Genomic DNA, 56,746 nt, shown 5'->3' on the forward strand with positions numbered 1-56,746 from the left:
CGGCGCCACGTGGCGTCGCCGTCCAGGATCGGATCGGTCGAGGTGACCCAGTCGACGATCTTGCGCTCGCCGGTCGTGGTCTTCTGCAGCGCCGGGTGGCCGAGGTCCACGCCCGAGTCGAGGATGCCGATGGTGATGCCGCGGCCGTCGGCCTTCGGGTTGTCCTTGACGAAGTCCACCGCGCCGGTCTCGAACGCCGGCTGGTAGGGGTTCTTCGCCGGGGTCTTCGCGTCGGGACCCGGGTAGGTGGTGCTGCCGTGGCCCATTGACGAGGCGCCCGTGGCGCGGTCGGCCGCGGGGCTGGGGTCGTCGAGAACGATCTCCTGCTTGAGGTCGATCGCCTGCACCGTGGACAGCTTCTGCGCCGCCGCGATCGCCGCGTCCGCCTTGCCCGTCGGAACGGTGGCGCGGACGTAGCCGAGGTTGTCGTAGGTCCGGTCCACCGAGGCGCCCTTGAGCGCGTCGAGCTCCTGCGAGACCTGCTCGGTGGAGCCCTTCCGGGTAGCGATCATGAGGGTGACGTTCTTGTCGCCGCCGGCCTTGGCCTCGGCGAGCAGTTCGGCGTCGGCCGCGCCGAGCTTGTCGCCGGCGGTCTTCACCGCCGCGTCCGCGGGGTCGCCGGTCGTGTCGGCGAAAGCGGTCGACGCGGAGATTCCGGTCGCGGTCAGCGCGGCCACCAGGCCCGCCGCGAGCGCGACACGGACCACGCGTCTCTTCCCGCGTATGTGATCGAGAGACATGGGCATCCTGTTCAAGATTTGGGCGCCAGTTGACCGACACATTGCGCCATCTGGGGGGTTGTTGGGGAGTGTGGAAGATGGCGTAAGACCGACATGACGCGAATACGTCAAGAGCTCGCCCGGGCACACGGGTGCGAAGCGCCCTGAATCGGCCCATTGCGCAAGGCCCTTCGGTGCCTTCCGCGACGCGCGGAGCCCAAGGGCGCCACGGCGGTTGTTGAACGCCGGATGAGCGTCCGGTCACCGTGGGACCGCCGCCGGCGACCGGCAGGAGGACTGCTGATCCATGTCCGGAGATGGGTGCCGGGCGTTCCGTTTCCGTTGCACCGCAGGCCATCCCGGATGCCAACGATCCCGGTGAACGCCGCACTTCGACGATGTGCCGCCGCAGTCGCCGCCCACCGGGAGGGGAACTCGTCATGCATGGCCCCGCGTCCGCCGCCTCCGCCCTCAACCGCCGCAACTTCCCGATCGCTCCGGGCGCGACCGCCCTGGGTACGGGACTCGCCGTCGCGTTCGTCCCCGGTTCCGGCGACGCGACAGCGGTGCCCCCGCTCGCCGGGCCGCCCGCGGGCGCCGCCCCCGGCGCGCCGTCCACGTCCGCCGCACCCACCGCGCCCGGCACACCCGGCGCGACCGCGCCGTTCACCGCGGGTACGGCCCTGCACTTCGTGGCGGCCCCGCGCGGCAGCGGCGGCTACCGCCGGCTGGCCGAGGGGCCCGGTTGGCGGCGGGTCGTCCGCACCGAACTGGCGGCCGCCAGGAGCGGCCGCGCCGGGCGCCGTACGACGCTCTCCTGCTTCGTGCACTTCACCGACCTGCACCTCACCGACGTGCAGAACCCCCAGCGGTACGCGTTCCTGCGCTCCGCGACCCCCGCCGCTGGCGGCCCCAGGAGGCGCTCGCCAACGCCGGCGCGATCTCCCTCGTGGAACGGGTCAACGCGCTGCGGAACGGGCCCGCCACCGGCGCGCCCATCGGTTTCGTGATGACCACCGGGGACAACACCGACAACAACTCGCGCATCGAACTGGACTGGTTCCTGAAGGTGATGAGCGGTGGCCGGCTCACCCCCGACTCCGGCGACCCAGGCCACTACGAGGGCGTCCAGGACTCCGAGCCGAAGGGCTTCTGGCAGCCGGACGCCGCGCTGCGGGACGCCGACAAGGCGCTCGGCCACCCCCGGCTGGCCGCCGCGATCCGTGAGCTCAACATCCCCGGTCTGCGCGTCCCGTGGCACTCCACCATCGGCAACCACGACCAGCTGTACGGGGGCTCCTATGCGGCCTCGTCCTTCTTCCACGACCTCGCGGTCGGCTCACGCAATCTGTTCTGGCTGCCCCCCGCCGAGGCCGCCTCCGTCAACGCGGCCCTGCGCAAGGGGCCCGACCCCAAGGGCACCCGCTTCCGCGAGGCCTGGAACCGCAACAAGCGCTCCGCCCGCAGCGTCACCCCCGACGAGCGCCGCGCTCCGGTCACCCCGCACCAGTACATCGCCGCCCACCCCGGCCCCGCGAACACCGGCGCAGGCCCGGTCGGCCACGGCTGCACACCGGCCGACCTCGCGGCCGACCGCCTCCACTACACCTTCCGGATCTCCGGCGACGTGGTCGGGGTCAGCCTGGACACCACCGGCCGCGGCGGCGACTACCGCGGCTCCCTCGGCACGAGCCGGCTCAAGTGGCTGGACCGGACGCTCACCGCCCACGCCGACGACACCGTCCTGGTCTTCAGCCACCACCCCAGCTGGCGATGACCAATCCGGTCCGCGACCCCGGGCCCCCCGCCGAGCGCCGGCACGGCGGCGACGAGGTGCTCGCCCTGCTCGGCCGGCACCGCAAGTGGCGGCGTGGATCAACGGCCACAGCCACCGGAACAAGATCGTCCCCCGCGGCTCCTTCTGGGAGGTCTCCACCGCCTCCCACGTCGACCACCCGCAGCTGGCCCGGGTCATCGAGCTGGCGGACAACCACGACGGCACGCTCTCCCTGCACTGCGCCCTCGTGGAGTCCGCGGCCCCGTACCGGACCGACTTCTCCGACCTGTCGCAGACCGGCCTCGCCGCGCTCTACCGCGAGCTCTCCAGCAACGCCCCGGGGGGCAACAGGACCCTCGCCGGCGAGCCGGGCGACCGCAATGTCGAACTGCTGCTGAAGAAGCGCTGACCCCGCCGCTCACCGCGGCAGCACCACGACCCACGAGGCGGGATCGCGGTCGCAGGCGGCCATCAGGGCCGTGCGGACGACGGTGGCCTGCTGCTCCAGGGACTCCCGGAGCTTGCGCGGTGTGATGTGCACGACGGAGATGCCCAGCCGCTCCAGGTGCTCGCGCCTGCGGGTGCACTCGGCCGACAGGGCGTCCTCGTCGTGCCGTCCGCCGTACCGGGGCACGCGCGCGTCGATCTCCACCGCGACGGCGTGCTCCGGCCAGTAGGCGTCCACGCCGCCCAGGTGCGGTCCGCCCGGCAGCCGCAGGTCCACGTTCCACAGCGGGTCCGGAAGCCCGAAGCAGCGCACCATGGCGTACAGCCGGCTCTCGGCGAGAGCGCGGCCCTCGGCCAGCAGCGCGTCCACGGCCTCGACCACGTGCGGCCTGGACAGCAGGCGCGCCCGGCTCACCTCCCCGACCAGCGCCGTCGCCTCGCAGTGGCCGCCGCGCACCGCCTCGGTCAGCACCTGGCGTACCGCCTCGGCGTCGTCCAGTTCCTCCACCGCGTCCGCCACCGCCCGGGGCAGCGGCGCGCACGGCACGCCCTGCACCTCCCGCGGGCGGGGCAGCGCCTGCGCCCGTACGAGCCCCACGTCGCCGACCGCGCGCAGCCGGCGCTGCCGTGCCACCAGCAGGTCGATCCGGTCCAGGCCGACCAAGGGCGGCACCGAGGCGAACCGGTGCAGCGCGAGCGCCGCCAGGCCGGTGACCATCGCCTCGCGGCCCGCGTAGAGCAGGGCCGCCCGCACCCGCTCGTCACCCGTGGGCCGCCCCCGGTGCAGCACGTACACCCCGGGCAGGACCTCCTGCCAGGGGCCGCCGGGGCGGCAGCGCGCGGCCAGCGTCTCGGGGGTCACACCGTGCTCCCGCAGTTGCCGTGCCGTCAGCACGGCCGGCCGCGTACGGGAGAGGTGGTCGAGGGGACGGGGGCTGAGGGGGATGTTGTGGTTCATGGCGGGTGAATTCCCGCATCCCTCATGGGGCCTAACGGCTGTTACCGTCCTGTTGACAAATGCGGACATCTCCGCACTAAAGTTCAGGCGTTCGGTTGCCGAATGCCATTTTTCACCTATCCGGATGACCGCCCCTCTCTCACCTGCTCCCCGGCCCCGGGTGCGCTGCCGCGCAACCGGGGCCGTGTGGTGCCCGGAGTACGCCGTCCGGGTGGCCGGTCACCTGTTCTCTTCCGGGCGGGACCCGTCAGGCGGCGGCCGCCGCCGCGTCCCGTTCCTGCGCGCGCAGCGCACGCGCGAGGTCGTCGCGGCACTCGGCGACCAGCCGGCGCAGCGCGGGCGGCGCGTCCGTGTGCCCGGTCAGCCAGGCGTCGGCTGCGTCGAGCGTGGCGGGCCGGTCCTGGTGGTGCGGGAAGAGCCCGCGGACGACGGCCATGCCGATCTCGATGGACCGTTCCGCCCAGATCCGCTCGATCGCGGCGAAGTAGCGGTCCGCGTACGGCGCGAGCAGCTCGCGCTGACCCGGCTGGTCGAAGCCCGCGATGGTGGCCTCGACGAGCGCGTTGGACAGTGCGTCGGACTCCACGACCGTCGCCCAGCACTGCGCCTTGACGGCAGCGGAGGGCCGCGCCGCCAGGCAGCGCACCTGGTGCCGCTTGCCGGACGCGGTGTCGTCGCGGGCCAGCTCCGCCGCGATGACGGACTCGTCGGCCGCGCCACCCGCTGCCAGCGCCTCGAGGAAGACCCAGCGCAGCTCCTGGTCCACGTCGAGTCCGTCGATCTTCTCGGTGCCGTCGAGCAGCTCGCGCAGCACTCCCGTCCCGGCGTCCCCGGAGGCGACGCCGGCGTGGAATCGGGCCCACGCCAGCTGGTGGCCGCTGCCGGGTGCCGCCGCGCGCAGCTCGCGCAGCGCGCCCTCCGCCAGGTCCCGCGCGCCCTGCTCGCGCCACTCGGGTGCCACGTAGTCGTTCAGGGCTGTACGGGCCTGCATGTGCAGCCCCTGCAGGACGCCGATGTCGGTCTCCGCTCCGGCGAAGCGCAGCACCAGGCCGAGGTAGTCGCGCGCGGGCATGATCCCGTCGCGGGTCATGTTCCACACCGCGGACCAGGCCAGGGCGCGGGCCATGGGGTCGGTGAGCGAGCCCAGGTGCTCCCGGACCGTCGCCAGGGAGTCCTCGTCGAAGCGGATCTTGCAGTAGGTCAGGTCGTCGTCGTTGACCAGTACCAGGTCGGGCCGCTCCGCCCCGGCGAGCTCGCCCACCACCGTGCGCGGGCCCGCGACGTCGGTCTCGGTGCGCGCGTACCGCTCCACGGTGCCGTCCGCGGTGCGCCGGTAGAGCCCCACCGCGACCCGGTGCGGGCGCAGCTCGGGGTGCGAGGCGGCGGCCTCCTGCACCACGGCGAGCTCCGCGACCCGCCCGTCGGCGTCGTAGCTCACCTGAGGCGTCAGCGAGTTGACTCCCGCGGTCTGCAGCCACGCGCGCGACCACTCGCCCATGTCGCGCCCCGAGGTCTCCGCCAGCACCGACAGCAGGTCGCCGAGCTCGGTGTTGCCGTAGGCGTGGCGCTGGAAGTAGCGGCGCGCGCCCTCCAGGAAGGCGTCCCGTCCGACATAGGCGACCAGCTGCTTGAGCACGCTGGCGCCCTTGGCGTAGGTGATGCCGTCGAAGTTGAGCTTGGCGTCCTCCAGGTCGCGGATGTCGGCCGTGACCGGGTGCGTGGAGGGCAGCTGGTCGGCGCGGTAGGCCCAGGCCTTGCGGCGGTTGGCGAAGGTGATCCAGCCCTCCTGGTAGCGGGTGGCCTCCACCAGCGAGAACGCGCCCATGAAGTCGGCGAAGGACTCCTTCAGCCACAGGTCGTCCCACCACCGCATGGTGACCAGGTCGCCGAACCACATGTGCGCCATCTCGTGCAGGATGACGTTGGCCCGGCCCTCGTACGACGCCTGGGTGACCTTGCCGCGGAAGACGTACTCCTCGCGGAAGGTGACCAGACCGGGGTTCTCCATCGCGCCGATGTTGTACTCGGGGACGAAGGCCTGGTCGTACTTCCCGAAGGGGTACGGGTAGTCGAAGTGGTCGTGGAAGAAGTCCAGGCCCTGCCGGGTGACGGTGAAGATCTCGTCGGCGTCGAAGTACCGCGCGAGGCCCTTGCGGCACAGGGCGCCCAGCGGGATCTCCAGCTCCGAGCCGTCCGGCAGCGTGCGCCGGTAGGTGTCGTGGACCATGTGGTAGGGCCCGGCCACGACCGCCGTGATGTACGTGGAGATCGGGCGGGTCGGTGCGAAGTGCCGTGTCCCGCCGCCGTCCGAGACCCCGGTGGCGCGCTCGTTGCTCAGCACCACCCAGGACTCCGGCGCGGTCACGGAGAAGGTGAAGGGCGCCTTGAGGTCGGGCTGCTCGAAGTTGGCGAAGACGCGGCGCGCGTCGGCCGGCTCGTACTGCGTGTAGAGGTAGACCTCGCCGTCCTCCGGGTCGGCGAAGCGGTGCATGCCCTCGCCCGTCCGGCTGTACGCGCACTGCGCGTCCACGACCAGCACGTTCTCGTCGGCCAGGTCCTCCAGTGCGATGCGCGCCCCGTCGAAGACCGCCGCCGGGTCCAGCTCGCGGCCGTTGAGCGTCACCGCCGTGACGGACGGCGCGACCAGGTCGGCGAAGCTCGCCGCCCCCGGCTCCGTGCAGCGGAAGCGGATCGTGGTCACGGACCTGAACGTCTTCTCCTCCGGCACGAGGGCCGACCGCAGGTCGAGCGCGATCTCGTAACCGTCCACGGCCAGCAGCCGTGCCCGCTCTCGGGCCTCGCCACGCGTGAGGTTCTCGCCGGGCACGTGGTCTCCATTCGTCTCGTCTTGTGGACGCCACGCATCTTCGCACGCGGCCTTGCACCCCGGCACGTGGGAATGAGCGCGGCGACCGCCGGTGTTCTCCCCCTGATCCGTGCACCGATCAGTCATGCCCCCGAGGAGATTTCCGTGACCGAGACCACAGTCGACAACTCAGCCGAGAATGCCCTCCCCTCGACTTCGTCGGGGGCGACCCCAGTCGACTTCTGGTTCGACCCCGCCTGCCCTTGGGCGTGGATGACCTCCCGCTGGATGCTGGAGGTGGAGAAGGTGCGCCCCGTCGAGGTGCGGTGGCACGTGATGAGCCTCGCGGTGCTCAACGAGAACCGCGACGAGCTGCCCGAGCAGTACCGGGAGTTCCTGACCACGGCCTGGGGCCCGGTTCGCGTGTGCATCGCGGCCGAGCAGAAGTACGGCAGCAAGGTGCTCGGTCCCCTCTACACCGCGCTCGGCACCCGCATCCACAACCAGGGCCTCGGCCACAAGGACCACGACGTCCTCGTCGCCGCCCTGGAGGAGGCCGGCCTCCCCGCCGACCTCGCCGACTTCGCCCGCAGCGACGCCTACGACGCGGAGCTGCGCGCCTCCCACCAGGAGGGCATCTCCAAGGTCGGCCAGGACGTCGGCACGCCGGTCATCGCGGTCCCCGGCGCCGACGGCGAGCAGATCGCCTTCTTCGGCCCGGTCGTCACCCCGGCGCCCAAGGGCGAGGCCGCGGCCCGCCTGTGGGACGGCACCCTGCTCGTCGCATCCACCCCCGGCTTCTACGAGATCAAGCGGACCCGCGACCAGGGCCCGATCTTCGACTGATCCTCCGGGCCCGGGGACGCCGGGTCAGAAGTGCCGGAGCAGTTCGGGGAAGGCCGCCAGCCGCAGCACGCGCTCGTCGGCCGGGTCGAGCTCGGACTGCTCCAGCACCCAGGTGTTCACGTTCGGGATGAACACCGCGCTCATACCCGCCTCGCGCGCGGGCAGGATGTCCGACTTCGGGGAGTTCCCGATCATCCAGCTCCTGCCCGGCGCGAAGCCGTACTCCGCCAGGAGCGCGCGGTAGGTCCCCGCGCCCTTCTCCGGGACGATGTGCACCCCGCGGAAGCGGTCCGCCACTCCGGAGGCCGCCACCTTGCGCGACTGCTCCTCCTCGTCGCCCTTGGTGAGCAGCAGCAACTCGTGCCGGGTGCCCAGCTCCTCCAGCGTGCTCGCCACGCCGGGCATCAGCTCCACCCGGTGCTCCACGAAGGCGACCGCCAGTTCGTCCACCCGCCGGAGCTCCGCCTCCGTCACCGGCCGCTCCCGCAGCCGTTCCAGGCACTCGCCCAGGCTGCGCAGGAAGACCTTGCTGCCGTAGCCGTGGGTGACCGCGTTCGCCGCCTCGATCTCGTCGAGCAGCGCCCTGATCTGGCCGCGGTCCAGGACGGGATGGTCCACCCAGTCCAGGAAGTCCGCTATGACCCGCTCGAAGACCACGTTGTTCTCCCACAACGTGTCGTCCGCGTCGAAGATGAGTACCTGTCCGGTCAGCCGTGCCTCGTCCATGCCGCGAGGGTAACCAGCGCCCCGGTCCTGCGGCCCGGCATTTTCCCGCGGGTCGGACCGTGGGCCCGCCGGGACGGGCGGCCGCGCCGCTGCTACTGCGCCGGCCCGAGCGCCGCGTCCAGTTCCGCGCGCGAGGGCGGATCGGCGCCCACCCGCGTGCAGTTGAGCGCGGCGGCCGTGACACAGCGCTCCAGCACGGCGGTGAGCCCCTGCGCCGAGGCGGGGACGCCCGAGCCGGCGATCGCGTCGAGCAGCGCCGCCTGGAAGGCGTCACCCGCGCCGATGGTGTCGACGACGGCCACCTCCGGCGCCTCGACCCGTACGAGGGTGTCGTCGGTCACCGCGAACGCGCCGTCCGCGCCCAGGGTGACGACCGCGAGCCGGGGCCCCTCCGCGAGCAGCACCCGCGCCGCCTCGGCCGGGTCGAGCCGCGGGAAGAGCCAGGCCAGGTCGGCGTCGCTCGCCTTGACCACGTCCGTGACTCCGGCCAGCCGCAGACACGCCCGGCGGTAGGCGAGCCGGTCCGGCTGGACGGCGGGCCGCACGTTGAGGTCGGCGACGACGGTGCGGCCCGGCAGGGCGTGCAGGTCGCGGCAGAGCTCCAGCACCCGTGTGGCGCCCGGCTCGACCACCGCGGCGAGCGAACCGGTGTGCAGCACCCCGGTGTCCGCGGGAACCGACAGCTGCTCCGGGTCCCAGGCCGCCAGGAAGTCGTAGGAGGCGGAGCCGTCCCGGTCCACGTAGGCCATCGCCAGCGTGGTGCGTCCGGCCGGGCTCGCGGCCCGTACGACCTCGACCCCCGTCGACTCCAGATGGGCCCGCACCAGCTCACCGGGCGGGTCGTCGCCCCACGTGGTGACGAGGGTGGTGGGCCGCCCGAGCCGGTGCAGGCCCACCGCCACATTGGCCGGACTGCCCCCCGGGAGCGGGGTGACCTGCCGCTCCCCGGAACGCCACAGCAGGTCGACGAGGACCTCACCGACGACGCCGACGCGGGAGGGTGACGGAGCGCTCATGCGGGCAGCATAGGAGGCCCGATCGCACGCGCCGGAGCGGCGCCGCGCGTCACCGGGAGCGCCGCGCCGGCACCGATTGGAGAGTCCCCACAGAGGCTCCCGTGACGAAGCTCACGCCCGGCGCCCCTGACTTGTAGGAAGGCGACCAACGCTGTGATCAGGCCTTTGTGATCGGCGGACGATGATCGGCGAGGGCCCCGCGGGTTAACGTCACGGTGTCCCGAACCGACCCTCATCCCGCGGAGTCACCCGATGGCCAGCGCAGTTCCCGCCGCTTCCGCCGTACGGACCCACCCGGTCCTCGCCGACCTCATCCCCGCGTCGCGGCTGCGCGACGTGGCCCTCGTGGCCGGCGGCGCCGTGCTGACCGGCCTGGCCGCGCAGTTGTCGGTGCCGGTGCCCGGGTCCCCGGTGCCGGTGACGGGCCAGACGTTCGCCGCGCTGCTGGTGGGCACCGCCCTAGGCGCGCGCCGAGGCTTCCTGGCGCTCGCGCTGTACGCGGTGGCCGGCGTGGCCGGGGTGCCCTGGTTCGCGGGCGGGGCGTCCGGTGCGGCGGCGCCGAGCTTCGGCTACATCCTCGGCATGGCGCTGGCGTCCGCGGTCGTGGGCGCGCTGGCCCGGCGCGGCGCGGACCGCAGCGTGTGGCGGACGGCGGGCGCCATGGCGGTGGGCAGCGCCGTCACCTACGCCGTGGGCGTCCCCTACCTCGCGCTGGCCGCGCACCTGACGCCGGGCCAGGCCGTCTCTCTCGGCCTCACCCCGTACCTCATCGGGGACGCGCTCAAGGCGGCCCTCGCGATGGGTGCGCTGCCCGCCGCGTGGAAGCTCGTCGGCCGCCGCGGCTGACCCCGCGCGACCTGACGCACCCGGGTGGGGGCGGGGCCACGGCCCCGCCCCCACCCGTTTTCCGTCAGTGCCGTGCCGCCGGCCGGCGCCGGGTGGGCCACAGCCCCGCGCCGCCCGCCGCCGGCAACAGGCCGCCGCCCAGCGCCAGGACGACCGTGCGGTCGGGGGCGCCGGTGCCCGGCAGCGCGCCGGGGCGGAGGGACTCGGGCTCGCCGAGGTGTCCGCCGTTCTCCCGGGCCACCACCCTGGCACCGTCGTGCGGGAGTACTCCTTCACTCAGGCCGGTGCGCCCTGGAGGGCGCGGCGGCTCGGCTTCACCGGGGGAGGCAAGTCGTACCAGCTGAACATCTGGTACGCGGCTGCCGCTGAGTCCGCCGAGTCCGCCTACGACCCGGTGACGGACTCCTTCCGGCCCTTGTGAAGCACCTGTCGCACCACCGCGATGGCGACCACGCCGAGCCCCACCAGCACCGAGACGACCACCTGGTCCCGGCCACCGCCGTCGGAGGTGTCGGTGAGCATGTAGCCCAGCACGAAGACGATCATCGCGATCGTCGCCCAGGTCAGATACGGGTACAGCCACATCCGCACCCGAAGCCGCTCCGGGGCCTCCCGCAGGATGATCCTGCGCATGCGCAGCTGGGAGAAGCAGATCACCAGCCACACGAACAGCGCGATCGCGCCGGAGGCGTTGAGCAGGAAGAGGAAGACGGTGTCGGGGTACTTGTAGTTGAAGAAGACCGCGACGAAGCCGAAGACGACGGAGCCGAGAATCGCCGCCTGCGGCACACCGCGCTTGGAGGTGCGGGCGAACGCCTTCGGCGCGTCACCGCGCTGCCCGAGCGAGAAGGCCATGCGCGAGGCGGTGTAGAGGCCGGAGTTGAGGCAGGACAGCACGGCCGTGAGCACGATCACGTTCATGATCTGGCCGGCGTGCGCGATGCCGATCGTGTTCAGCGCCGCGACGTAGGAGCCGTCCTTGGTGATCGACGGGTCGTTCCACGGCAGCAGCGACACCACGATGAAGATCGAGCCCAGGTAGAAGACGCCGATCCGCCAGATCACGCTGTTGGTCGCCTTGGTGACCGCGCGCTCGGGGTCGGCGGACTCGCCGGCGGCCAGGGTGACGATCTCGCTGCCCATGAAGGAGAACACGACCAGCAGCACACCGGTGAGGATCTTGCCCGGGCCGTTGGGCAGGAAGCCGCCGTGCTCGGTGAGGTTGCTCAGGCCCGCGGTGCCCTCGTGCGCGCCGGGGAGCACACCGAAGATCGCGAGCGCGCCGAGCACGATGAAGCCGGCGATGGCGACGACCTTGATCCCGGCGAACCAGAACTCGAACTCGCCGTACGAGGCCACCGAGGCCAGGTTGGTCGCGGTCAGCACGACCATCACGATCAGCGCCCAGCCCCACTGCGGCACGGCCGGGACCCAGCCCTCCAGGATCTTGGCACCCGCGGTCGCCTCGACGGCCAGCACCACGACCCAGAAGAACCAGTACAGCCAGCCGATGGAGAAGCCGGCCCAGCGGCCCAGCGCGCGGTCGGCGTAGGCCGAGAAGGAGCCGGACGTGGGGTTCGCGGCGGCCATCTCGCCCAGCATGCGCATGACGAAGACGACCATGACGCCGACGAGGGCGTACGACAGGAGGATGCCGGGGCCTGCGGCTGCGATGCCGGACCCGGAGCCGACGAAGAGACCGGCGCCGATCACGCCGCCGATCGCGATCATCGACAGATGGCGGTTCTTGAGCCCGGCCTTCAGGCCCGAGCCGTCCTGCGCCTCCGTCGCGGCTTCGTGAGCCGGAGCGGTGGAGTCGGCCACAGGGGTGGGGGGACGTGTACTCATGGGGTGGCATGAAACAGGCTTCGACGCGAGCGGGGAACCTTTGATTCCGTTTTGTTGTTTCACTCTCAAATCAAGCTCAAATCCCCCTCACCGAACACCCACGGCATGTCGCCCAGCGTGGCCGTGCCACACTCGTCCGTATGCGCGTGTACCTCGGCTCCGACCATGCCGGCTTCGAACTCAAGAACCACCTCGTGGAATGGCTCAGGGCCAACGGCCACGAGCCCGTCGACTGCGGCCCGCACATCTATGACGCCCAGGACGACTACCCGCCGTTCTGCCTGCGCGCCGCCGAGCGCACCGCCGCCGACCCCGACGCCCTCGGCATCGTCATCGGCGGTTCCGGCAACGGCGAGGCCATCGCCGCCAACAAGGTCAAGGGCGTGCGCGCCGCGCTCGCCTGGAGCCAGGAGACGGCGACGCTCGGCCGCGAGCACAACAACGCCAACGTCGTGAGCATCGGCGCCCGCATGCACACCACGGACGAGGCCACCAAGTTCGTCGAGGTCTTCCTCGGCACGTCGTACTCGGGTGAGCAGCGCCACACCCGCCGCATCGACATGCTCTCCGCCTACGAGACCACCGGCGAGCTGCCCCCGGTCCCGGCCCACCACCCGCAGGAGGGCTGATCCGGGCATGCCCGAGGGGCATACGATCCACCGGCTCGCCGCGGACCACGAGGAACGCTTCGGCGGCCGCGTGGTCCGCGCGGGCAGTCCGCAGGGCAAGTTCTCCGACGGCGCCGCCCTCCTGGACGGCACCGTGATGGAGACCGCGGAGGCGCACGGCAAGCACCTCTTCCTGGGGTTCGGCCCGGCCGGCTGGGTCCACGTCCACCTGGGCCTGTACGGGAAGTTCGGCTTCGGCACCGGCCCGGGCGGCGCCCCCGTCGGGCAGGTCCGGCTCCGCCTGGCCACCGACGAGCACCACGCCGACCTGCGCGGGCCGACGGCCTGCGAGCTGATCACCGACGCCGAGAAGCAGGCGATACACGACCGGCTCGGCCCGGACCCGCTGCGGTCCGCCGACACCGGCGAGCGCGCCTGGGCCCGCATAGCGCGCAGCCGCACCAGCATCGCCGCGCTGCTCATGGACCAGAAGGTCGTCGCGGGCGTCGGCAACGTCTACCGCGCCGAGGTCCTCTTCCGGCACGGGATCGACCCGTACCTCGCGGGACGGGACCTGGGCCGCGCGCAGTGGGACGCGATCTGGGCCGATCTGGTGGCCCTGATGCGCCAGGGAGTGCGGAACAACCGCATCGACACCGTGCGCCCCGAGCACACCCCCGAGGCCATGGGCCGTCCCCCGCGCGTCGACGACCACGGCGGCGAGGTCTACGTCTACCGCCGCGCCACCATGCCGTGCCACATCTGCGGTACCGAGGTGCGCACCGCATCCCTGGTGGCGCGCAACCTCTTCTGGTGCCCCGCCTGCCAGCCCGCCCGCGGCTGAGACCCGATCCGCCGGGCCGAGTTCCGCCGTGCGGTGCCGTACCCGGTTACGGGGCGACGGTCTGGCCGCTGCCGCAGTAGCGGCACTTGCGGGCGGCGGCGGGGATGTCCTCGGACAGGCACTCCGGGCAGGTCCTGACCGGGCCGGGATCGCCGAACACCGTGACGCCCCGCCGTGCCTGGTAGGCCTTGTACGGGACGATGATCACCAAGTAGACGACCGCCATGAAGATCACGAAGTAGATCAGCGTGGAGATGAAGGATCCGAGATCCAGATAGGTCCTGCTGTTGCCCGGCCTGCCGAGCTGCCAGCCGAGGCCGGGTGACGACCCGCCCTGGGCACGGGCGATGATCGGGTTGATCACGTTGGTGGTGAACGACAGGATCAGCGTGCTGAACGCCAGGGCGACGATCAGGCCCACCGCGATGATGACGACGTCGCCGCGCAGCAGGAAGTTCTTGAAACCCTTGAGCATGACGATTCCTCCCCGTCGCTCGACCGGACACCTCCGCGGGGCCGGCGTCGTCGGCCCCGTCCCCCCAGGCCAGTCGGTGGGGACGGGGTCCGCAAGCGGCGCGGGGCCGGTCGGGGGAGGGCCGTGCGGGGGAGCGGCCCGCCGGCCCGACCGCGGGGTGCCGGGTCCGGCCCGCCGCGGTCCGGCCGTGAGGCAGGCACCTGATCCGGTCTAGAAGCCGTGCGGCAGCCAGGGGGCGACGTCGCCGCCGAAGGCCACCGCGGCCTCCCGCAGCGCGCCCTGGCGCAGCTCCCGAACCCGGCCGGCCCGTGCCAGCGCGGTGAGCGAGACGTCGCCCAGGTAGGCCGCGCCCAGCTCGCGCACCGACAGCGCCAGGTCCGCGGGGTCGGCCGTGCGCTCGCACGAGGCGCCCTTGGTGTCGCCGCTGAGCCGCCAGCGGCCCTCGTTCCACGGGCAGAAGGCGTCCGAGACCTCCAGCACGACGTCCACCGGAGCCGCGTAGGTGCGGGCCCCCAGGGCCGCGCCCACCTCGACCGGGCGCAGCAGCATGCCCTCCTTGAAGCGCACGCCGCAGCGGCGGACGTCGTCGACCAGGTGCAGTACCGGGTCGTCGGCGGGCCGGTTGCGGGAGGTGATCCGGCAGGTCAGGTCGATGCCGAAGAGGTATCGCCACAGCGCGGCGCATGTGTCCGGATCCAGCGCCTCCAGGTCGCGCAGGACCACCGTGCCGTCGGGGCCGCCCGCGTTCCAGGCGGACTTCACCGCGTACCGCGCGTAGCCCCGCACCTCTCCGTCGCGCTCGGCGACCACGCACAGCAGATTCGAGGCGCCGTCCCGATGCGCCTCCGGGTCGACCACGCCCCTGCGCTCCCAGTTCGGCCGCCGTTCCAGCATGCCCGGCCGGGTCGGGACGAGCCGCGCGTAGACCGCCTCGCAGACCGCCAGCGCCTCCTCGGGGTCGGCGAAGCGCAGCGTGACGTCGTCGGCGCCCGGCGGCACGGTGAGGCCCGCGCGCAGGGTGTCGACGTCCAGGATCATCTGGCGCGTGGTGACCTCGTAGCCGTACCGGCCGTAGATCCCCGGCTCGGACGCCGTCAGCACCGCCAGCGGCTCGCCCAGCTCGCGCACCTCGTCCAGCTGCCGCCGCATCATCGAGGTCAGCAGGCCGCGGCGGCGGTGCGTCGAGGCGACGCTGACCATGGTGACGCCGGCCGCGGGGACCACGGCGCCCCCGGGCACGGTCATCCGGAAGGAGAACGCCCCCGCGGTGCCCACGATCTCCTCGCCGTCCCAGGCGGCGATCGACCGGGCGAGTTCGGTGACCCCGCGGTCGAAATCACGCTCCTCCGCCGGACTGACCGCGCCGCCGAACGCCCGTTCCAGCTTGCTGAACCACTCGTCCCACTGTTCGGACTCGAGAACCCGCAACTCCACCGTCATGTGACCTGCCTATCAGTCGCCCCACCGGCGAGCGACCGGTTTTCGCCGGTCGTGGCGGCGAATCGGCGCACCATGAGGGGCACCTCCCATGCGGAGAACGGGTGAGGGTGGATAGGGTCGCCGGGAACATGGCACGACGCCCGGTAGGAGACGGATTCGGGGCCCGGTGGCGCAGGACGGTCCACCGGGCCCGGGTCGGCCTGCGCAAATCCGCCGTGGACTACTTCCGCGGGGACGCCGCCGACTGGCTCGCCCTGACCGTCCTGACGATCAGCGTCCCGCTGATCGCCTGGGGCACGGTGCTGGCCCCGCAGTGGTGCCCGCCCACCACGCTGGTGCTGCCCGTCCTCGTCGGCGGCCTGCTGCTGCGCCCTTCCAGCCTCCTGCTGCTGTACGGGGCCTCCGCCGCCGCGATGGTCGTGGAGTCCGCCGTCCTCGGTCCGTACCGCGAGGGCGTGGGCCGGGTGACCCCGGGCACGGTCCTGGTGGTGGCGGCGGTGGCGCTGGCCGGGCTGATCGTCGCGCAGTTCCGCGCCCGGGTCGGCGTGCCCTGGATGCGCGGCGGCACGATGCTCTTCGACCTGCGCGAACGCATCCGGGTGCAGAGCCGGCTGCCGCGGCTGCCGGACGGCTGGCACGCCGAGATGGCGCTGCGGCCGGCCGGCGGGCAGTCCTTCTCCGGCGACTTCGTGGTGGCCACCCGCACCTCGGGCGGGCGGATCCTGGAGGCCGTCCTCACCGACGTGTCCGGCAAGGGCATGGACGCCGGCTCCCGCGCCCTGCTGCTGTCCGGGGCTTTCGGCGGCCTGCTCGGGTCGCTGCCGCCGCACGCCTTCCTCACCGCCGCCAACGGCTATCTGCTGCGGCAGAACTGGGACGAGGGCTTCGCCACCTCCGTCCACCTGGTGCTGGATCTGGAGACCGGCGACTACGAGCTTCTGTCGGCGGGCCACCTGCCCGGCATGCAGCTCAGCGCGGGCACCGGCCGCTGGGAGGAGAAGGCGGCCGAGGGCCCGCTGCTGGGGGTGTACGACGGCGCCGAGTTCGACAGTGTGAAGGGCACCCTGCGCTCCGGCGACGTATTGCTGCTCTTCACCGACGGCCTCGTCGAGGCGTCCGGCCGCGACCTCACCGAGGGCATCGACCGGCTGATCGGTGAGGCCGACCGCTATGTCGCGCACGGCTTCCGCGGCGCGGCGTGGCAGCTGATCGAGGCGGTCGCCAAGGACGTCAACGACGACCGCGCCCTGCTCATCGTGTGCCGGGACTAGGCAGCGGCCGGAACGCCCAGGACATCCTCGGCTCCATCGCGAACCGGAACACCCGCTGCACCGGCGGCGAGCACAGCGCGGTGACCACCACGGCGGCGATCGCGGTCACCGCGATCCGGCCCAGCGGGGTGTGGATCCAGTCGTGGTCGTACCAGCCGCCGAAGCGGGAGCCCTTGGCGAGGAAGCCGTGCAGCAGGTAGCCGTAAAGCGTGCCGGCCCCCAGGGCCGTGAACCACGTGCGGCGGCGCGGCACCCAGGCGAAGAAGCACACCGTCAGCGCCAGGGAGCAGCAGAACAGCGCCAGCGTCATGATCGGCCCCGTCCACCAGGGCGCGCCCAGCTCCTGGGCGCTCGCGCGGTGGTAGAGCCAGGCCCGGTCCATCCGCGGCACCACCCAGTAGGCGCACACCAGCGCGGCGAGGCCCACGGGGACGGACAGCACGCGCACCACCCGGCGCCGGACGAGGCGGAAGTGCTCGGCCTTCAGGCACATGCCGAGCACGAAGAACGGCAGGAACTGCAGGACGCGCTGGAGCTCCAGGTCGTCGCCGATGCCGGGGGATACGGAGGCCGAGGCCGCGATCAGCAGGGCGACCGCCACCGGCTGCCGGACGATCCGCCAGATCGGCGAGGTCAGCCGCCAGACGAAGAGGGCGATCAGGAACCAGGTGAGGTACCAGGGGTCGAGCAGGCTGATCGGCTGCGCCGATCCCTCGTCGGCCCAGTCCCTGAAGAGGGAGTAGGCGATCTCGAAGAGGACGTAGGGGACGGCGACGCCGCTGATCAGTTTCCTGACGTGGTCCGGGCGGGCGTCGAAACTCCGTGAGAAGTAGCCGGAGATGAGGATGAAGGCCGGCATGTGGAACGCGTACACGAGGGTGTAGAGCGCGCCGGCCGCCCTGCTGCGCCCGATGAGCGGTTCCCAGGCGTGGCCCATCGCGACGAGCACGATGGCGAGGTACTTGGCGTTGTCGAAGAACGGGTCCCGCCCGGCGGAGGGCGGGGAGGACGCGGCGGGAGCGGCCTGCCGGGTCCCGGGTGCGGTGGAGCTCTCCTTGCGCGGAGTCGGGAGGACGGAATTCCCGGTCCGGTTCCTGCCGGGGGACAGGGTGTTCGTGCTGGGGGGCTGGAACATTCGATGCACCATAGCGGGCGCCTCTGGCTGAGTAAATTTGGGGGCGGAATGCGGGTTGCGGCGCTGCTACCCGGGAATGCAGGTGTCATGCCGCTGTCCGGTCTGTGACGCTATGGGTGGTCATATAACGGTTGAAGGGGGCGAATCGGCAGACGAGTTGACGTCTGTGCAGGTTTTTTGATGATCGTTTGTGTGGCAAGTGAGTGTGTGGGGAAATAGCTTGGGGGAAATTCACTCGAACGTGCCCTGCAATTGCGAGATTCGACTCACCGGAAGTGTTCGGAAGTGATCGCGATGCCATACGTCACAGGTGTGCGACCCCGGCGCGCGGGGAAGGGTGTGTCCCGCGGGGTCACGGTGTCGGCGGCAGGTGGCACGATGGACGTCGCGGGGGTGTGGCCGCCGTGGCTCCCCCCGGAACGGTGAGGCGTCAGACCGAGGATGTGATCCCCAGTGGCCATCTCCCTGTCCGTGGTGCTGTTGTTGGCGATCATCATGATCGTCCTGATACGGGGCAAGTCGCTCAAAGTCGGGCCGGCCATCGTGGCCGCGCTCTTCGGCTTCTTCCTTGCCTCCACGGGCATGGCCCCGGCGATCAACAAGTTTCTCGACTCACTGGCCGACACCATCAACCAGATAAACCTCTGACGCGTCACCCGGCGTGGTGGCCACGCCGGGTGACGTGGAGTCAGGCGACGGCCGGCGTGCGGTCCTCGGCAGCCCCGATGATGCGGCGCAGCGCGGCGGCCCGCTCCTCGGGGCCCTCCGCGGACAGCAGCGCCGCCAGCACGGCGATACGGGCCTGCCCCGCGCGCAGCGTCCCGGCCAGCACGGCGCCGGCCGCGGCGAGGTCCACCGCCCCGCCCCCGGTGTACATCGGGGCCACCGGCCCGGCCGCAACCCGGGTGCTCACGGCGACCAGCACACCGGCCTCCACCGCGCGGCGCACCGCCGCCACGAACTCGGGCGTGGCGTTGCCCGCGCCGGTGCCGACCAGCACGATGCCCTCGGCGCCGGCCCCCAGCGCGGCCTCGAAGAGCACGGGGTCGGCGTCCACGTGGTGCATCACCACGTCGACGCGCGGCGCCTTCGCGGCGGCGTCCGGCGGCGGCAGCGCCGCGGCCCGCGGCTGCGGCCTGCCCCAGGCGATCTCGCCGAACTTCACCCGGCCCAGCGGCCGTCCGGAGGGGTCGGCGAAGGCCTGGACGTCCAGGGTGTGCGCCTTGACCGTGCCCCGGGCGGCGTGCACGAAGCCGCCGAAGGCGATGACGACGCCGATGCCCCCGCCGGTCGCGGCGGTCAGCAGCGCGTCGTAGAGGTTGCCCGCCGCGTCCCCGTCCACGGAGTCCAGGGGCAGCTGAGCGCCGGTGAGGACCACCGGGCGCCGGTCGTCGTGGTAAAGGTCCAGCAGGAAGGCGGACTCCTCCATGGTGTCGGTGCCGTGCGTCACCACGATGCCGTCCACGGCGGGGTCGGCCAGCACTTCGTGGACCGTCCGCAGCAGCTCCAGCTGGTGGGCGGAGGTCAGCCGGGAGCTGTTCACGGTGAACAAATCCCGTACGGTCACCTCGACGCCTTCGGGAACCGCGCCCGCCGCCAGCACCTCGTGGCCGGCGGCCTCGGCCGCGTACCCGGCCCCCTGCCACCGGCTGGCGATCGTGCCGCCGGTGCCGATCACGACGATGTGCTTCACGTTTCCCTCGCTCGTGTGTTCACCCGATCCACCACGGCAAGGATATGCGCTGAACCCTGGAATCGGATTGCCAATCAGCCCGCGTAGATCGGCTGAGTGTGGTATGTATCGCCCCTGTGGACGCCATCGACAGAAGAATCTTGCGTGAGCTCCAGGCGGACGGCCGGCTCACCAACCAGGAGCTGGCCGCAAGGGTCGGCCTCACCCCCTCCCCGTGCCTGCGCCGCGTGCGCCAGCTGGAGGAGGACGGGGTGATCCAGAGCTACCGGGCGGTGGTCGACCCCACCGCCGTCGGCCGCGGCTTCGAGGTCTTCGCCTCGGTCGAGGTGCGCCGCGACCGCGAGTCCGTCGCGTCCTTCGAGGAGCAGGTGCGGGCCATCCCCGACATCGTCGAGGCCTACCGGCTCTACGGCGCGCCCGGCTGCCTGCTGCGCATCGCGGTGGCCGACAGCGACGCCTACGAGCGCTTCTGGACCGAGAAGCTGATCGCCCTGCCGGGCGTGAGCGAGGTCAACTCTCAGATGATCATGAAGAGGATCAAGGGGCCGAAGGGTGTGCCGGTCGAGTAGCCTCCCGGGTTCAATGGCCCGGTGGACTACCAGCGCTTCCTCGATCAGGCCATGGCCGCGGCCCTCCCCGTACTCGGCCGCGGCAAGGTCGCCGACTACATCCCCGCGCTCGCGGCCGCCGACGCCGGCGCCTTCGGCATGGCCCTCGCCACCAGCGACGGCGAGGTGTACGGCGTGGGCGACGACACCACGCCGTTCTCCGTCCAGAGCGTCTCCAAGGTCTTCACGCTCGCCCTGGCGCTCCACCACGGCGGCGACGCCCTGTGGCGCCGCGTCGGCCGCGAGCCGTCCGGCAACCCGTTCAACTCCCTCATCCAGCTGGAGACCGAGCAGGGCATCCCCCGCAACCCCTTCATCAACGCCGGGGCCCTCGTCGTCACCGACGCCCTCCAGACCCTCACCGGCGACGCCTCCGGCGCCGTACGCGAACTGCTGCGCGCCGAGTCGGGCAACGCGGCCGTCGCCACCGCCCCCGCTATCGCCGCCTCCGAGGCCGCCCACGGGCACCGCAACGCCGCCCTCGCGCACTTCCTCGCGCACTTCGGCAATCTGCACAACCCTGTGGACAGCGTTCTGGAGCACTACTACGCCCACTGCGCCCTGGAGGCCTGCTGCCGCGACCTCGCCCTCGCCGGCGGCTTCCTCGCCCGCCACGGCCTGCGCGCCGACGGCAGCCGCCTGCTGTCCCGGACGGACGCCAAGCGCCTCAACGCCGTGATGCTCACCTGCGGCACCTACGACGCGGCTGGTGAGTTCGCCTACCGGGTGGGGCTGCCCGGCAAGAGCGGCGTCGGCGGGGCCATCCTCGCCATCCTGCCGGGCCGGGGCGCCCTCTGCGCCTGGAGCCCCGCCCTCGATTCGGCCGGCAACTCCGTCGGCGCCATGGCCGCCCTCGACGCGTTCACCACCGCCACGGGGCTCTCCGTCTTCTAGACGCGCCCCAAGTGCTTCAAGTGCGCCCCCCGTACGCCCTACGCGCGCCCGAGCGCGTCCCGGACCGCCTCCTCGGACCGCGCGACCACCGCGGTACCGTCCTCCGCCGTGATGATCGGCCGCTGGATCAGCCGCGGGTGCGCCGCCAGCGCCCCGATCCACCGCTCCCGCTCATCCGGCTCCCGCGGCCACTCCTTCAGCCCGAGCTCCTTCGCCTCGGCCTCCTGCGTCCGCACGATGTCCCACGGCTCCAGCCCGAGCCGCTCCAGCACCGTCCGCAGTTCGTCCGCGTTCGGCGGGTCCTCCAGGTACCGGCGCACGGTGTACTGCGCGCCCTCCTCGTCCAGCAGATGCAGCGCCGAGCGGCACTTCGAGCACGCGGGATTGATCCAGATCTCCATGAGGCCAATGTAGTGAGGGACCGAGACGGGAGGCGTCCGGGAGCTCACCGGTCGTCATTGCCGTCGTCGCGCAGTTTCCGCCAGATCCGGGTGCGGTGGAGCACGTACAGGGCGATGAACAGCACGATCGCCTGCAGCCCCACGGCGAGCAGCCAGAAGACGACGCCGCTCTCCAACTCATCGGTCATGTAGGTGAAGTTCATGCCGAAGAACCCGGTCAGGAAGGTCAGCGGCAGGAAGATCGTCGACACGATGGCCAGCCGGTTGATCACGCCGTTCTGCTCGCCCGACACAAGGGAGGAGTAGCTTCCGAAGGCCCGCCGGGCGGCGTCCTGGAGCGACTCGATGCTCGTGAGCACCAGCCTCGACGAGCGCTGGTACGAGCGGGCGAGCCGCTGCCGCTCCTCGGGGAAGCCGCCGCTCATCATCCGCCGCGTGAAGGTCTCCTCCATGGCCTCCAGATAGGGCAGGAGCGCGTGGTGCAGGACGGCCGCGCGCCGGCGCAGCCGCGCCAGCCGGTAGACCTGCTGCGGGTGCCGCACCTGGAACATCTCGTCCTCCAGGTCCTCCACCTCCAGCAGGGCCCGCACCGCCGACCGCCGGAAGGTCTCCAGCGCCTCCTCCAGCAGCAGGAACAGCGCGGCCACGGTGTCGGTGGGCCGCTCGTCCGGCAACCGGGCGAAGAAGCTCCCGATCGGTCCGTTCGGCCCCCGGTGGACCGTGACCAGGTGCCGATCGGTCACGAAGACGTGGACATGGGTGACCTCGCCCTTCTCGATCACGGGCACCACGAACCGTGCGTTGTCCCCCAGGAACTCCGCCCGCGCGGCCTCGCCCTCCCTGCCCAGCCAGGCCATGTCCTGGGCCTCCAGACCGAGCTCGTGGGCGATCGGCGGCTCGTCGGGCGCCACCTCCCCGGGCAGCTCGATGTCCACGAGCAGGAACCCGGACGCCGCGAGCCGCTCGCGCGCCTCCGACACGGCTGCGCGGGCGACGATCCCTTCCGGCATCGACACCACCGATATGATCATCGTCCCTCACCGCGGATCGCCGGCACACCTGCCAGCCTGCGCAGGTTCCGCCACGCACGCATGCCGAGTGCTCGTTCGCACGGCCCGGCGGGCCCTGAACGGGTGAGCGCCGCCCTCTGCCGAGGGCCGCCGGCGAACGCCGTGGCCGCCGGCCGAGGCGGAGTCCCGCCGGTGCTCGCGGTGCACTTCTTCCGCGGGGGAGGCAGGCCGGGGCAGGCTTTCTCACTCCGGCGCGGGTGTGGCGCGAGCGGGCATACGCTCTCACCGTTGTCCGTGGCCACACCTGCGGACACGGCCCAGGGGCCCCGCTGGCGACCCGGGGGCCCTTCTTCGTGTCCCGGGCGGCCCCGCCCCGAGGGCACCGATGGCAAGCGGCTGGGACGGGGCCGCACTTCCACAGTGCACCTATGTCGTCCCCGGTTCATCCTGGACCGATCTGCCAACCAGCGGCCGGTGGTGCCCCGAGCTGTCGACGGCCGAGGGGACGACCCCGAAGCGTGCTGACGTCCACGTCGCCGGATCCATCGCCTGGGGCATGGTCGCCGGCGGCTACCGCCCCGACCGCAACGACATCGTCGGCGCCCTGGTCTGCCTCGTCGGCGTGGCCGTCATCATGTACACACCGCGCAGCCACTGATGGGGCGGACACAACAGCCCTTGGGAACAGGGCATCGCCTTCGGATCACTCTGCTGACGGGGCACATCTGCCTTGTAGGCCTGGTGGTCAGGGGCGTCGAGGGTGCGCAGGTCGGAGCGGCGTTGAAGAGGCCCCGGCTCTTCCGGTCAACTCGACTGCGGCAGACCGCCGTTGATCGTGGTTGCCCGCTCGATGTGGCGCGGTTGCGGCACGTGCCGATAGCCGCTGTGGCGAGCGCCGCCAGGACTGCACCGCCGACGTCTTCCTCCGAGAGGGGCATCCCTTGGCGCTGCCGGTACGACTCCCCCGGGAAAGCGCTATGGGGCCGGCCGCCGAGTGGCGCCGGCCCCACATGTCACGCTCCCGGCGTCAGCCGACCGGGATGATGTTCTCCGCCTGCGGGCCCTTCTGGCCCTGAGTGACGTCGAAGCTCACCTTCTGGCCCTCCTGGAGCTCGCGGAAGCCCTGGGTGGCGATGTTCGAGTAGTGGGCGAAGACGTCGGCGCCGCCGCCGTCCTGCGCGATGAAGCCGAATCCCTTTTCCGCGTTGAACCACTTCACGGTGCCGGTTGCCATGTTGAAGCATCTCCTTCGGGAGCAGTGCATGAAGTCCGCACTGTGCGCACTTCCGTCGCCGCAATGACCCTCCGGAAGGACCGGAAAAACAAAAATGCGCCTGTCGGTTACGTCCCGTCAGGCGCACATGAAGTTCATGGGTACCAAAACTGCAACAAATTCAACCTAACACACACTTCGCGTGAGCGGTGGATCGCGGAGCCGGAAACATTCGTGCCCTCTTCCTGTCGCTCGGGCTGCCGCACTGTGCGACGCTGACTGTCCCAGCACATCCGTCCACCGTGTGGAGACCCAGTGCGCTGCATCATCGCCGGTTACCCGTTCGACTTGACCGCGAGCGAGGTGCAACGGGCGATGAGCGGCATCATCCCCGAATCCTTGACCGGCGAGTCGGTCCGCATCGGGCAGCAGTACTACCCAGTCAAGCAGGTCGGCGCCGTGATCACCCGCCAGGACCGGCGGGACTTCACCGCAGCGGAGGTCACGCGTGCCATGACGCGCCTCGGATTCACCTGCCACTCAGGCCCCGGCGCCGATCTCTGACCGTCCGGTCTCTGATGTCCGGCCGCGGTCACCCGGTGCGGGCGCCGTCGGAGGCGACGACACTGTCCATGAGGCGGCACGCCTCATCGGGTGTCGCTCCCGGAGGCACGACCAGGAGGTCGCAGCGGCCGACCCCGTAGGACAGCAGGCAGATCGTGTTCGGCCGCGGGGTGGCGGTGGACCGGGTGATGTGTATGTTCCGACCGCCGAGCCGCAACTCCTGGGGCCCGATGCGCCACATCGGACCGCTCACCGTGATGCGGCTGATGCCGGGCCAGCGTTCGTCCAGGGCGGCCAGCAGTCCGGGCAACGCCATGCCGAGATCGTGGGACCGCGGCCACCACACGCCGTCCAGCCAGTGCGGACCCAGGTCGCGCCGGACCAGCCTGACCCGTACGGGCTCCTCCTCGGCGCTGCGGCGGGTGGTCTGCATGTCGCCGGCGGACACGTCAGCCGCCCGTCCGGGAAGGGGCGGCGAGCCACGGCTGGAATCCGCCGGGCGGTTCCGGGGTGTGGGCGGTGTCCACGATCAGATGGAGCCGGGTGCCACTGCCCCTGCCGCCGGCGGGGTAGCTGCGTTGTTCGGTGCTCGCGAACCAGACGCGCAGCACTTGTGCCACTTGTCGTGCCACTTCGGGAGAAGCGGCGGTGATACGAACCTCGGCGACGTCGGGTGCCGGGAGTGATGAGTCGGTTCCCATGTGTCTCCGTGTCTCTGTTCGAGTTGCGCTCGCCCCTACGGTTGGGGACGGCCCCATCTCTCTTCCCTCACCTGGGGCGACTCCGCGAGGTGGCCGGCGGGGGGCGGTTTCGCGGTGGACCCGCGGCTCATAGGCCGCCTTCGGCCCCCCACGCCGCTTCCTGGCCGTTTCGGCGGCTGCCGCCTGCTCGGCGGCGGTACGCGTGAGCCACGCCTCCGCAGCGGCCCGATCGAGTGGACGGGGGCCGAGGGCCAACGAGATTTCAGCCGCACCGGCTTCCGATTCGGGGGGCACCAGGAGCAGGTCCCAGCGCCCTGCGTCGTTGGACAGCACGCATACCTCGACACCGGGCTGACCGGTGGTGAACCATCCCACGTCGATCGATCGCCCTGCCACGGCAATCCGGTGGGGAAGCTCCGGCCACAGCGAACCGTTCAGCGTGATCCGGTCGATCCGTCCGAATTGCAGCTCGACCGCGGCGATCAGCCCCGGAAGCTCGCGGGTGATGTCCCGGGAGTGCGGCCACCATGCTCCGTCCAGCCTGTCGGGTCGCGATCCCGCAGGTGTCAGATACAACCGCGGTTCGGCCGCGGAGAGGAATTGAGAGAGCGTTGCACACGCCGTCGTCGCGGCCATGGCGCCGCCTTCCGGCCCAGCCGTTCCGCCGGGCATTCACATCTCCGACGACGACGCCAACGCTGATGCCAACGTACGAAATGCCCTCGGTGCCCCCACCGTACCCCGATTGTTGACGACCACGGGTGACACGCTCCTGACCAGCCAAAACGGGCGTCCGTCCTGTCGGCGGCAAACAGCCGAACGCAAGGTCCTCACGTATGGTGAAAGATCAAGACCCGATGTGACACGGGCCGTAACCGTGTGTTCCCACGTGCCGTGTGTTGCGCAGATGATCCATCAGTGCTCCCAGGGTGCTCGCCGCATCAGCGAGGGCAGCGGTGACGGCGGCGTCGGAGACCCTCATGTGCTTTCCGCTACGTGCAGGCGCGCCACTGCCGTCAAGCCGCCGGCGGTGGCGGTGATGCGGGATCGGCCGCGGCGGACAACAAGCAGCGGCGGGGCGGTTTCGGAGTCCGTCTCCGGCGGAATGACCAGAAACTCCCAGCGTCCGGTGTCGCGCCGGGAGCCGTACCTCGTCAGGGGCGAGGGATTCATCGTGTGTCGTCTGAGCGAGGATCAAGCCCATGCGTTCACCTGCCCGGCCGGGCATTCGCCGAAAGCGACGCCGGCGCGAAGCCGGGGTACGGAATGCCTTCGGCGCGTCCACCGTACTCCGCTGAGGAGCCTTCCGTGCTTGCCGCGTCCGGCAATCATTCGACATCGCCACTTGTGCGGCGGTGTCACCAGTTCGGGCTACGTGTTACGAGGAGGAACGCGTAAGTTCCGTGGTCATATGGGGGTATGGCAGATGGTGCGCGCGGGCCTGGTGACGTCATGGGCGACCGGTCCGAAGGCCTTGGGGAACGGTTGCTGGGCGTAATCCTTGACCGGGCACATGATCTGCCGCCGCATCTGATTGTGCCGCTGATCACGGAAGTGATCGGGGGGATGGGCGGCCGTGACGTCTCTGTGCTTCTCCAGGACTTCGAGCAGTTGATGCTTGTCTCGTTGCCCGGCGGGAGCCTCGTGGCGGGTGAGGCCGGACCGATCACGGGGTCCCATCCCGGCCGGGCTCTCGTGGAAGCCACACCCGTTGAGGTGCTGCAGGCGGACGGCACCCGGATCTACCTGCCCTTGCTGGACGGCGGCGACCACCTGGGGGTGCTGGGCGTCACTGTGGACAGCGTGGATGACGACGACCGCAGGCTCCTGAGGCGACTCGCTGCTCTGCTCGCCGTCATTCTGGGGTCCAAGAGTTGCTGTACCGACCAGTTCACGAAGATCCGGCGCCGGATCCCGATGACCGTGGCCGCCGAGATCCAGTGGTCGCTGCTGCCTCCGCTGGCGATGTGCGTTCCGCAGGTCGAGGTGGCAGGAGTTCTCGAGCCCGCCTATGAAGTCGCGGGCGACAGCTTTGACTACGCCCTCAACGACGACATCCTTCACGTGGCCGTGATCGACGCGATGGGCCATGGGCTGGGCGCCGCCGTGATGGCGACGGCGGCGATCGGCACGTACCGCCATGCCCGACGGTCCGACGTGGGCCTGTCGGAGATCTACGCGCTCATGGACCAAGTCATCGCCGAACAGTTCGGCCCTGAACACTTCGTCACCGCCCAGATGATGCGCCTCGATGTCGCGACAGGACACCTGCAATGGGTGAACGCCGGCCATCCTGCGCCCCTCCTCATCCGCGACCGGCGGGTCATCCAAAGACTGGAGAGCCGCACCACCCTTCCGGTGGGCTTCGGTGGGGAAGAACCCCGCATCAGCGAGCGAGTGTTGCAGCGCGGCGACCGTGTGCTGTGCTTCACCGACGGCCTCGTCGAGGAGCGTGCTGCGGGAGGGGCGCAGTTCGGCCTTGAGCAGTTGGTCGGCATTGTGGAAAGGGTCGGGGCCAGAGAACGGGGCGTGCGAGCCACGGTGCGGGTCCTCTCCCAGGCCCTGATGCGCGCCCGAAGCGGGTTCACCAGCGACGATGCGACGATCTTCCTCTTCGAATGGCGCGGCGGAACCGTCGCCACAGAGCCATCGTGAAACAGCTCGCGCAGAAGTGGGGCCGGTCCTCGTCCGGCTGTCGGCTTCTGGAAGTGGATCAGGCTTCCACCGACCTGGGGTCACCGGTGTCATCAACACTGTGACCTGCGCATCCATGACCTGCAGTCTCCCACCCCGCCACCGACACCGCGGGGTGAATCCCTGCGGCGGCCGAGGACTCTGCGACATCAGACTGAGGGTGGCGCGGGACGGGCCGGTTTTCGGTCAAGGGCGGGTGCGTTCCAGGATTCGAGCAGGCGCAGTGCCTGGTCGGTCGGAGATCCCGGTTCCACGTTGTAGACGTACAGGGTCTGTTCTGCGTCTCCGGGAACTTGGAAGGACTCGAAGAGGAAGTGCAGGTCACCGACGACGGGGTGATGATGAATCTTTGCGCCGTGGGTGCAGCGCAGTACCCGGTGGTCGTTCCACCAGGTCGTGAACTCTGGTGACTGCAGCGTGAGTTCACCGACCAGGTCGGCGAGTTGCCGGTCGTGGGGCCGGCGCCCGGCCTCCAGGCGGAGGATCCCTACGGTTTCGGCAGCGATGCGTTCCCAGTCGCCGACGGTCTGCCGGGCGGAGGGGTCCAGCAGGTAGTAGCGAGCCAGGTTTCGGGCCGGTACGGGCAGGGCGTCGAAGTCGGTGAGGACGGCCCGGGCCAGTCGGTTGGAGGCGAGGACGTCGGTCCGCCGACCGAGGACGTATGCCGGTACGTGCTTCAGTGTCTGCAGCATCAGGTGCAGGCCTGGACGGACCCGCTGTGGGCCGGTGGGGGCGCGGCGAGTGGCGGCGCTCGGTCGGGTCAGCAGATCCTGCAGGTGTTCCGTCTCGGACGCGTCCAGGTGCAGGGCCCGGCTCAAAGCCGCAAGGACTTCCGGTGAGGGGTTGCCGGCTCGACCCTGTTCGAGCCGTGTGTAGTACTCGGTGCTCATACCAGCGAGTCGGGCGACCTCGTCGCGACGCAGTCCGGGAACCCGGCGTGTGCGGCCGTCCTCGGGCAATCCTGCCTGGTCAGGGGTCAGGCGGCTACGCCGGGTACGCAGGAAATCGGCGAGCTCGCCTCGGCTGTCCATACACCCAGTGTGACGTCTGGCGCGTGCGGCATTTCGGGTTTGGGTGGCCCTGCCGGTACCTGTCCCGGCAGGGTGCGGTCTGCGCCCTTTTCGCTGGGTCTGGCGGTGGTGTGCTGGATGAGCGGTCCGGATGAGCGGACCGCCCCCCGAAAGTTCCACGGAAGGTACCTCCTCAATGACCTCGCAGACCTCTGTCGCCCCACTTGCCGGCCGTGTCGCTGTCGTCACCGGCGCCTCCAGCGGTATCGGCGAAGCGACCGCTGCACACCTGGCGTCGCTGGGCGCCAAGGTCGCTGTGCTGGCCCGGCGCGAGGACCGGCTCGCCGAGCTTGTCTCCCGCATCGAGAAGAACGGCGGCACCGCACTGGCGATCGCCGCGGACGTGACCGACGCGCAGGCCGTGCGTGCTGCCGCCGACCGGGTGAAGACCGACCTGGGTGGCGCGGACCTGCTCTTCAACAACGCGGGTGTGATGCTCCCCGCCCCGATCGAGCAGCTGGCCACCGACCAGTGGCAGCACCAGATCGACCTGAACATCACGGGCCTGATGAACGCCATCGGCGCGTTCGTCCCCCAACTGGTCGAGGCGGCCGCCGAACGCGGTGTCGGCGACCTGGTCAACACCTCCTCGATCACCGCGCAGAACCTCTTCCCGAACTTCGCCGTGTACTCGGCCACCAAGGCCTACGTCACGCACCTGTCCCGGCACCTGCGCATGGAGCTGGGCCAGAAGAGGGTGCGGGTCTCGGCGATCGAGCCGGGCATCGTCGGCACGGAACTGCAGAGCCACGTCACCGACACCGGTGTGCAGGAGTGGCTGGCGGGCTCCAGGGAGACGATGGAGTGGCTGACGGCGGAGGACATCGCCCATACCGTCGGCTTCCTCGCCTCCCAGCCGGCACGCGTCAACCTTCAGCAGGTCACGATCATGCCCACCGGCGAGGCCAGCTGATCACACCCCAGGCGCCGCCGAAGTGATCTGGGGGTCTGCTGATCTGGGGTCGCCTAGACGATCAATGCTGTGACCTGCGATCGAGCGGTCAACGGTCGTCAGCGTTGGTCGCCGTCGTCCGTCCCGGGACGGCCCGTAGACGGCTCGATCCGGCGTGCTGCCTCATGCGCCGGTCGCTCTCGGCGCGGTGGGAGGTCACCGGGCCTGCTCCGCTCCGTGGCGCTGGTGACTGCCCGGGTTTCCCGGACTCCGGGGCTCTCGTCACGGATCCTGATGCAGTGCTTCCCCGCCATCGGATTCGCCGCCGGACACAGGAAGGCCCGGGCCGGGGAAAACTCCCCTGACCTGGGCCTTCGCCCGCAGAGCGGGCGACGGGAATCGAACCCGCGTAGCCAGTTTGGAAGACAACGCACGCGGGTGGGCGATGACCGTGGTGGGCGTCCACCCGGGGGTCGGCGTGCTCGTCACCGTGGTTCCCCGCTGTTCCCCGTGGCGTGCTGCCCGTACGGGCACGCCCAAGGCGCCGCGCGCTGAGGCAGGCTGGGCGGCGCGCAGGCCGGGGTCGTGGAAGGTCACCACGCTGTCCGGCTCAGCCAGCGGTGACAGTCAGGGAGGTCCGGCCGAAGTTTTCTGGCCGGGGAGGCACTGTTGCCGGTGGAAGTCCGCTCTCGCTGCCGCATGTTGCAATCGCAACTCGCGGGGGCTCACACCGTACGCAGCCTTGAAAACGCGACTGAAGTGGGGTGCGCTGACGAACCCCCACCGGTGGGCGATCGCCTCGATCGTCATGAACTGATGCACCGGCGATGCCAGTTCTCTCTTGCATTCTTCGAGGCGCTGCGCCCTTATCCATTCACCGAGGGTGATTCCCGCCCGGGAAAGGGTCAGGTAGATCTGGCGTACGGAAACCTGATGCTCAGCGGCGATACGTGCGGCAGTCAGGTCGGGTTCTGCCAAATGGAGGCGGACGTATTCCTGAACACGCTGAAGAAGTGTGTTGTTCAAAGGCGCTCTGGCCAGGTCGTCTCGGCCCAGGACCACGGCGACCACAGCCCTGATCAGGTCGACGGAGGGCTCCGCGAACAGGGCGGTCCCAGCGTCGCCGACAGCGGCCTGATTACGGGCCAGCCGGGCGAAAAACGCTGCTGTGGCACCCACGACCGGGCGCTCCGAACTGAGTCGCACAGCTGTGACCTGGTCGAGCAGGGACGGCCGCAGCCCCAGGACGTGGGTGGGAACGCGTACGAGGACCGAATGCATCGTGCCGTGGAAAAAGACCTCATAGGGCTTCACGTTTTCGAGCACCGCGAGATCTCCCGCCCGTGTCACACCCTGCCTGCCCCCTTGCTGGAACCGGGAGGCCCCCGCTTCCTGGAGATGAATGAGAACGTGCGGCACCATGTCCTCGTCCACCGGGGCAGTGGCACGGCGGAGGCCGGCCACGTTCCAGTCGATCTCCGAGACTTTCACCGACCCCACCACGTTGGTGGTCGCATTGGCTCTCAGGTGATTCGGGTTCGGTGGAAGGTCCACCTCTATGCGGCCGTTGATGGACCACGAGAATTCACGGATCGCATCCGCGCGATCGCCGGGAGCCAGCGACGCCACGTCGAGTCGATCTGCCATGCGGGCTGCCTCCCGAACTTGTCGCGGAGCCTGCGTTGCGGGCCTGGCCCCCACGCTACTGCGGCGATTAATCCGTTTTGGTAATTTTTACTGTATTGTGCATCTTTATTTCCGCGCAGCCCCGGTAGCCTGTCCGATCGGCTCGGCACTCGGGGCCCGGTCCTCGTCCTGGCCGGTGTCGCAATTGACGTCCGCCCTCATGACCCGCGGTCTGCCGGCCACCAAGGGATGCGCGCCATCGTCGGTGGAGCGGGTTTGGCCGGTGGCCCGCCTGGGCTGGGGCCGGGCGTGATCAGGGGGCCGCGAGGGCCTGCGCTTTCATGATCTTCGGCACGCCGGCAACACCCTGGCGTCCCACACCGGCGCAGGCACCCGCGAACTGATGCCACGCCTCGGCCACAGCTCGACCCGGGCAGCCCTGGTCTGCCGGCACGGCAACCGCGAGCGTGAACGCGAAATCGCCGACGCCATCGCCATGATCGTGAATGCCTTGGGCCTCGGCCCGGGCCGTTACGGGCACGTGGCAGGGCACGCAGCCCTGATTCGCAGCGGACAAGACGAAGGCCCAGGACCGGGGAAAGCTCCCCTGGCCTGGGCCTTCGTGTGCAGAGCGGGCGACGGGAATCGAACCCGCGTAGCCAGTTTGGAAGACTGGGGCTCTACCATTGAGCTACGCCCGCAACGGCCAGTCATTCTGGCACATCAGATCGTAGCCGATCGACCCGGCTCCCGCGCACGGCATATTTGGCCTTCAGGGTGTGCGGAGGCATGTACTCTACGTGTCGCACCGACGGGGTGTGGCGCAGCTTGGTAGCGCGTCCGCTTTGGGAGCGGAAGGTCGTCGGTTCGAATCCGGCCACCCCGACCAGTCCTCGGCCGCCGCCCTGCGCCGAGCGGGCCCGGCCGCAGGATTGTGGTACCGGTAGGATGGGTCGTCGGCCACCTGATACGCGGCAAAGCAGGTCGAACAACCAGCCGCCCCGCATGATCGCAGAGCGGCCGCCCATCAACGTAAAGCCCCCAAGGAGACCCAACCGTGAAGAGCGCCGTCGAGACTCTGAACCCGACCAGGGTTCGACTCACTGTCGAGGTGCCCTTCGAGGAGCTCAAGCCCAGCCTCGACGCGGCGTACAAGAAGATCAACCAGCAGGTCACGGTGCCGGGCTTCCGTAAGGGCAAGATCCCCGCGCGCGTCATCGACCAGCGGTTCGGCCGTGGCGCGGTCCTCGAAGAGGCCATCAACGACGCACTGCCGAAGTTCTACACGGAGGCGGTCAACGAGGGCGAGCTCAACGTCCTCGGTCAGCCCGAGGTGGACATCACCGAGTTCAACGACGGTGAGGAGCTGAAGTTCACCGCCGAGGTGGACATCCGCCCGACCATCGAGATCCCGGACTACTCCGGCATCGAGGTGACCGTCGACGCCGTGGAGGTGTCCGACGAGGACGTGGACAAGGCCCTGGAGCAGCTCCGCGAGCGCTTCGCCTCCACCTCCGTCGTGGAGCGCGCCGCCGCCGACGGCGACGTCGTGGTCATCGACCTGGAGGCCTCGGTCGAGGGCGAGGTGCTGGAGGACGGTGTCGCCCAGGGCGTCACCTACACCGTCGGTTCCGGCCAGCTGCTCGACGGCATCGACGAGGCCGTCATCGGCCTCGAGGCCGGCGGCTCCACCACCTTCACCTCCGAGCTCAAGGGCGGCTCCGCCGCGGGCAAGGAGGCCCAGGTCAAGGTGGACGTCACCACCGTCCAGGCCCGTGAGCTGCCCGAGCTGGACGACGACTTCGCCCAGCTGGCGAGCGAGTTCGACACCCTCGAGGAGCTCCGCGCCGACGCCGTGAAGCGCCAGGAGCGCATCAAGCAGTACGACCAGGCCACCCAGGCCCAGGAGAAGGTGCTGGACGCCCTCCTGGAGCTGGTCGAGATCCCGCTGCCGGAGAAGCTGCTCAAGGACGAGATCGAGACCCGCACCCACAACCTGGAGCACCACCAGTTCCCGGCCATGGGCCTGGACTGGGACTCCTTCCTGGAGCGCGAGGGCAAGACCCGCGAGGAGTACGACCAGGAGATCGAGGACCAGGCGAAGAAGGGCATCAAGACCCAGTTCGTCCTGGACGAGCTCGTCTCCACGGAGAAGCTCTCGGTCAACCAGGAGGAGCTCACCGAGCACCTCATGCGCCGTGCCGCCTCCTCCGGCATGAGCCCGGACCAGTTCGCCCAGGCGGTCGTCGAGGGCGGCCAGGTGCCGCTGCTCGTCGGCGAGGTCGCCCGCGGCAAGGCGCTGGCCCTGGTCGTCGAGGCCGCCACGGTCAAGGACACCAACGGCGAGGTCGTCGACCTGGAGGACGAGGAGGACGAGACCGGCGAGACGGTCGAGGCCACCTCCGAGGCCACGGACGCCGAGGCCGCCAAGGGCGAGGGCACCGAGGCCTGAGCCTCGCGCAGCTGATACTCCCGACGGGCCCGGACGACCAGTGCGTCCGGGCCCGTTCTGCTTCCGTTTCGCTCTCCGCTTACACCCTGCCTGCGCTCACAGCGAACAGTTTCGCGTGAGGGATTGCTGCGCCCCACCTGCGCGTTAGGGTCCGTAAGTACGAGGGCCCGTGCCCTACGAGAAGTCCCTGTGACGGCGTCCGCGCCGTCCGACAACGAGCAGGTGGATACGTGACGACTCCGATGCCTTCCGCCGCCGGCGAGCCGACCATCGGTGGCCTCGGCGACCAGGTCTACAACCGGCTGCTCGGCGAGCGGATCATCTTCCTCGGCCAGCCCGTCGACGACGACATCGCCAACAAGATCACCGCGCAGCTGCTCCTCCTTGCCGCCGAGCCGGACAAGGACATCTACCTCTACATCAACAGCCCCGGCGGCTCCGTGACGGCGGGCATGGCGATCTACGACACCATGCAGTTCATCAAGAACGACGTGGTCACCATCGCCATGGGTCTGGCGGCCTCCATGGGCCAGTTCCTGCTGACGGCCGGTACGCCGGGCAAGCGTTTCGCGCTGCCGAACACCGACATCCTGATGCACCAGCCGTCCGCCGGTCTCGCCGGCTCGGCCTCCGACATCAAGATCCACGCCGAGCAGCTGCTGCGCACGAAGAAGCGCATGGCCGAGCTCATCGCGCAGCACTCCGGCCGCACCGTCGAGGAGGTCACCCGCGACTCCGACCGCGACCGCTGGTTCTCCACCGAGGCGGCCAAGGAATACGGCCTGATCGACGACGTCATCACGCACGCGGTGAACGTGCCGGGCGGCGGCGGCACCGGGGCCTGACCGGGCCTTGCCCGTACAGCCCCGCAGGACCGACCCCAGCCCACTGCTCATCCTCAGGACGGTGAACGTGACCACCCAGAACTTCCCCGGCAGCGGCCTCTACGACCGCACGACCCAGGCCGAGGCCCGCTACGTCGTGCCGCGCTTCGTGGAGCGCACCTCCCAGGGCATCCGCGAGTACGACCCGTACGCGAAGCTCTTCGAGGAGCGCGTGATCTTCCTCGGGGTGCAGATCGACGACGCGTCCGCCAACGACGTCATGGCGCAGCTGCTGTGCCTGGAGTCGATGGACCCGGACCGCGACATCTCGGTCTACATCAACAGCCCCGGCGGCTCCTTCACGGCGCTGACGGCCATCTACGACACGATGCAGTTCGTGAAGCCCGACATCCAGACGGTCTGCATGGGCCAGGCGGCCTCCGCCGCGGCCGTGCTGCTCGCCGCCGGCACCCCCGGCAAGCGGATGGCGCTGCCGAACGCCCGCATCCTGATCCACCAGCCGTACAGCGAGACCGGCCGCGGCCAGGTCTCCGACCTGGAGATCGCCGCCAACGAGATCCTGCGGATGCGGGCCCAGCTGGAGGAGATGCTGGCCAAGCACTCCAGCACCCCGATCGAGAAGATCCGCGACGACATCGAGCGCGACAAGATCCTCACGGCCGAGGAGGCGCTCTCCTACGGTCTGGTCGACCAGATCGTCTCGACCCGCAAGGGTTCGTCGGTCGCGGTCTGAGGCCCGGCAGGGCATTCTGCGACAAGAAGTCCCCTCTTGGGGTGTCGGGGTTGTGCAGGTCACGGCCCAGTCGCTCCAAGGGGGGCCCGCACTGGGGGCGCGGCAAGGTACCGTCGATAGGCAAGCACCAGGACTCGTCGAACTGACGGGACCCAGGCGAAGGGGAAGCACCTCGTGGCACGCATCGGTGACGGCGGCGATCTGCTCAAGTGCTCGTTCTGCGGAAAGAGCCAGAAGCAGGTGAAGAAGCTCATCGCAGGACCCGGTGTGTACATCTGCGACGAGTGCATCGATCTCTGCAACGAGATCATCGAGGAGGAGCTCGCCGAGTCCTCCGAGGTGCGGTGGGAGGACCTGCCGAAGCCGCGCGAGATCTACGAGTTCCTGGAGAGCTACGTCGTCGGCCAGGAGCCGGCGAAGAAGGCGCTCTCCGTGGCGGTCTACAACCATTACAAGCGGGTGCAGGCCGGCGAGAACGGCGGCGGCCGCGGCCACGACGACGGCATCGAGCTCGCCAAGTCCAACATCCTGCTGCTCGGCCCCACGGGTTCCGGCAAGACCCTGCTCGCCCAGACCCTGGCCCGCATGCTGAACGTGCCGTTCGCCATCGCGGACGCCACGGCGCTGACCGAGGCCGGCTACGTCGGCGAGGACGTCGAGAACATCCTGCTCAAACTGATCCAGGCGGCCGACTACGACGTCAAGAAGGCCGAGACCGGGATCATCTACATCGACGAGATCGACAAGGTCGCCCGCAAGAGCGAGAACCCGTCGATCACCCGCGACGTCTCCGGTGAGGGCGTCCAGCAGGCGCTGCTGAAGATCCTGGAGGGGACCACCGCCTCCGTGCCGCCGCAGGGCGGGCGGAAGCACCCGCACCAGGAGTTCATCCAGATCGACACCACGAACGTGCTCTTCATCGTGGGCGGCGCCTTCGCCGGTCTGGAGAAGATCATCGAGGCCCGGGCCGGCGCCAAGGGCATCGGCTTCGGCGCGACCATCCGCTCCAAGCGGGAGATGGACTCCGCCGACCAGTTCTCCGAGGTCATGCCCGAGGATCTGGTGAAGTTCGGCATGATCCCCGAGTTCATCGGCCGTCTGCCGGTCATCACCAGCGTGCACAACCTGGACCGCGAGGCCCTGCTGCAGATCCTGGTCGAGCCGCGCAACGCCCTGGTCAAGCAGTACCAGCGGCTCTTCGAACTCGACGGCGTCGAGCTCGAGTTCGAGCGTGCCGCCCTGGAGGCCATCGCCGACCAGGCCATCCTCCGCCAGACCGGCGCCCGCGGCCTGCGCGCCATCATGGAGGAGGTCCTGATGTCGGTGATGTACGAGGTGCCCTCGCGCAAGGACGTCGCCCGCGTCGTCATCACCGAGGACGTCGTCCACTCCAACGTGAACCCGACGCTGGTCCCGCGCGAGCCCCGCATCATCGGCAAGGGCGAGCAGAAGAGCGCGTAGCGCACCCCGGCACACGGAAGGGGCGCCCGGCGGATGCCGGGCGCCCTCTGTGCTGTGCGGGTCACTTCTTGACGCGGACCTCGCTGCGGATCTTCACCGTGCTGTCGGCCCACTCCGTCAGGGACGGGGGCTTGGTGGCGCCGGTGATGTCGATGTTCATGTTCATCGCGAGGGCGACGGTGCTGTCGTCGGCCCAGGCGCAGTAGGGGAAGGTGACCCCGGCGGAGCCGAGCGTGCCGCACTTCATGACGTCGCCGTCGAAGCCGGAGGGGTGGACCTCCTTCGGGGCCTCGCCGCCCGAGGTGCCGGCCTTCGAGTTGAAGGCCGTGAGCATCTTGTCGAGCACGGTGTCCGGGTCGCTGACGTCGCCGTAGGCGCCGGTGACGATCACCTGGGTGGTGCCGCTCTTGTAGGTGCCGGAGACCGTGGTGGCGTCGTCGATGCCCGCGTCGTCCCCGGTCTGGCCGTTGCTGAGCGCGGAGTCGTTGCCGGACTTGGTGTACTGGCCGTCGAGCAGCGCCGCCGGCATGGACAGCTTGTACTCCCCGCCACCGCCGCTGCCGCTGCCCGTGAGGGCGATGATCCCGCCGCCTATGACCGCGACGGCGACCACGACGCCGACCACGATGCCGATGACCTTGCCCTTGCCGCCGGACGGCGGGGGAGGCGGAGGGGTGCCCCAGGCGCCGGGCTGCTGGCCGTACGGGCCGGGCTGCTGCGGGTAGCCGTAACCGGGGCCGGGCTGCGGGGCCGGCGGTTGCTGGGGGTAGCCGTAGCCGGGGGGCTGCTGGGGCGGACCGGGCTGGGCCGGTGGCTGCTGGGGGTAGCCGGGCTGGCCCCCGAAGCCAGGCTGGCCACCGTAACCCGGCTGCGGTGGCGGCTGGTTGAAGCTCATCGGTGATTCCCCTCGTTCAACTGCTGTCTCGTACTCATCCTGGCGGATTGTTTAGGTCGTCTTTACATCGAGGTCGTCAGGACTTCGTAACAAGACAGTGCAGATGCCCGGTTGATCTGGTCCCGGGAGCCCATGGGGGTTTTGCGGGCGCGGACGCTGCGGCGCCGTGAGCTCCGGGCCCGGGGGACGGCCTGAGCGCTCATCAGAAGTTCCACTTCGGGGCCCTGTTGGCCGCGGCAGCCCCACGGCCGCCCGCGCCCGGTCCGGATCCGCCACCCGCACCCCGCCGCCGGCGCGACGGCGAGGGGCGGACCCGCGGCGGCGGGCGGGCACGCCGCCGCGGGCCGGCCGTGACGACGCCCGCCCCCTCCGGCCCCGCCCCGGTGGCGGGGGAGGGGGAGGGGCTGCCGGGCGCGGGACCGCCGCGCGTACGGCGACGGCACCGGGGAGAACCTCCGGAGTCCTTGTCCCGCCCCCGCGTCAGGGCGGCACGGATTCGTATCAGGGCCCGCCCCGCCCGTAAACTGAGCGCCGTGACCGACAACACTCAGCAGGCCGCCGCGAGCGGGCCGAACAGCGTGACCCCCGAACTGCCGACCCAGTACGCGCCGGCCGAGGTAGAGGGGCCCCTGTACGAGCGCTGGGTAGAGCGCGGTTACTTCGAGGCCGACGCCAAGAGCGACAAGAAGCCGTACACCATCGTCATCCCGCCGCCGAACGTCACCGGCAGCCTCCACCTGGGCCACGCCTTCCAGCACACGCTGATGGACGCCCTCACCCGCCGCAAGCGGATGCAGGGCTACGAGGCGCTGTGGCTGCCCGGCATGGACCACGCGGGCATCGCCACCCAGAACAAGGTCGAGCAGCAGCTCGCCGAGGAGGGCAAGTCCCGGCACGACCTGGGCCGTGAGGCCTTCGTCGAGCGTGTGTGGCAGTGGAAGGAGGAGTACGGCGGCAAGATCCTCGGGCAGATGCGCCGCCTCGGCGACGGCGTCGACTGGTCGCGCGAGCGCTTCACCATGGACGAGGGGCTCTCCCGCGCCGTCCAGACGATCTTCAAGAAGCTCTACGACGACGGCCTGATCTACCGCGCCGAGCGCATCATCAACTGGTGCCCGCGCTGCCTGACCGCGATCTCCGACATCGAGGTCGAGCACGAGGACCGCGACGGCGAGCTGGTCTCGATCCGCTACGGCGACGGCGAGAACTCCATCGTCGTGGCCACCACCCGCGCCGAGACGATGCTCGGCGACACCGCCGTCGCCGTCCACCCCGACGACGAGCGCTACAAGCACCTCGTCGGGACCGAGATCAACCTGCCGCTCACCGACCGCCGCATCCCGGTCGTGGCGGACGAGCACGTCGACCCGGAGTTCGGCACCGGCGCCGTCAAGGTGACCCCGGCGCACGACCCCAACGACTTCGAGATCGGCCAGCGCCACAACCTGCCGTCCCTGACGATCATGGACGATCACGCGCGGATCACCGTCCACGGCCCCTTCCAGGACATGGACCGCCTCGAGGCCCGTGACGCCGTGGTCGGCGCCCTGCGCTCCCAGGGCCGGATCGTCGCCGAGAAGCGCCCGTACGTCCACGCCGTCGGCCACTGCTCCCGCTGCAAGACGATCATCGAGCCGCGGCTGTCGCTGCAGTGGTGGGTCAAGGTCGCCCCGCTCGCGCAGGCCGCCGGTGACGCGGTCCGCGACGGCCGGGTCACGATCCACCCGCAGGAGATGTCCGGCCGCTACTTCCAGTGGGTCGACAACATGCACGACTGGTGCATCTCGCGCCAGCTGTGGTGGGGCCACCGCATCCCGGTCTGGTACGGCCCGAACGGGGAGACCGTCTGCGTCGGCCCGGACGAGCAGGCCCCGACCGGCGAGGGCTGGACCCAGGACACCGACGTCCTGGACACCTGGTTCTCCTCGGGCCTGTGGCCCTTCTCCACCCTGGGCTGGCCGGAGCGCACCCCGGACCTGGAGAAGTTCTACTCCACCGACGTCCTGCTCACCGGCCACGACATCATCTTCTTCTGGGTCGCCCGGATGATGATGTTCGGCCTGTACGCGATGGACGGCGAGGTCCCGTTCCACACCATCGCCCTCACCGGCCTGGTGCGCGACGAGCGCGGCAAGAAGATGTCCAAGTCCTTCGGCAACGTCGTGGACCCGCTGGACTGGATGGACAAGTACGGCTCCGACGCGCTGCGCTTCACGCTCGCGCGCGGCGCCAACCCCGGCACCGACGTGCCGATCGGCGAGGACTGGGTCCAGGGCTCCCGGAACTTCACCAACAAGATCTGGAACGCCACGCGCTTCGCGCTGATGAACGGCGCCACGGTCGAGGGCGAACTGCCCGCGCCCGAGGAGCTGTCGGCCACCGACCGCTGGATCCTGTCCCGGCTGAACGCCACGGTCGCCGAGGCCGACGCGCTCTACGACGACTACCAGTTCGCGAAGCTCAGCGACGTCCTCTTCCACTTCGCGTGGGACGAGGTCTTCGACTGGTACGTCGAGCTGTCCAAGACCACCTTCATGGCGGACGGACGCCCGGCCGAGGTCTCGCGCCGCGTGCTGGGCGAGGTCCTGGACAAGCTGCTGCGGCTGCTGCACCCGGTCGTCCCCTTCGTCACCGAGACGCTGTGGACCACGCTCACCGGGCGCGAGTCGGTCGTGGTGGCCGACTGGCCGGCCGACTCCGGCTTCCGCGACGCGGCCGCCGAGAAGGAGATCGCGGCGGTGCAGTCGCTGGTCACCGAGGTCCGCCGGTTCCGTGCCGACCAGGGCCTGCAGCCCGGCCAGAAGGTCCCGGCCCGGCTCGACCTCGGCTCCACCAGCCTGGAGGCCCACGAGGCGGCGGTGCGCCAGCTGCTGCGCCTCCAGCCGCAGGGCGAGGACTTCACGGCGACGGCGACCCTCCCGGTCGCGGGTGCGACGGTCGCGCTCGACCTCTCCGGCGCGATCGACGTCGACGCGGAGCGGAAGCGGCTGGCGAAGGACCTGGCCGCGGCCGAGAAGGAGAAGGCGCAGGCCACAGCGAAGCTTGGGAACGAGGCGTTCCTGGCGAAGGCGCCGGAACCGGTCGTCGCGAAGATCCGCACCCGCCTGGAGGCGGCGGAGGCGGACATCGCCCGCATCACGGCGCAGCTGGCGTCGCTGCCGCAGGGCTGACGCACGGGGTGGGCAGACGGAAACGCCTGCCCACAACCCGGATCGATCTGCCCGCTTCGTACAATGTCGTCGTGAGCAATCCGCGCCCCGAGAACGACGAGCCCCTTTCCGATCCGCAGGCCGCGATGGGTCCGGGCGGCGACGAGGACGACGCCGCCTTCGACCCCGGCCGCGAGGCCGACCTGGCGGTGATCGAGGCGGGCAGCCGTACCCTCCGGGCCGGGGGACCGGTGCCGCAGGACGACGGCATCCCCGCCCGCCCCGCCGACCCGGAGGTCGACAGGGCGCTGCGCGAGGTCGAGGCGGAGCTGGCCGACCGCTGGCCGGAGACCAAGCTGGAGCCGTCCCTGGACCGGATGACCGCGCTGATGGACATCCTGGGCGAGCCGCAGCGCTCCTACCCCTCGATCCACATCACCGGCACCAACGGCAAGACCAGCACCGCCCGCATGATCGAGCAGCTGCTGCTCGCCTTCGAGCTGCGCACCGGCCGGTACACCAGCCCGCACGTGCAGTCGGTGACCGAGCGGATCAGCCTCGACGGCCGGCCGATCGCGCCGGAGAAGTTCATCGAGACGTACCGCGACCTCAAGCCCTACGTGGGGATGGTGGACGGCTCGCAGCCGTACCGGATGTCGTTCTTCGAGGTGCTGACCGGCATGGCGTACGCCGCCTTCGCCGACGCCCCGGTCGACGTCGCCGTCGTCGAGGTCGGCATGGGCGGCGGCTGGGACGCGACCAACGTGGTGGACGGCACGGTCGCCGTCGTGACCCCGATCGACCTGGACCACACCGACCGCCTGGGCGAGACGGCCGGCGAGATCGCGGTCGAGAAGAGCGGGATCGTCAAGAAGGACGCCACCGCCGTGCTCGCGCAGCAGCCGGTGGAGGCCGCCCAGGTGCTGCTGAAGCGCGCCGTCGAGGTGGACGCGACGGTGGCCCGGGAGGGCATGGAGTTCGGCGTCGCGCACCGCGAGGTGGCCGTCGGCGGGCAGATGCTGACCCTGCGCGGCCTGGGCGGGGAGTACGAGCAGGTCTTCCTGCCGCTGCACGGTGAGCACCAGGCGCACAACGCGGCGGTGGCGCTCGCCGCCGTCGAGGCCTTCTTCGGCATCGGCACGCTGCACGCCCGCACGCTCGACGTGGACACCGTCCGGGCCGCGTTCGCCAACGTCACCTCGCCGGGCCGGCTGGAGGTCGTGCGCCGCAGCCCCACCGTGGTGCTGGACGCCGCGCACAACCCGGCGGGTGCCCGGGCGGCGGCCGGGGCACTGGGCGAGGCGTTCGGTTTCACCCACCTGGTGGGCGTCGTCGGGACGAGCGGCGACAAGGACGTGCGCGGGCTGCTTGAGGCCTTCGAGCCGGTCTTCGCCGAGGTCGTGGTGACCCAGAACTCCACCCACCGTGCGATGGACGTGGACGAGCTCGCAGCGCTCGCGGTCGAGGTCTTCGGCGACGAGCGCGTGCAGGTCGAGCCCCGGCTGGACGACGCCATCGAGGCGGCCGTGACGCTCGCCGAGGAGCAGGGGGAGTACTCCGGTTCCGGGGTGCTGATCACCGGATCGGTGATCACCGTGGGAGAGGCCCGGCTGCTGCTGGGCCGCAAGTGACGAGCGGGAAGCGAAGCAAAGCGGATGCGGACCCTGTGCGCGAGCACCCTGATCGGTGAGTTCTTCGTGATCGGCTTCGCGGGTCTGGTGGCGATGAAGCAGCCGGACCTGTCGGCCGGCACGGTGTGGACGGTCAGCGGGGTCGCGATGGCCCTGTGCGTGCTGCTGTGCGGGATGCTCGGGCGGCGCGGCGGGCTGGCGGTCGGCTGGCTGCTGCAGGCCGGGCTGATCGCGAGCGGCTTCGTCGTCCCGGTGATGTTCTTCCTCGGCGCGGTCTTCGGCGCCCTGTGGTGGGCCGCCATCCACTACGGCCGCAAGGTCGACCTGGCCAAGGCCGCGCGCGCCGCGCAGCCCGCCTGACCGGACGCGTCGCGTCCGGGGCCGAGGGGGTGCCGTGGGCCGCATGGACCCCCGGTAATGTCGTCGTACCCGCTACCCGCACATAGGAGTCACACCGTGTCCCAGCGCACCCTCGTCCTTCTCAAGCCGGACGCCGTACGTCGCGGCCTGGTCGGCGAGATCCTCGGCCGCATCGAGCGCAAGGCGGGCTGGAGCATCACCGCGCTGGAGCTGCGCACGCTCGACCGGGCGATCCTGGAGCAGCACTACGCCGAGCACGTCGGCCGCCCCTTCTACGAGCCGCTGGTGGAGTTCATGGCCTCCGGCCCGGTCGTCGCCCTGGTCGTCGAGGGCGAGCGGGCCATCGAGGGGCTGCGCGCGCTGGCCGGCCCGACCGACCCGATCGCCGCCGCCCCCGGCTCCATCCGCGGCGACTTCGGCACCATCGTCCGGGAGAACCTGATCCACGCCTCCGACTCCGAGGAGTCCGCCGAGCGCGAGATCAAGATCTTCTTCCCCGGTCTGGTCTGATTCGTCGCGGGAGTTCGCCCCGAATTCTCCGCTGACGCCCGATCAGCTCAACGGGCGGCCGGAAAATTTCCCGGCCGCCCGCGGGCATATGCCGGTGGATCGAGGGAACCAATTCCGCCGACACGGCGTCACCATTGCAGAGGGCAGCTGTGCGTTCTGATGACAATGGCGGCGGAACCCTGACCCCGTGCCCAGGCGGGCGCGACTACGATGGAATCTCCGCTCCTCCGGTTTCGCGCACAGCGCACCCGCCGTGCTCACCCCCACATCGCTCCAGCTCGGGAAGGCCAGACGTATCCTCATGGCGAACAACATGTCGTTCATCGGCCGTGACATGGCTGTCGACCTCGGCACCGCCAACACGCTGGTGTACGTCAGGGGTCGCGGGATCGTCCTCAACGAGCCATCCGTCGTCGCCATCAACACCAATACCGGCGGCATCCTGGCGGTCGGCTCCGAAGCGAAGAAGATGATCGGCCGGACCCCCGGCAACATCGTCGCGGTCCGTCCTCTCAAGGACGGGGTGATCGCGGACTTCGAGATCACCGAACGCATGCTGCGCTACTTCATCCTCAAGATCCACAAGCGCCGCTACCTGGCGCGCCCCCGCGTCGTGGTCTGCGTCCCCTCCGGCATCACCGGGGTCGAGCGCCGCGCCGTCATCGAGGCCGCCACCCAGGCCGGTGCGCGTCAGGTGCACATCATCGAGGAGCCCATGGCCGCCGCGATCGGCGCCGGGCTCCCGGTGCACGAGGCGACCGGCAACATGGTCGTCGACATCGGCGGCGGCACCACCGAGGTCGCCGTCATCTCGCTCGGCGGCATCGTCACGGCGCAGTCCATCCGGGTGGCCGGCGACGAGCTGGACAACGCGATCATCCAGCACATCAAGAAGGAGTACAGCCTCCTGCTGGGCGAGCGCACCGCGGAATCGATCAAGCTCACCATCGGTTCGGCCTTCGCGGCCGACAACGAGGAGCACACCGAGATCCGCGGCCGCGACCTGGTCTCCGGCCTGCCCAAGACGGTGGTCGTCTCGGCCGCCGAGGTGCGCAAGGCCATCGAGGAGCCGGTCAACGCGATCGTCGACGCGGTCAAGACGACGCTCGACAAGTGCCCGCCCGAGCTGTCCGGCGACATCATGGACCGCGGCATCGTCCTGGCCGGCGGCGGCGCAATGCTGCGCGGCCTGGACGAACGGCTGCGCAACGAGACCGGCATGCCGATCCACATCGCCGAGTCCCCGCTCGACTGCGTGGCCCTCGGCGCAGGCAAGTGCGTCGAGGAGTTCGAGGCGCTGCAGCAGGTCCTGGACGCGCAGCCGCGCAGATGAGTCCCCACGATCCGTCGTACGGGTGAAGTCCCGCCCGTACGCCGGATCGTTCTACCTCCCGGGACGGCCCCTAGGGCCCACGGGCTCACACGCTCTGACGAGGAAGGCACGGACTGGCCCCCGTGAGGGACACACGAGAGAGCCGGCTTCTGCTGGTGCTGCTGGTGGCGATCGCATTCGCGCTGATCACCGTCGACATCCGCGGCGGTGAGGACTCACCGCTGGACGGCGCCCGGTCCGCCGCGGCCGCCGTCTTCGGCCCCGTCGAGAACGGGGTCGCGGCCGCGGTCGATCCGGTGGACGACGCGGTGGACGCGGTGCGCGACTCCGGCGACCGCAGCAGCCGCATCAGCGAACTGGAACGGGAGAACGCCGAGCTGAAGCAGCAGCTCGGCAGCAAGGACGCCACGCGCGAGCGGGCCCGCGAACTCGACAAGCTGCTCAAGCTCGCCGGAGCCGGTCAGTACCGGGTCAAGGGCGCGCAGGTCATCGCGATAGGAGCCGCCCAGGGCTTCTCCTGGACGGTCACCATCGACGCCGGTGCGAACGACGGCATCCAGCGCGACATGACCGTGGTCAACGGCGACGGCCTGGTCGGCCGGGTCACCACCGTCGGCCCCTCCACCTCGACCGTCCTGCTCGCCTGCGACCCGGACTTCACGGTCGGCACCCGGCTGGAGAAGTCCTCCGAGCTCGGCTTCGCCACCGGCCAGGGCAACCGGCCGATGCGGGTCCAGCTCCTCAACGGCAAGGCGCACGTGAAGAAGGGCTCGCGGCTGGTCACCTTCGGCTCGCAGGCGGACAAGCCGTTCGTCCCCGGTGTGCCGGTCGGCACGGTCGCCAAGGTGGACCGCGCGGGGGGCGGCCTGACCCGTACGGTCGAGGTCACCCCGTTCGTCGGGTTCACCAAGCTCGACATCGTGGGCGTCGTGGTCCAGGGTCCGCGCAAGGACCCGCGTGACTCGGTGCTGCCGGCCGGACCGAAGCCGGTCCCGACGGTCACCGTCACGGCGACGCCGAGTGTGAACCCCTCTCAGTCCTCCCTCTACGGACAGGAGGAGGTCCGATGAAGCGCGCGCTGCTCTCCACCGGCCTCGTGGTCGCCGGCATGGTCATCCAGGTGTGCGTCCTGGCCCGCCTCCACCTGCCCGGCGCCGTCCCCGACCTGCTGCTGCTCGTCGTCCTCGGCCTCGCACTGACGTACGGTCACGTGGCCGGCTGCCTCATCGGCTTCGGCGCCGGCCTGCTCGCCGACCTCGCCCCGCCCGCCGACCACGCCGCGGGCCGCTACGCCCTCGTGCTGTGCGTCATCGGCTACCTCGCGGGCCTGGTCAAGCCCGACGGCGGCCAGCTGCGTTCGGCCACCCGGCCGATGCTGGTCGTGGTCGGCGCGGCCATCGCCTCCACGGTGCTGTACGCGGCGGTGGGCGCCCTCGTCGGCGACACCGCGGCCCAGCACGTCGGCCTCGGCAAGCTGCTGTTCACCGCCGCCCTGTACGACCTGCTGCTCGCCCCGTTCACCGTGCCGTGGATCATGGGCCTGGCCCGCCGGCTCCAGGGCGATCCGCTCGCCGAGGACGCCTCCGGCGCCGGCTTCGGCACCCGTATCGGCGGCCAGCGCTCGAGCATCCTGGGCAGGGTGGGGAGCGTCGCCAAGGGAGGACGGCGCCTGTGAGCTCCCACCCTCCCCTGGGCTTTGCCATGGGTGACCCCATCACCACCACCCTTGTGACGAAGGCGCTTCGCACCCTTTCCGGGCGCGAGACCGCCGGACCGCGGCCGACGGCGAGGCGCGCCCTGTCGTGCCGGGCGGTCGCAGAAGCGGGAGGGACGGCGTGAGCAACATCCCCGAGACCGGGCGGACGCCGCGGGTCACCATCCGGCTGGTGATCCTGCAGATCCTGGTCCTGTCCCTGCTGGCCACCCTCGGCGGGCGGCTGTGGTTCCTGCAGATCCGCAACGGCCAGGAGTACACGGCGCAGGCCAACAGCAACAACGTCCAGGAGGTCGTCACCCCGGCCGTCCGCGGTTCGATCCTGGACGACAAGGGCGTGGCGCTCGCCGACAACGAGACCCGCCTGGTGGTCTCGGCGAGCCGTACCGACCTGCTGAAGCAGAAGGACGACGGCAAGGCGGTGCTGACCCGGCTCGCCGACGTGCTGCACATGAAGCCGGACGAGGTCCTGGGCAAGGTCCGGCTGTGCGACTCGCAGACCCCCAAGCCCTGCTGGAACGGCTCGCCATACCAGCCGATCCCCATCACCGACGAGGCCACCACCCAGCAGGCGCTGCAGATCATGGAGCGCCGCGAGGACTTCCCCGGCATCACCGCCGAGCCCACCGCGGTGCGGCGCTACACCTCGCCGTTCGGGGCCAACGCCTCCCAGGTCCTCGGCTACCTCTCGCCCGTCACGGACGACGAGCTCACCGCCGCGGAGAAGAAGGGCCAGTCGCTGCTGCGCTCCGACCAGATCGGCCGTTCCGGCCTGGAGCGCACCTACGACGGCGAGCTGCGCGGCAAGGCCGGCGTCACCCGCTACGAGGTGGACAACCTCGGCCGGGTCATCGGCAAGGCGGGCGAGACCGCCGCGGAACCCGGCAGCCACCTGGTCACCAGCATCGACGCCCGCGTCCAGGCGGTCGCGGAGAAGGAGCTGGACCAGGCTATGAAGGTCGCCCGGAAGACCTTCGACAAGGTCACCGGCAGTCTGTACAAGGCCGACTCCGGCGCCGTCGTCGTCATGGACGTGCACACCGGACAGGTCATCGCGATGGCCAGCGCGCCGACGTACGACCCGAACGTCTGGGTCGGCGGGATCTCCGCCAAGGACTACGCCAAGCTCACCGGCAAGAAGTCCAACTTCCCGCTGCTCAACCGGGCCATACAGGGTCAGTCGGCCCCGGGCTCCACGTTCAAGGCGATCTCCACCTCGGCCGCCGTGAAGGCCGGCTACGACATCAACGGGCGCTACCCGTGCCCGTCCTCGATGACCATCGGCGGCCGGGTCTTCAACAACTTCGAGGGCGAGAGCGCGGGTTCCATCACCCTCGCCCACGCCCTGGAGATCTCCTGCGACACCGTCTTCTACGGCCTGTCGTACGACCAGTGGCTCAAGGACGGCGGCACCAAGCCGAAGAAGCACCCCAAGGACTGGTTCTACAAGACCGCCAAGGAGTACGGACTCGGCTCGGTGACCGGCATCGACCTGCCCTCCGAGGTGACCGGCCGGATCCCCGACCGGCAGTGGAAGCGGGACTACTACGAGGCCAACAAGACCTACTGGTGCAAGGTCGCCAAGAGCGACAAGCAGGACTACGCGAGCCAGATCGCGCGTGAGAACTGCGTCGACGGCTATGTGATGCGCGCCGGTGACTCGGTCAACTACGCCATCGGCCAGGGCGACACCCTGGTCACCCCGATCCAGATGGCCCGCGTCTACTCGGCCATCTCCAACGGCGGCACCCTCTACCAGCCGACCATCGGCAAGGCGGTCATCAGTGCCGACGGCAAGAAGGTCACCCGGATCAAGCCGAAGGTGAACGGTCACGCCCCGGCCAGCAAGAAGACCCTGAAGTACATCAACGAGGCCCTGGAGGGCGTCGTGACCCACGGTACGGCCGCCTGGCGCTTCGGCGGCTGGCCGCAGGACAAGATCGCCCTGCACGCCAAGACCGGTACCGCGGAGGTCGCCGGCAAGCAGACCACCTCGTGGTTCACGACGTACACCAAGGACTACGCGGTCGTCATGACGATCTCCCAGGGCGGTACCGGTTCCGGTGGTTCCGGTCCGGCCGTCCGCGCGATCTACGAGGCCATGTACGGCGTCCAGAAGGACGGGTCGATCGACAACAAGAAGGCGCTGCTCCCGCATCCCGAGACCAAGCTGCCGAAGATCGACTCCGACGGCGCCATCCGGGTCACCCAAGCCTCCTACGCCGACGTGCCCCCGGTGCCCTCCGCGCCGCGGGACACCGTGGTGACCGCCGCCGCGCTGCCCCCGGACCGCAGCGAGAAGCTCCTGCTGGGCAGGAGGTACTGGTCGTGAGCGCGAACGGCTACGCGATCCGGCGCTTCACCCCGGAACGGGGCACGCTGGGCAAGCTCCTGGCCCGCGACTCGATAATGCGGCGGATGGACTGGCTGCTGCTCGGCGCCGCCCTCGCGCTCTCCCTGATCGGGATGGCGCTGGTGTTCTCCGCCACGCGCAACCGCACCGAGCTGACCCACGGCGACCCGTACTACTTCCTGCTGCGGCACATGCTCAACACCGCCATCGGCTTCGCCCTCGCCGCCGGCACCGTGGCCCTGGGCCACCGCCGGCTGCGCGGCGCGGTGCCGGTGCTGTACGCCATCTCGGTGCTCCTGGTGACGGCCGTCCTGACCCCGCTGGGCTCCACCGTCAACGGCGCCCACGCGTGGATCGTGCTGGGCGGCGGGTTCTCGCTCCAGCCGTCCGAGTTCACCAAGATCACCATCATCCTGGGCATGGCGATGATGCTGTCCGCCCGGGTCGACGCCGGTGACCGGCTCTTCCCCGACCACCGCACGGTGGCCCAGTCGCTCGGCTTCGCCATACTGCCGATGGCGATCGTCATGCTGATGCCCGACCTCGGCTCGGTCATGGTGATGGCGGTCATCGTGCTCGGCGTGCTGCTCGCCTCCGGCGCGTCCAACCGCTGGGTGCTCGGCCTGATCGCGGCCGGCGCCGGCGGCGCGATCGCCGTCTGGCAGCTCGGCGTCCTGGACCAGTACCAGATCGACCGCTTCGCCGCCTTCGCCAACCCGGCCCTCGACCCCGCGGGCGTCGGCTACAACACCAACCAGGCGCGGATCGCGATCGGTTCCGGCGGGCTGCTCGGCAAGGGCCTGTTCGAGGGCAGCCAGACCACCGGGCAGTTCGTGCCCGAGCAGCAGACCGACTTCGTCTTCACCGTGGCGGGGGAGGAGCTGGGCTTCGTCGGCGCGGCCCTGATCATCGTGCTGCTGGGCGTGGTGATGTGGCGCGCCTGCCGCATCGCCCGCAACGCCACCGACCTGTACGGCACGATCATCGCGGCCGGCGTCGTCGCCTGGTTCGCCTTCCAGTCCTTCGAGAACATCGGCATGACCCTCGGCATCATGCCCGTGGCGGGACTGCCGCTGCCGTTCGTCTCGTACGGCGGATCGTCGATGTTCGCGGTCTGGATCGCGATCGGGCTGCTCCAGGCCGTCCACATGAAGCGGCCCATGTCGGCCTGATCCCGCTCACCGGGTGAACGCACCATTGCGGCGGCGCGAACCCGCGATTAGGTTCCTGACATGGGGAAGCGTGTCGCGGAGACCGAGCGCAAGTACGAGGCCGCCGGGCAGACCGGTGAGCCGGATCTGGACGGACTGCCCGGGGTCGCGGCCGTACGCGTACTGCAGCCGGCCGAACTCGACGCCGTCTACGTCGACACGCCCGACCTGCGCCTGGCGACGCACAAGATCACGCTACGGCGCCGCACCGGCGGCGACGACGCCGGCTGGCACCTGAAGCTGCCGACCTCGCAGGCCGACACCCGCACCGAAGTGCACGCCCCCCTCGGCAAGCAGGGACGCAAGGGCCCCAGGGTCCCCAAGTCCCTGGCCGCCGAGGTCACGGCGATCGTCCGCGACCGGGAACTCGTCCCGGTGGTCCGGCTCCGCAACACCCGCAAGCGGGTGCACCTCGTCGACGCCGACGGCGCGTCCCTGGTGGAGATCGCCCACGACCAGGTCCGCGCGACCCTCCTCGACCACGGCGCCGAAGGGCAGGAGAGCGCCTGGACGGAAGTGGAGACCGAACTCCTCGACGGCGACCCCGCGCTTCTCGACGCCGTCGAGAAGCGGCTGCGCGCCGCCGGGTTGCGGCGCTCGAAGTCCCCGTCCAAGCTCGCTCGCGCCCTCGGCGAGCGTCTGACCGCCGCGCCCCGGCCGCCCGGGCCCCCGTCCTCGACCGGCACCGCCGGGGACGTCGCCATGACGTACGTGCACGAACAGGTCACGGCGATCATGGGCTGGGACCCGGCGGTCCGCCGCGACGAGCCGGACTCCGTCCACCAGATGAGGGTCTCCACCCGCCGGCTGCGCAGCGCCTTCAAGAGCTTCCGCCGCGAACTCGACCGCGAGGTGACCGACCCCGTCGGCGACGAGCTCAAGTGGGTGGCCGGGGTGCTCGGGATGGAACGCGACCGCGAAGTCCTCGCCGAACGCCTCCAGGACCGCCTCGCCGAACTGCCGGAGGAACTCGTCACCGAGCCCCTCACCGCCCGGATCGGCGGCGACGCCCCGGTCCACGAGGGGGCTCGCAAGGAGCTCCTGCGCGAACTCGGCGGCCCGCGCTACTTCCGGCTCCTGGACACCCTCGAGGGCCTGCTCGCCGACCCGCCGCTGCTCGAGGGCGCCGAGGCCCCCGCCGCCCCCGCCGTCGCCAAGGCCGTGAGCCGTGACCACCGCCGGCTGCGCGAGCGCGTCGAGCCCGCCCTCGCGATGGACCCCGGCCGCGAGCGCGACATCGCCCTCCACGACGCCCGCAAGGCCGCCAAGCGCGCCCGATACAGCAGCGAGGCCGCCGGGGCCGCCCCGGGCCTCCGCAAGGCCGCCAAGAAGCACACCAAGCGCATGAAGGCCGTCCAGCAGCTGCTCGGCGAGCACCAGGACAGCGTCATCTGCCGCGACGCGGTCGCACGCCTCGCCTCCGACGCCCGCGAGGCCGGCGAGGACACGTTCGCGTACGGCGTGCTCTACCAGCTCGAACGCGACCGCGCCGCCGCCGTCGAGAACGAGCTGCCGAAGGCGTGGCCCAAGTCCGATCGCGGCAAGCTGGCCGGCTGAGCCCGCCCCGGCGGGGACGGCGGGCGTGGAGAGCGGCCGGGAAGCCCCTGGTGACGCGTTACGCTGAATGGTCACCCTTGCCAGCTCACGAAAGACACCTCTGATGCCTGTCGAGTCGGTCTTCCCACAGCTCGAGGCCCTGCTGCCGCATGTGCAGAAGCCGATCCAGTACGTCGGCGGGGAGCTGAACTCCACCGTCAAGCCCTGGGACGAGTGCGACGTCCGGTGGTCCCTGATGTACCCGGACGCGTACGAGGTCGGACTGCCCAACCAGGGCGTCATGATCCTTTACGAGGTGCTCAACGAGCGCGAGGGCGTGCTGGCCGAGCGCACCTACAGCGTCTGGCCGGACCTGGAGGCGCTGATGCGGGAGCACGGCGTCCCGCAGTTCACCGTGGACGCCCACCGCCCGGTGAAGGCCTTCGACGTCTTCGGCCTCAGCTTCTCCACGGAGCTCGGCTACACCAACATGCTCACGGCACTGGACCTCGCGGGCATCCCGCTGGAGGCCGGTGACCGCACCGAGGACGACCCGATCGTGCTCGCGGGCGGCCACGCGGCCTTCAACCCGGAGCCCATCGCGGACTTCCTCGACGCCGCCGTGATCGGCGACGGCGAGCAGGCCGTGCTGGAGATCACCGACGTGATCCGCGCCTGGAAGGCCGAGGGCCGTCCCGGCGGCCGCGACGAGTTGCTGTTCCGGCTGGCCCGCACCGGCGGGGTGTACGTGCCGAAGTTCTACGACGTGGAGTACCTGGCCGACGGCCGGATCGCCCGTGTCGTCCCCAATCGCTCCGGCGTGCCGTGGCGGGTGTCCAAGCACACCGTCATGGACCTCGACGAGTGGCCGTACCCCAAGCAGCCGCTGGTCCCGCTCGCGGAGACGGTGCACGAGCGCATGTCCGTGGAGATCTTCCGCGGCTGCACGCGCGGCTGCCGCTTCTGCCAGGCGGGCATGATCACCCGCCCGGTGCGCGAGCGCAGCATCACCGGCATCGGCGAGATGGTCGACAAGGGCCTGAAGGCGACCGGCTTCGAGGAGGTCGGCCTGCTCTCGCTGTCCTCCGCCGACCACTCCGAGATCGCCGACGTCGCCAAGGGCCTCGCCGACCGGTACGAGGAGGACAAGATCGGTCTGTCCCTCCCCTCCACCCGCGTCGACGCCTTCAACATCGACCTGGCCAACGAGCTGACCCGCAACGGCCGCCGGTCGGGCCTCACCTTCGCCCCCGAGGGCGGCTCCGAGCGCATCCGCAAGGTCATCAACAAGATGGTCTCGGAGGAGGACCTGATCCGCACCGTCGCCACCGCCTACGGCAACGGCTGGCGCCAGGTGAAGCTGTACTTCATGTGCGGTCTGCCGACCGAGACCGACGAGGACGTGCTGCAGATCGCCGACATGGCGAAGAACGTCATCCAGAAGGGCCGCGAGGTCACCGGCCAGAACGACATCCGCTGCACGGTCTCCATCGGCGGCTTCGTGCCCAAGCCGCACACCCCCTTCCAGTGGGCCCCGCAGCTCGGCGTCGAGGAGACCGACGCCCGCCTGGAGAAGCTCCGCGACTCCATCCGCGGCGACCGCAAGTACGGCCGCAACATCGGCTTCCGCTACCACGACGGCAAGCCCGGCATCATCGAGGGCCTGCTCTCCCGCGGCGACCGCCGGGTCGGCGCCGTCATCCGCGCGGTCTTCGAGGACGGCGGCCGCTTCGACGGCTGGCGCGAGCACTTCTCGTACGACCGCTGGATCCGCATGTGCGAGAAGGCGCTCCCGGAGCAGGGTGTCGACCTCGACTGGTACACCACGCGCGAGCGCACCTACGAGGAGGTCCTGCCCTGGGACCACCTGGACTCCGGTCTGGACAAGGACTGGCTCTGGGAGGACTGGCAGGACGCCCTCGACGAGACCGAGGTCGAGGACTGCCGCTGGACGCCGTGCTTCGACTGCGGCGTGTGTCCACAGATGGACACGGCCATACAAATCGGCCCCACCGGCAAGAAGCTGCTCCCGCTCACGGTCAAGAAGTAGCCGTGACCAGCGGCGATGCCATCCAGCGGATGGCTGAGGCGCTTGCCGACGTACCCGAGGCGGACCGTGCCGAAGCCCTTCGAGGGCTCGGCGTGAAGGAGCGCGAGCAGGCTCCCCGCCTTGAGCGGCGCACGCCGCTTCCCGCCCCTCGGCGAGACACGGGGATCGTCTCGGCGGTCGAGTGGGTGTAAGGCGTAGAGAGGCGTTCGGGCGATCCTGTCCGGGCGCCTCTCGGCGTTCTTGGGGTTCTGTTTATGCGACAACGCGCATAGTCGCGTTTCCGCATAGACGGAGCATCAGCCCCGCTCGTACGGTCGTGGCGACCGGCCCGCAGAGGGCTCGCAAGAGGGGGGTTCGGCATGGCGCGCGAAGAACTCACACGGCTCACCGGCAACACCAACGGCGGCAACTGCGGACAGGGAGACTGCCCCCAACGTCTACCGCACCGAATCCGGCTCGTTCGTCGTCCAGGGCGACGTGTCCACCGCCTTCACCCCACCCGCCGGGGAAGGGCTCGTGGAGATCCCCGAGGAGGTCCTGAGGGAGGCCGTCCGTGCTCTTGGCCCTTGTGCTGGCCCCTGTCGACTGCCCCATGGGTCGCAGGGGCCAGCATCGTTGCCGCCGTCGGACAGTGTTGTACGTCCACGTACGACAACGGCCCCCGGTGGAGCCGAGGGCCTGTCTGAACTACTGTGCGCCAGTCTCAGGCGCTCTCTCCCAGGTGCCGGTACAGCGTGGCTCGGGAGACTCCGAGGGCCTTAGCGATGGCGCTGATGCTCTCGCCCTTCGCCTTCCTGGCACGGGCCACGGTGAGCACGTCCTCGTCCACCACAGACGGCCGGCCGCCGGTACGACCCTGCACCCTGGCGGCTTCCAGACCGGCCCGAGTGCGGTCCTTGATAAGCGACCGTTCGAACTCCGCCATGGCCGCGATGATCTGGAAGAACAGGCGACCGTCGGCCGACGTGGTGTCGACGGAGGAGAGCGCACCGTCGAGCACGCGGAAACCTATGCCTCGCTCGCGCAGGCCGTCGACGATGGACACGAGGTCGATGAGCGACCGGCCGAGCCGGTCAAGCTTCCACACGCACAGGACGTCGCCCGGTCGGGCGTAGTCCAGTACGGCCGTCAGTTCCGGCCGGTCGGTGTTCTTCCCGCTGGCCTTGTCCTCGAAGATGCGGGCACACCCTGCGGCCGTCAGCGCGTCGCGCTGCAACTGCGCTTCCCGGTCGTCGGTGGAGACGCGTGCGTAACCGATGAGCTGGCCAGTGATCATGTTCGTCGTCATGGCACGGACTGTCTCAGAACTCGTCTCAAAAGGTCAAGTCCGAGACGGAAGTTTCGAGACGGGTTTTGAACAGGGCTGCACCCCCCTTCTGGGGGTCCCTGCTGTCTCGTCTCACAAACCTTGGTTTTCGAGACCCTGTCTCGTCGTTACGCTTCGCAGCGAAGCTAGGCTCCCGCGCATGACCAACGATCTCGGTTACACCTGTTCGTGCTGCGGCGAGTACCACGCGGAACTTCCGATGGGCTACAGCGCCACGGCCCCCGATGTCTGGGATGCGAGCTTCGAAGGCCGATCTGACAGCCTGCTCTCCTCAGACCAGTGCGTCATCAAGGCCCAGCACTACTTCATCAAGGGCTTGATCGAGATACCCGTCATCGGCAGTGATGAGGTCTTCTCGTGGGGAGTCTGGGTTTCCCTGAGTCGCGACAACTTCTCCCGGGCCGCCGACATGTGGAACACGCCCGGCCGCGAGGACGAAAAGCCGTACTTCGGCTGGCTGACGACCGAGCTGCCGATCTACTCGCCCGGCACCACCAACCTGAAGACGAACGCACACACCCGCCCGGTCGGCCAGCGCCCCTTCATCGAGCTCGAACCCACCGATCATCCCCTCGCGGTCGAGCAGCGCACAGGCATCACTCTCGACCGCGTCCGTGAGATCGCCGAAACCGTCCTCCACGGCAACGGCGAGGACCGCTGACCGAGCGGCTGAGCACGTCGACGGCGAAGGGGTGGGGGGATGACCCCCTGAGCACAACGAGGCGGACCGCCATGTCTTGGCAGCCAAGATTCCGCCACGGTTTCAAGGTCCGTCTGTCCTGCCCGCGGACTGCTACGGCGGGACGTATGACCTGGTCACCGTCTTGCCCTGACTTGCTCACGACGGCGGAAGCCTGCAAGGAACAGAGCCTTACGGCTGAGATAGTGGGGCGCGGTAGCGCCCCCACGGGTCTTGCTGGCTTGCTCCTGTCGGCCCCTTCCGGGGCCGCACTGTTGTTGAGCGCTGCGACTGTGGCGGCCGGTAGGCCGCCCCTGCCGCTTCTCTCTTCGCTGTTGCCCTGCCCCTGTAGGGCGCTGCCGTGCCCCCTGCTTCCCTTGCCGTTGGTCCTCGTGGCCTTCCTCAGCCGGCCCGGGCAGGGCCGCGCTGCACTGGAGCCAAATAGATAAGAGAGCACGCGAACGTTTCCGCAGGTCGGGTGCCGTGCCGGTATACGCCAGGCGTGCTCTGACTACACGTACCGCGTGTGCTCACCTGCCCTGATGGAGTCGGCAGGGGACCGGCGCACCCCTGCCCTTCTGGAACAGGTGAGGAGGAAGGACGAGGCAGGCGGCCCCGGAACGGGGCGACACAAGGTCCAGTTCCTTGGCGCGGGCCACCGCGTTGCGGGTGCTCTGGTCGGACAGTGGTTTGCCGTTCTTGCCCAGCAGGGTGGCCAGCCGGCCGGGCTCGAAGCCTGCGTGTCCCTGCCTGTCCGCCCATCCGATGGCGGCGAAGTGCACGCGGTAGGCGAGAGGGTGTCCTGGGTTCTGCGCCATGCGCCGGTACTCGTGCTGGGAGACTGCGCCCCACGAGCGGTCATGGCCGAAGCTGATAGCCACCGGTCGCACCCCCTTCCTGCGGGGCATGGCCGCAGTCGTGCGTCTCTCCCTCGACGAGGGGTGAGGTGCAGACCTCGCAGGTCCAGACGACTTCGATCGTGATGTTCAAGGGCTGGCGACTCCTGGCGCAGACCGAGGGCAGCACGGAGCCGCGCCTCAGCGTTGGGTGGAAGTCGCGCAGTACCGTCCTGCGCTTCGGGATGTCCTCGACGTCCCTGCGAGCCCCTCGGGATCGCGGCCTCTCACGGAGTGGCCAGCTCTACCGCCGCTGAACGGCGGTAGCTACGGTGTCCGCTCCCAGAAGGAGCGGGAGAGCCTTCCTATCCGGAGCCCGGGCCGGCCGTCAAGCCGGAACATCTCCGGGCCTGGCTGGCCGAGCCAAGCCCGGAGACGTCTGTCCCTGCTTCCTTGTCAGAGCCTTGCGGCGAAGTCGTCGCCCTTGATGACCAGACGTTCGCGTACGTCGCGCGGGATCTTGAGCCGCAGGTGTACGGATGG

At 70.3% G+C, this 56,746-nt stretch carries 52 protein-coding genes, 2 tRNA genes and 4 pseudogenes (2 of these 58 only partly in view); 33 read left to right on the forward strand and 25 right to left on the reverse strand.

The genetic code is table 11. The features are described 5' to 3' along the window. Positions 1–746, reverse strand: partial view of a S8 family serine peptidase gene (locus ACWDAS_RS03290; protein ID WP_450386971.1) — the start only. Its footprint begins 2,557 nt before the window's first position; the window shows 746 of its 3,303 coding nt (coding positions 1–746); its start codon is at positions 744–746; the stop codon falls past the left edge of the window. 413 nt (positions 747–1,159) lie between these two features. Here ACWDAS_RS03290 and ACWDAS_RS03295 point away from each other — a divergent pair. Further along, a pseudogene (locus ACWDAS_RS03295) lies at positions 1,160–2,905 on the forward strand (TIGR03767 family metallophosphoesterase). 9 nt (positions 2,906–2,914) lie between these two features. Here ACWDAS_RS03295 and ACWDAS_RS03300 read toward each other — a convergent pair. Beyond that, a complete protein-coding gene (locus ACWDAS_RS03300; RefSeq protein ID WP_450386973.1) occupies positions 2,915–3,901 on the reverse strand; it encodes a hypothetical protein in 987 nt (328 codons plus the stop codon). 247 nt (positions 3,902–4,148) lie between these two features. Beyond that, a complete protein-coding gene (gene pepN, locus ACWDAS_RS03305) occupies positions 4,149–6,728 on the reverse strand; it encodes an aminopeptidase N (RefSeq protein ID WP_450386975.1) in 2,580 nt (859 codons plus the stop codon). Positions 6,729–6,872: 144 nt separating this feature from the next. Between pepN and ACWDAS_RS03310 the strand changes: the two genes are divergently transcribed. Continuing rightward, positions 6,873–7,553, forward strand: a complete 681-nt coding sequence (locus tag ACWDAS_RS03310) for a DsbA family oxidoreductase (RefSeq protein WP_450386977.1) — start codon at positions 6,873–6,875, stop codon at positions 7,551–7,553. A 24-nt stretch (positions 7,554–7,577) separates the two neighbouring features. On the opposite strand, the gene ACWDAS_RS03315 is transcribed toward ACWDAS_RS03310, so the two are convergent. After that, positions 7,578–8,279 (reverse strand): HAD family hydrolase, encoded by a 702-nt coding sequence (locus tag ACWDAS_RS03315; RefSeq protein WP_450386979.1) that lies wholly within the window; start codon positions 8,277–8,279, stop codon positions 7,578–7,580. Positions 8,280–8,371: 92 nt separating this feature from the next. Beyond that, a complete protein-coding gene (locus ACWDAS_RS03320) occupies positions 8,372–9,295 on the reverse strand; it encodes a carbohydrate kinase family protein (RefSeq protein WP_450386981.1) in 924 nt (307 codons plus the stop codon). Positions 9,296–9,547: 252 nt separating this feature from the next. On the opposite strand from ACWDAS_RS03320, the gene ACWDAS_RS03325 reads away from it, so the two are divergent. After that, positions 9,548–10,141 carry a biotin transporter BioY gene (locus ACWDAS_RS03325; RefSeq protein WP_450386983.1) on the forward strand — a complete coding sequence of 198 codons (594 nt, stop codon included), beginning with the start codon at positions 9,548–9,550 and terminating at the stop codon, positions 10,139–10,141. Positions 10,142–10,205: 64 nt separating this feature from the next. Here the strand turns inward: ACWDAS_RS03325 and ACWDAS_RS03330 are convergent, their stop codons facing one another. After that, entirely contained in the window at positions 10,206–10,382 is a 177-nt protein-coding gene (locus ACWDAS_RS03330) for a hypothetical protein (protein ID WP_450386985.1), read from the reverse strand. Between the two features lie 15 nt (positions 10,383–10,397). Here ACWDAS_RS03330 and ACWDAS_RS03335 point away from each other — a divergent pair, with 15 nt between their 5' ends. Then, a complete protein-coding gene (locus tag ACWDAS_RS03335) occupies positions 10,398–10,562 on the forward strand; it encodes a hypothetical protein (protein WP_450386986.1) in 165 nt (54 codons plus the stop codon). On the opposite strand, the gene ACWDAS_RS03340 is transcribed toward ACWDAS_RS03335, so the two are convergent. Beyond that, on the reverse strand, positions 10,526–11,989 hold the full coding sequence (locus ACWDAS_RS03340; protein WP_450386989.1) for an amino acid permease: 1,464 nt from the start codon (positions 11,987–11,989) through the stop codon (positions 10,526–10,528). The genes ACWDAS_RS03335 and ACWDAS_RS03340 overlap by 37 nt on opposite strands. Before the next feature lie 140 nt (positions 11,990–12,129). Between ACWDAS_RS03340 and ACWDAS_RS03345 the strand changes: the two genes are divergently transcribed. After that, positions 12,130–12,618 (forward strand): ribose-5-phosphate isomerase, encoded by a 489-nt coding sequence (locus tag ACWDAS_RS03345; RefSeq protein WP_450386991.1) that lies wholly within the window; start codon positions 12,130–12,132, stop codon positions 12,616–12,618. 7 nt (positions 12,619–12,625) lie between these two features. Continuing rightward, a complete protein-coding gene (locus tag ACWDAS_RS03350) occupies positions 12,626–13,441 on the forward strand; it encodes an Fpg/Nei family DNA glycosylase (protein ID WP_450386992.1) in 816 nt (271 codons plus the stop codon). A gap of 46 nt (positions 13,442–13,487) precedes the next feature. On the opposite strand, the gene ACWDAS_RS03355 is transcribed toward ACWDAS_RS03350, so the two are convergent. Both ACWDAS_RS03355 and ACWDAS_RS03360 read right to left on the reverse strand, forming a co-directional pair. After that, entirely contained in the window at positions 13,488–13,916 is a 429-nt protein-coding gene (locus tag ACWDAS_RS03355) for an MscL family protein (RefSeq protein ID WP_450386993.1), read from the reverse strand. 210 nt (positions 13,917–14,126) lie between these two features. Beyond that, positions 14,127–15,356: a GNAT family N-acetyltransferase gene (locus ACWDAS_RS03360; protein WP_450386995.1), complete on the reverse strand. Its 1,230-nt coding sequence runs from the start codon at positions 15,354–15,356 to the stop codon at positions 14,127–14,129. Positions 15,357–15,484: 128 nt separating this feature from the next. Between ACWDAS_RS03360 and ACWDAS_RS03365 the strand changes: the two genes are divergently transcribed. Next, positions 15,485–16,627 carry a PP2C family protein-serine/threonine phosphatase gene (locus tag ACWDAS_RS03365; RefSeq protein ID WP_450386997.1) on the forward strand — a complete coding sequence of 381 codons (1,143 nt, stop codon included), beginning with the start codon at positions 15,485–15,487 and terminating at the stop codon, positions 16,625–16,627. On the opposite strand, the gene ACWDAS_RS03370 is transcribed toward ACWDAS_RS03365, so the two are convergent. Then, positions 16,608–17,762 (reverse strand): acyltransferase family protein, encoded by a 1,155-nt coding sequence (locus tag ACWDAS_RS03370; protein ID WP_450386999.1) that lies wholly within the window; start codon positions 17,760–17,762, stop codon positions 16,608–16,610. The two genes, ACWDAS_RS03365 and ACWDAS_RS03370, sit on opposite strands and share 20 nt — an antisense overlap. A 453-nt stretch (positions 17,763–18,215) precedes the next feature. On the opposite strand from ACWDAS_RS03370, the gene ACWDAS_RS03375 reads away from it, so the two are divergent. After that, positions 18,216–18,410, forward strand: a complete 195-nt coding sequence (locus ACWDAS_RS03375; RefSeq protein WP_450387001.1) for a hypothetical protein — start codon at positions 18,216–18,218, stop codon at positions 18,408–18,410. Between the two features lie 40 nt (positions 18,411–18,450). Here the strand turns inward: ACWDAS_RS03375 and ACWDAS_RS03380 are convergent, their stop codons facing one another. Next, positions 18,451–19,455, reverse strand: coding sequence for an asparaginase (locus ACWDAS_RS03380; protein WP_450387003.1), 1,005 nt, complete (start codon positions 19,453–19,455; stop codon positions 18,451–18,453). A gap of 116 nt (positions 19,456–19,571) precedes the next feature. On the opposite strand from ACWDAS_RS03380, the gene ACWDAS_RS03385 reads away from it, so the two are divergent. After that, positions 19,572–20,024, forward strand: a complete 453-nt coding sequence (locus ACWDAS_RS03385; RefSeq protein ID WP_450387005.1) for an Lrp/AsnC family transcriptional regulator — start codon at positions 19,572–19,574, stop codon at positions 20,022–20,024. A gap of 21 nt (positions 20,025–20,045) precedes the next feature. Next, the gene (locus ACWDAS_RS03390; RefSeq protein WP_450387007.1) at positions 20,046–20,957 is read left to right on the forward strand and encodes a glutaminase; all 912 of its coding nucleotides are present in this window, start codon (positions 20,046–20,048) and stop codon (positions 20,955–20,957) included. 38 nt (positions 20,958–20,995) lie between these two features. Here the strand turns inward: ACWDAS_RS03390 and ACWDAS_RS03395 are convergent, their stop codons facing one another. Then, positions 20,996–21,358, reverse strand: coding sequence for an arsenate reductase family protein (locus tag ACWDAS_RS03395; RefSeq protein WP_450387008.1), 363 nt, complete (start codon positions 21,356–21,358; stop codon positions 20,996–20,998). 44 nt (positions 21,359–21,402) lie between these two features. Continuing rightward, a complete protein-coding gene (locus tag ACWDAS_RS03400; RefSeq protein WP_450387281.1) occupies positions 21,403–22,368 on the reverse strand; it encodes a CorA family divalent cation transporter in 966 nt (321 codons plus the stop codon). 526 nt (positions 22,369–22,894) lie between these two features. On the opposite strand from ACWDAS_RS03400, the pseudogene ACWDAS_RS03405 reads away from it, so the two are divergent. Continuing rightward, a pseudogene (locus tag ACWDAS_RS03405) lies at positions 22,895–23,026 on the forward strand (YnfA family protein); the annotation flags it as partial. A 369-nt stretch (positions 23,027–23,395) separates the two neighbouring features. Here the strand turns inward: ACWDAS_RS03405 and ACWDAS_RS03410 are convergent. Continuing rightward, positions 23,396–23,602, reverse strand: a complete 207-nt coding sequence (locus tag ACWDAS_RS03410) for a cold-shock protein (protein WP_450387010.1) — start codon at positions 23,600–23,602, stop codon at positions 23,396–23,398. 294 nt (positions 23,603–23,896) lie between these two features. Between ACWDAS_RS03410 and ACWDAS_RS03415 the strand changes: the two genes are divergently transcribed. Beyond that, the gene (locus ACWDAS_RS03415) at positions 23,897–24,145 is read left to right on the forward strand and encodes an SCO5918 family protein (RefSeq protein ID WP_450387012.1); all 249 of its coding nucleotides are present in this window, start codon (positions 23,897–23,899) and stop codon (positions 24,143–24,145) included. 28 nt (positions 24,146–24,173) lie between these two features. Here ACWDAS_RS03415 and ACWDAS_RS03420 read toward each other — a convergent pair whose 3' ends face one another. The 3 genes and pseudogenes from ACWDAS_RS03420 to ACWDAS_RS03430 all read right to left on the reverse strand — a co-directional run. After that, positions 24,174–24,593: a DUF5994 family protein gene (locus tag ACWDAS_RS03420; RefSeq protein WP_450387014.1), complete on the reverse strand. Its 420-nt coding sequence runs from the start codon at positions 24,591–24,593 to the stop codon at positions 24,174–24,176. Between the two features lies 1 nt (position 24,594). After that, the gene (locus ACWDAS_RS03425; protein ID WP_450387296.1) at positions 24,595–24,765 is read right to left on the reverse strand and encodes a hypothetical protein; all 171 of its coding nucleotides are present in this window, start codon (positions 24,763–24,765) and stop codon (positions 24,595–24,597) included. Between the two features lie 345 nt (positions 24,766–25,110). Next, a pseudogene (locus tag ACWDAS_RS03430) lies at positions 25,111–25,518 on the reverse strand (DUF5994 family protein); the annotation flags it as partial. 747 nt (positions 25,519–26,265) lie between these two features. Between ACWDAS_RS03430 and ACWDAS_RS03435 the strand changes: the two are divergent. Further along, complete coding sequence (locus tag ACWDAS_RS03435; protein WP_450387015.1) at positions 26,266–27,501, forward strand: PP2C family protein-serine/threonine phosphatase; 1,236 nt, start codon at positions 26,266–26,268, stop codon at positions 27,499–27,501. A 188-nt stretch (positions 27,502–27,689) separates the two neighbouring features. On the opposite strand, the gene ACWDAS_RS03440 is transcribed toward ACWDAS_RS03435, so the two are convergent. Further along, complete coding sequence (locus tag ACWDAS_RS03440) at positions 27,690–28,571, reverse strand: helix-turn-helix domain-containing protein (RefSeq protein WP_450387017.1); 882 nt, start codon at positions 28,569–28,571, stop codon at positions 27,690–27,692. Between the two features lie 175 nt (positions 28,572–28,746). Between ACWDAS_RS03440 and ACWDAS_RS03445 the strand changes: the two genes are divergently transcribed. After that, on the forward strand, positions 28,747–29,523 hold the full coding sequence (locus tag ACWDAS_RS03445) for an SDR family oxidoreductase (protein WP_450387019.1): 777 nt from the start codon (positions 28,747–28,749) through the stop codon (positions 29,521–29,523). 606 nt (positions 29,524–30,129) lie between these two features. Here the strand turns inward: ACWDAS_RS03445 and ACWDAS_RS03450 are convergent. The 3 genes from ACWDAS_RS03450 to ACWDAS_RS03460 all read right to left on the reverse strand — a co-directional run bounded on the left by ACWDAS_RS03450 (position 30,130) and on the right by ACWDAS_RS03460 (position 31,829). Continuing rightward, on the reverse strand, positions 30,130–31,149 hold the full coding sequence (locus ACWDAS_RS03450) for a helix-turn-helix domain-containing protein (RefSeq protein WP_450387022.1): 1,020 nt from the start codon (positions 31,147–31,149) through the stop codon (positions 30,130–30,132). Positions 31,150–31,441: 292 nt separating this feature from the next. Next, a complete protein-coding gene (locus ACWDAS_RS03455) occupies positions 31,442–31,669 on the reverse strand; it encodes a hypothetical protein (protein ID WP_450387025.1) in 228 nt (75 codons plus the stop codon). 89 nt (positions 31,670–31,758) lie between these two features. Continuing rightward, positions 31,759–31,829: transfer RNA gene (locus ACWDAS_RS03460), tRNA-Gly, on the reverse strand. A 111-nt stretch (positions 31,830–31,940) separates the two neighbouring features. Between ACWDAS_RS03460 and ACWDAS_RS03465 the strand changes: the two genes are divergently transcribed. The 5 genes from ACWDAS_RS03465 (at position 31,941) to clpX (ending at position 36,619) form a co-directional block, all read left to right on the forward strand. Beyond that, positions 31,941–32,017 (forward strand) — tRNA-Pro (locus ACWDAS_RS03465). Between the two features lie 168 nt (positions 32,018–32,185). Then, entirely contained in the window at positions 32,186–33,580 is a 1,395-nt protein-coding gene (gene tig / locus ACWDAS_RS03470) for a trigger factor (protein WP_450387027.1), read from the forward strand. A gap of 242 nt (positions 33,581–33,822) precedes the next feature. Beyond that, entirely contained in the window at positions 33,823–34,425 is a 603-nt protein-coding gene (locus tag ACWDAS_RS03475; protein ID WP_450387283.1) for an ATP-dependent Clp protease proteolytic subunit, read from the forward strand. Positions 34,426–34,486: 61 nt separating this feature from the next. Then, the gene (locus ACWDAS_RS03480) at positions 34,487–35,158 is read left to right on the forward strand and encodes an ATP-dependent Clp protease proteolytic subunit (protein ID WP_450387029.1); all 672 of its coding nucleotides are present in this window, start codon (positions 34,487–34,489) and stop codon (positions 35,156–35,158) included. Between the two features lie 174 nt (positions 35,159–35,332). Continuing rightward, positions 35,333–36,619 carry an ATP-dependent Clp protease ATP-binding subunit ClpX gene (gene clpX / locus ACWDAS_RS03485; RefSeq protein ID WP_450387031.1) on the forward strand — a complete coding sequence of 429 codons (1,287 nt, stop codon included), beginning with the start codon at positions 35,333–35,335 and terminating at the stop codon, positions 36,617–36,619. Between the two features lie 61 nt (positions 36,620–36,680). Here clpX and ACWDAS_RS03490 read toward each other — a convergent pair whose 3' ends face one another. Next, positions 36,681–37,514, reverse strand: a complete 834-nt coding sequence (locus tag ACWDAS_RS03490; protein ID WP_450387033.1) for a hypothetical protein — start codon at positions 37,512–37,514, stop codon at positions 36,681–36,683. Between the two features lie 533 nt (positions 37,515–38,047). Between ACWDAS_RS03490 and ACWDAS_RS03495 the strand changes: the two genes are divergently transcribed. The 13 genes and pseudogenes from ACWDAS_RS03495 to ACWDAS_RS03555 all read left to right on the forward strand — a co-directional run. Next, complete coding sequence (locus ACWDAS_RS03495) at positions 38,048–40,684, forward strand: valine--tRNA ligase (protein WP_450387034.1); 2,637 nt, start codon at positions 38,048–38,050, stop codon at positions 40,682–40,684. A 125-nt stretch (positions 40,685–40,809) separates the two neighbouring features. Then, positions 40,810–42,294: a bifunctional tetrahydrofolate synthase/dihydrofolate synthase gene (gene folC / locus ACWDAS_RS03500; RefSeq protein WP_450387284.1), complete on the forward strand. Its 1,485-nt coding sequence runs from the start codon at positions 40,810–40,812 to the stop codon at positions 42,292–42,294. Positions 42,295–42,318: 24 nt separating this feature from the next. Beyond that, positions 42,319–42,654 (forward strand): DUF4233 domain-containing protein, encoded by a 336-nt coding sequence (locus ACWDAS_RS03505; RefSeq protein ID WP_450387036.1) that lies wholly within the window; start codon positions 42,319–42,321, stop codon positions 42,652–42,654. A gap of 96 nt (positions 42,655–42,750) precedes the next feature. Then, positions 42,751–43,164, forward strand: a complete 414-nt coding sequence (ndk, locus tag ACWDAS_RS03510) for a nucleoside-diphosphate kinase (protein WP_450387038.1) — start codon at positions 42,751–42,753, stop codon at positions 43,162–43,164. 313 nt (positions 43,165–43,477) lie between these two features. Continuing rightward, a complete protein-coding gene (locus ACWDAS_RS03515; RefSeq protein ID WP_450387285.1) occupies positions 43,478–44,497 on the forward strand; it encodes a rod shape-determining protein in 1,020 nt (339 codons plus the stop codon). Between the two features lie 122 nt (positions 44,498–44,619). Continuing rightward, positions 44,620–45,567, forward strand: a complete 948-nt coding sequence (mreC, locus tag ACWDAS_RS03520) for a rod shape-determining protein MreC (RefSeq protein WP_450387040.1) — start codon at positions 44,620–44,622, stop codon at positions 45,565–45,567. Continuing rightward, complete coding sequence (mreD, locus tag ACWDAS_RS03525; RefSeq protein ID WP_450387042.1) at positions 45,564–46,172, forward strand: rod shape-determining protein MreD; 609 nt, start codon at positions 45,564–45,566, stop codon at positions 46,170–46,172. The genes mreC and mreD overlap by 4 nt, the downstream gene beginning before the upstream one ends. Positions 46,173–46,332: 160 nt before the next feature. After that, entirely contained in the window at positions 46,333–48,543 is a 2,211-nt protein-coding gene (mrdA, locus tag ACWDAS_RS03530) for a penicillin-binding protein 2 (RefSeq protein ID WP_450387044.1), read from the forward strand. Then, positions 48,540–49,736, forward strand: coding sequence for a rod shape-determining protein RodA (rodA, locus tag ACWDAS_RS03535; RefSeq protein WP_450387046.1), 1,197 nt, complete (start codon positions 48,540–48,542; stop codon positions 49,734–49,736). Before mrdA ends, rodA begins: the two co-directional genes overlap by 4 nt. Before the next feature lie 60 nt (positions 49,737–49,796). After that, on the forward strand, positions 49,797–51,332 hold the full coding sequence (locus tag ACWDAS_RS03540) for a CYTH and CHAD domain-containing protein (protein WP_450387048.1): 1,536 nt from the start codon (positions 49,797–49,799) through the stop codon (positions 51,330–51,332). Positions 51,333–51,435: 103 nt separating this feature from the next. Next, positions 51,436–53,361, forward strand: coding sequence for a TIGR03960 family B12-binding radical SAM protein (locus ACWDAS_RS03545; protein WP_450387050.1), 1,926 nt, complete (start codon positions 51,436–51,438; stop codon positions 53,359–53,361). Positions 53,362–53,363: 2 nt separating this feature from the next. Further along, positions 53,364–53,552, forward strand: a complete 189-nt coding sequence (locus ACWDAS_RS03550; protein WP_450387052.1) for a hypothetical protein — start codon at positions 53,364–53,366, stop codon at positions 53,550–53,552. Between the two features lie 168 nt (positions 53,553–53,720). Further along, positions 53,721–53,925: pseudogene (locus ACWDAS_RS03555) on the forward strand (hypothetical protein); the annotation flags it as partial. A 139-nt stretch (positions 53,926–54,064) separates the two neighbouring features. Here ACWDAS_RS03555 and ACWDAS_RS03560 read toward each other — a convergent pair. Continuing rightward, the gene (locus tag ACWDAS_RS03560; protein WP_450387054.1) at positions 54,065–54,649 is read right to left on the reverse strand and encodes a recombinase family protein; all 585 of its coding nucleotides are present in this window, start codon (positions 54,647–54,649) and stop codon (positions 54,065–54,067) included. 238 nt (positions 54,650–54,887) lie between these two features. Here ACWDAS_RS03560 and ACWDAS_RS03565 point away from each other — a divergent pair, with 238 nt between their 5' ends. Continuing rightward, the gene (locus tag ACWDAS_RS03565) at positions 54,888–55,349 is read left to right on the forward strand and encodes a DUF2199 domain-containing protein (protein WP_383675547.1); all 462 of its coding nucleotides are present in this window, start codon (positions 54,888–54,890) and stop codon (positions 55,347–55,349) included. A gap of 548 nt (positions 55,350–55,897) precedes the next feature. On the opposite strand, the gene ACWDAS_RS03570 is transcribed toward ACWDAS_RS03565, so the two are convergent. Further along, positions 55,898–56,248 (reverse strand): hypothetical protein, encoded by a 351-nt coding sequence (locus ACWDAS_RS03570; RefSeq protein ID WP_450387056.1) that lies wholly within the window; start codon positions 56,246–56,248, stop codon positions 55,898–55,900. Positions 56,249–56,659: 411 nt separating this feature from the next. Beyond that, positions 56,660–56,746 carry the 3' portion of a recombinase family protein gene (locus tag ACWDAS_RS03575; protein WP_450387058.1) on the reverse strand. The gene runs 1,488 nt beyond the window's last position, so 87 of the gene's 1,575 nt are visible here — the last part of the coding sequence; the start codon falls outside the window, past its right edge; its stop codon occupies positions 56,660–56,662.

The organism is Streptomyces sp. NPDC001070 (genome assembly GCF_053598835.1).

What these genes read in the sequence shown, in the direction of transcription:
- ACWDAS_RS03540 (WP_450387048.1), top strand. Translation starts at nt 49,797, where the DNA reads ATGGGGAAGCGTGTCGCGGAGACCGAGCGCAAGTACGAGGCCGCCGGG.
- ACWDAS_RS03300 (WP_450386973.1), bottom strand. Translation starts at nt 3,901, where the DNA reads ATGAACCACAACATCCCCCTCAGCCCCCGTCCCCTCGACCACCTCTCC.
- ACWDAS_RS03350 (WP_450386992.1), top strand. Translation starts at nt 12,626, where the DNA reads ATGCCCGAGGGGCATACGATCCACCGGCTCGCCGCGGACCACGAGGAA.
- ACWDAS_RS03450 (WP_450387022.1), bottom strand. Translation starts at nt 31,149, where the DNA reads ATGGCAGATCGACTCGACGTGGCGTCGCTGGCTCCCGGCGATCGCGCG.
- ACWDAS_RS03560 (WP_450387054.1), bottom strand. Translation starts at nt 54,649, where the DNA reads ATGACGACGAACATGATCACTGGCCAGCTCATCGGTTACGCACGCGTC.
- ACWDAS_RS03325 (WP_450386983.1), top strand. Translation starts at nt 9,548, where the DNA reads ATGGCCAGCGCAGTTCCCGCCGCTTCCGCCGTACGGACCCACCCGGTC.
- ACWDAS_RS03445 (WP_450387019.1), top strand. Translation starts at nt 28,747, where the DNA reads ATGACCTCGCAGACCTCTGTCGCCCCACTTGCCGGCCGTGTCGCTGTC.
- ACWDAS_RS03565 (WP_383675547.1), top strand. Translation starts at nt 54,888, where the DNA reads ATGGGCTACAGCGCCACGGCCCCCGATGTCTGGGATGCGAGCTTCGAA.
- ACWDAS_RS03435 (WP_450387015.1), top strand. Translation starts at nt 26,266, where the DNA reads ATGGCAGATGGTGCGCGCGGGCCTGGTGACGTCATGGGCGACCGGTCC.
- ACWDAS_RS03440 (WP_450387017.1), bottom strand. Translation starts at nt 28,571, where the DNA reads ATGGACAGCCGAGGCGAGCTCGCCGATTTCCTGCGTACCCGGCGTAGC.
- ACWDAS_RS03410 (WP_450387010.1), bottom strand. Translation starts at nt 23,602, where the DNA reads ATGGCAACCGGCACCGTGAAGTGGTTCAACGCGGAAAAGGGATTCGGC.
- ACWDAS_RS03355 (WP_450386993.1), bottom strand. Translation starts at nt 13,916, where the DNA reads ATGCTCAAGGGTTTCAAGAACTTCCTGCTGCGCGGCGACGTCGTCATC.
- ACWDAS_RS03365 (WP_450386997.1), top strand. Translation starts at nt 15,485, where the DNA reads ATGGCACGACGCCCGGTAGGAGACGGATTCGGGGCCCGGTGGCGCAGG.
- ACWDAS_RS03475 (WP_450387283.1), top strand. Translation starts at nt 33,823, where the DNA reads ATGCCTTCCGCCGCCGGCGAGCCGACCATCGGTGGCCTCGGCGACCAG.
- folC (WP_450387284.1), top strand. Translation starts at nt 40,810, where the DNA reads ATGGGTCCGGGCGGCGACGAGGACGACGCCGCCTTCGACCCCGGCCGC.
- ACWDAS_RS03490 (WP_450387033.1), bottom strand. Translation starts at nt 37,514, where the DNA reads ATGAGCTTCAACCAGCCGCCACCGCAGCCGGGTTACGGTGGCCAGCCT.
- ACWDAS_RS03400 (WP_450387281.1), bottom strand. Translation starts at nt 22,368, where the DNA reads ATGCCGGAAGGGATCGTCGCCCGCGCAGCCGTGTCGGAGGCGCGCGAG.
- ACWDAS_RS03315 (WP_450386979.1), bottom strand. Translation starts at nt 8,279, where the DNA reads ATGGACGAGGCACGGCTGACCGGACAGGTACTCATCTTCGACGCGGAC.
- ACWDAS_RS03340 (WP_450386989.1), bottom strand. Translation starts at nt 11,989, where the DNA reads ATGAGTACACGTCCCCCCACCCCTGTGGCCGACTCCACCGCTCCGGCT.
- ACWDAS_RS03320 (WP_450386981.1), bottom strand. Translation starts at nt 9,295, where the DNA reads ATGAGCGCTCCGTCACCCTCCCGCGTCGGCGTCGTCGGTGAGGTCCTC.
- ACWDAS_RS03545 (WP_450387050.1), top strand. Translation starts at nt 51,436, where the DNA reads ATGCCTGTCGAGTCGGTCTTCCCACAGCTCGAGGCCCTGCTGCCGCAT.
- ACWDAS_RS03505 (WP_450387036.1), top strand. Translation starts at nt 42,319, where the DNA reads ATGCGGACCCTGTGCGCGAGCACCCTGATCGGTGAGTTCTTCGTGATC.
- ACWDAS_RS03345 (WP_450386991.1), top strand. Translation starts at nt 12,130, where the DNA reads ATGCGCGTGTACCTCGGCTCCGACCATGCCGGCTTCGAACTCAAGAAC.
- mreD (WP_450387042.1), top strand. Translation starts at nt 45,564, where the DNA reads ATGAAGCGCGCGCTGCTCTCCACCGGCCTCGTGGTCGCCGGCATGGTC.
- ACWDAS_RS03360 (WP_450386995.1), bottom strand. Translation starts at nt 15,356, where the DNA reads ATGACGGTGGAGTTGCGGGTTCTCGAGTCCGAACAGTGGGACGAGTGG.
- ACWDAS_RS03515 (WP_450387285.1), top strand. Translation starts at nt 43,478, where the DNA reads ATGTCGTTCATCGGCCGTGACATGGCTGTCGACCTCGGCACCGCCAAC.
- ACWDAS_RS03370 (WP_450386999.1), bottom strand. Translation starts at nt 17,762, where the DNA reads ATGTTCCAGCCCCCCAGCACGAACACCCTGTCCCCCGGCAGGAACCGG.
- ACWDAS_RS03395 (WP_450387008.1), bottom strand. Translation starts at nt 21,358, where the DNA reads ATGGAGATCTGGATCAATCCCGCGTGCTCGAAGTGCCGCTCGGCGCTG.